The 56,206-nt window shown below is 68.4% G+C and carries 48 protein-coding genes and 1 pseudogene (1 of these 49 cut by a window edge); 33 read left to right on the top strand and 16 right to left on the bottom strand.

Features of this window, described 5'->3' with window-relative positions; genetic code table 11:
* Positions 1–116: 116 nt before the first annotated feature.
* The 6 genes from AB0I03_RS18875 to AB0I03_RS18850 all read left to right on the top strand — a co-directional run bounded on the left by AB0I03_RS18875 (position 117) and on the right by AB0I03_RS18850 (position 10,942).
* Complete coding sequence (locus tag AB0I03_RS18875; protein ID WP_360414465.1) at positions 117–2,627, top strand: DEAD/DEAH box helicase family protein; 2,511 nt, start codon at positions 117–119, stop codon at positions 2,625–2,627.
* Entirely contained in the window at positions 2,624–4,141 is a 1,518-nt protein-coding gene (locus AB0I03_RS18870; RefSeq protein WP_360414462.1) for an NERD domain-containing protein, read from the top strand. Before AB0I03_RS18875 ends, AB0I03_RS18870 begins: the two co-directional genes overlap by 4 nt.
* Positions 4,138–7,302 (top strand): helicase-related protein, encoded by a 3,165-nt coding sequence (locus AB0I03_RS18865; RefSeq protein WP_360414459.1) that lies wholly within the window; start codon positions 4,138–4,140, stop codon positions 7,300–7,302. The genes AB0I03_RS18870 and AB0I03_RS18865 overlap by 4 nt, the downstream gene beginning before the upstream one ends.
* On the top strand, positions 7,283–9,085 hold the full coding sequence (locus AB0I03_RS18860; RefSeq protein WP_360414457.1) for a DUF1998 domain-containing protein: 1,803 nt from the start codon (positions 7,283–7,285) through the stop codon (positions 9,083–9,085). The genes AB0I03_RS18865 and AB0I03_RS18860 overlap by 20 nt, the downstream gene beginning before the upstream one ends.
* 233 nt (positions 9,086–9,318) lie before the next feature.
* Positions 9,319–10,473, top strand: a complete 1,155-nt coding sequence (locus AB0I03_RS18855) for a DNA cytosine methyltransferase (protein ID WP_360414454.1) — start codon at positions 9,319–9,321, stop codon at positions 10,471–10,473.
* Between the two features lie 4 nt (positions 10,474–10,477).
* On the top strand, positions 10,478–10,942 hold the full coding sequence (locus AB0I03_RS18850) for a very short patch repair endonuclease (RefSeq protein WP_360414451.1): 465 nt from the start codon (positions 10,478–10,480) through the stop codon (positions 10,940–10,942).
* A 384-nt stretch (positions 10,943–11,326) separates the two neighbouring features.
* On the opposite strand, the gene AB0I03_RS18845 is transcribed toward AB0I03_RS18850, so the two are convergent.
* Positions 11,327–12,142 (bottom strand): methyltransferase domain-containing protein, encoded by an 816-nt coding sequence (locus AB0I03_RS18845; protein WP_360414448.1) that lies wholly within the window; start codon positions 12,140–12,142, stop codon positions 11,327–11,329.
* Positions 12,143–12,298: 156 nt separating this feature from the next.
* On the opposite strand from AB0I03_RS18845, the gene AB0I03_RS18840 reads away from it, so the two are divergent.
* Entirely contained in the window at positions 12,299–12,538 is a 240-nt protein-coding gene (locus tag AB0I03_RS18840; RefSeq protein ID WP_360414445.1) for a hypothetical protein, read from the top strand.
* Here the strand turns inward: AB0I03_RS18840 and AB0I03_RS18835 are convergent, their stop codons facing one another.
* The 5 genes from AB0I03_RS18835 to lpdA form a co-directional block, all read right to left on the bottom strand.
* Positions 12,539–13,522 (bottom strand): phosphotransferase, encoded by a 984-nt coding sequence (locus AB0I03_RS18835; RefSeq protein WP_360414442.1) that lies wholly within the window; start codon positions 13,520–13,522, stop codon positions 12,539–12,541.
* The gene (locus AB0I03_RS18830; protein ID WP_360414439.1) at positions 13,519–14,490 is read right to left on the bottom strand and encodes an aminoglycoside phosphotransferase; all 972 of its coding nucleotides are present in this window, start codon (positions 14,488–14,490) and stop codon (positions 13,519–13,521) included. Before AB0I03_RS18830 ends, AB0I03_RS18835 begins: the two co-directional genes overlap by 4 nt.
* A gap of 212 nt (positions 14,491–14,702) precedes the next feature.
* On the bottom strand, positions 14,703–15,134 hold the full coding sequence (locus AB0I03_RS18825; RefSeq protein WP_360414436.1) for a hypothetical protein: 432 nt from the start codon (positions 15,132–15,134) through the stop codon (positions 14,703–14,705).
* Positions 15,135–15,323: 189 nt separating this feature from the next.
* Positions 15,324–17,117: a 2-oxoglutarate dehydrogenase, E2 component, dihydrolipoamide succinyltransferase gene (sucB, locus tag AB0I03_RS18820; protein ID WP_360414433.1), complete on the bottom strand. Its 1,794-nt coding sequence runs from the start codon at positions 17,115–17,117 to the stop codon at positions 15,324–15,326.
* Positions 17,118–17,144: 27 nt separating this feature from the next.
* Positions 17,145–18,533, bottom strand: coding sequence for a dihydrolipoyl dehydrogenase (gene lpdA / locus AB0I03_RS18815; RefSeq protein WP_360414430.1), 1,389 nt, complete (start codon positions 18,531–18,533; stop codon positions 17,145–17,147).
* Between the two features lie 166 nt (positions 18,534–18,699).
* Here lpdA and AB0I03_RS18810 point away from each other — a divergent pair, with 166 nt between their 5' ends.
* Positions 18,700–19,080, top strand: coding sequence for an oxidoreductase (locus tag AB0I03_RS18810; protein ID WP_360414427.1), 381 nt, complete (start codon positions 18,700–18,702; stop codon positions 19,078–19,080).
* 160 nt (positions 19,081–19,240) lie between these two features.
* Here AB0I03_RS18810 and AB0I03_RS18805 read toward each other — a convergent pair whose 3' ends face one another.
* Complete coding sequence (locus AB0I03_RS18805) at positions 19,241–20,698, bottom strand: leucyl aminopeptidase (protein WP_360414424.1); 1,458 nt, start codon at positions 20,696–20,698, stop codon at positions 19,241–19,243.
* A 114-nt stretch (positions 20,699–20,812) separates the two neighbouring features.
* Between AB0I03_RS18805 and gcvT the strand changes: the two genes are divergently transcribed.
* The 11 genes from gcvT to AB0I03_RS18750 all read left to right on the top strand — a co-directional run bounded on the left by gcvT (position 20,813) and on the right by AB0I03_RS18750 (position 33,854).
* The gene (gcvT, locus tag AB0I03_RS18800; RefSeq protein WP_360414421.1) at positions 20,813–21,895 is read left to right on the top strand and encodes a glycine cleavage system aminomethyltransferase GcvT; all 1,083 of its coding nucleotides are present in this window, start codon (positions 20,813–20,815) and stop codon (positions 21,893–21,895) included.
* Positions 21,896–21,973: 78 nt separating this feature from the next.
* A complete protein-coding gene (locus tag AB0I03_RS18795; protein WP_360414418.1) occupies positions 21,974–23,281 on the top strand; it encodes a Gfo/Idh/MocA family oxidoreductase in 1,308 nt (435 codons plus the stop codon).
* A gap of 10 nt (positions 23,282–23,291) precedes the next feature.
* A complete protein-coding gene (gene uxaC / locus AB0I03_RS18790; protein WP_360414415.1) occupies positions 23,292–24,728 on the top strand; it encodes a glucuronate isomerase in 1,437 nt (478 codons plus the stop codon).
* A complete protein-coding gene (locus AB0I03_RS18785) occupies positions 24,725–26,020 on the top strand; it encodes an enolase C-terminal domain-like protein (RefSeq protein ID WP_360414412.1) in 1,296 nt (431 codons plus the stop codon). The genes uxaC and AB0I03_RS18785 overlap by 4 nt, the downstream gene beginning before the upstream one ends.
* Positions 26,008–27,366, top strand: coding sequence for a mannitol dehydrogenase family protein (locus AB0I03_RS18780; protein ID WP_360414409.1), 1,359 nt, complete (start codon positions 26,008–26,010; stop codon positions 27,364–27,366). Before AB0I03_RS18785 ends, AB0I03_RS18780 begins: the two co-directional genes overlap by 13 nt.
* Positions 27,363–28,481, top strand: coding sequence for a Gfo/Idh/MocA family oxidoreductase (locus AB0I03_RS18775; protein WP_360414406.1), 1,119 nt, complete (start codon positions 27,363–27,365; stop codon positions 28,479–28,481). Before AB0I03_RS18780 ends, AB0I03_RS18775 begins: the two co-directional genes overlap by 4 nt.
* Before the next feature lie 186 nt (positions 28,482–28,667).
* Positions 28,668–29,228: a hypothetical protein gene (locus AB0I03_RS18770; RefSeq protein ID WP_360414403.1), complete on the top strand. Its 561-nt coding sequence runs from the start codon at positions 28,668–28,670 to the stop codon at positions 29,226–29,228.
* Between the two features lie 17 nt (positions 29,229–29,245).
* Positions 29,246–30,613, top strand: a complete 1,368-nt coding sequence (locus AB0I03_RS18765; RefSeq protein ID WP_360414400.1) for a hypothetical protein — start codon at positions 29,246–29,248, stop codon at positions 30,611–30,613.
* A gap of 18 nt (positions 30,614–30,631) precedes the next feature.
* Complete coding sequence (locus AB0I03_RS18760; RefSeq protein WP_360414397.1) at positions 30,632–31,291, top strand: VWA domain-containing protein; 660 nt, start codon at positions 30,632–30,634, stop codon at positions 31,289–31,291.
* An 11-nt stretch (positions 31,292–31,302) separates the two neighbouring features.
* The gene (locus AB0I03_RS18755; protein WP_360414394.1) at positions 31,303–32,931 is read left to right on the top strand and encodes a protein phosphatase 2C domain-containing protein; all 1,629 of its coding nucleotides are present in this window, start codon (positions 31,303–31,305) and stop codon (positions 32,929–32,931) included.
* Complete coding sequence (locus AB0I03_RS18750; RefSeq protein WP_360414391.1) at positions 32,928–33,854, top strand: hypothetical protein; 927 nt, start codon at positions 32,928–32,930, stop codon at positions 33,852–33,854. The genes AB0I03_RS18755 and AB0I03_RS18750 overlap by 4 nt, the downstream gene beginning before the upstream one ends.
* On the opposite strand, the gene AB0I03_RS18745 is transcribed toward AB0I03_RS18750, so the two are convergent.
* The gene (locus AB0I03_RS18745; protein WP_360414389.1) at positions 33,851–34,813 is read right to left on the bottom strand and encodes a right-handed parallel beta-helix repeat-containing protein; all 963 of its coding nucleotides are present in this window, start codon (positions 34,811–34,813) and stop codon (positions 33,851–33,853) included. The genes AB0I03_RS18750 and AB0I03_RS18745 overlap by 4 nt on opposite strands.
* Before the next feature lie 257 nt (positions 34,814–35,070).
* Here AB0I03_RS18745 and AB0I03_RS18740 point away from each other — a divergent pair, with 257 nt between their 5' ends.
* A complete protein-coding gene (locus tag AB0I03_RS18740; RefSeq protein WP_360414386.1) occupies positions 35,071–36,039 on the top strand; it encodes an acetylxylan esterase in 969 nt (322 codons plus the stop codon).
* Positions 36,040–36,094: 55 nt separating this feature from the next.
* On the opposite strand, the gene hisN is transcribed toward AB0I03_RS18740, so the two are convergent.
* Genes hisN through aroA form a run of 3 tightly spaced genes read right to left on the bottom strand, consistent with a single transcriptional unit; the run spans position 36,095 to position 39,312 of the window.
* Positions 36,095–36,895, bottom strand: a complete 801-nt coding sequence (hisN, locus tag AB0I03_RS18735) for a histidinol-phosphatase (protein WP_360414383.1) — start codon at positions 36,893–36,895, stop codon at positions 36,095–36,097.
* A gap of 60 nt (positions 36,896–36,955) precedes the next feature.
* Complete coding sequence (gene rsgA, locus AB0I03_RS18730; RefSeq protein WP_360414380.1) at positions 36,956–37,981, bottom strand: ribosome small subunit-dependent GTPase A; 1,026 nt, start codon at positions 37,979–37,981, stop codon at positions 36,956–36,958.
* Positions 37,981–39,312, bottom strand: coding sequence for a 3-phosphoshikimate 1-carboxyvinyltransferase (gene aroA / locus AB0I03_RS18725; RefSeq protein WP_360414377.1), 1,332 nt, complete (start codon positions 39,310–39,312; stop codon positions 37,981–37,983). Before aroA ends, rsgA begins: the two co-directional genes overlap by 1 nt.
* Before the next feature lie 133 nt (positions 39,313–39,445).
* Between aroA and AB0I03_RS18720 the strand changes: the two genes are divergently transcribed.
* The 4 genes from AB0I03_RS18720 (at position 39,446) to rsrA (ending at position 42,240) form a co-directional block, all read left to right on the top strand.
* Positions 39,446–40,153 carry an SOS response-associated peptidase gene (locus AB0I03_RS18720; RefSeq protein WP_360414374.1) on the top strand — a complete coding sequence of 236 codons (708 nt, stop codon included), beginning with the start codon at positions 39,446–39,448 and terminating at the stop codon, positions 40,151–40,153.
* 175 nt (positions 40,154–40,328) lie between these two features.
* A complete protein-coding gene (locus AB0I03_RS18715) occupies positions 40,329–40,682 on the top strand; it encodes a WhiB family transcriptional regulator (RefSeq protein ID WP_205327957.1) in 354 nt (117 codons plus the stop codon).
* 482 nt (positions 40,683–41,164) lie between these two features.
* On the top strand, positions 41,165–41,947 hold the full coding sequence (locus AB0I03_RS18710) for a sigma-70 family RNA polymerase sigma factor (protein WP_360414370.1): 783 nt from the start codon (positions 41,165–41,167) through the stop codon (positions 41,945–41,947).
* Positions 41,944–42,240, top strand: a complete 297-nt coding sequence (rsrA, locus tag AB0I03_RS18705; protein ID WP_360414367.1) for a mycothiol system anti-sigma-R factor — start codon at positions 41,944–41,946, stop codon at positions 42,238–42,240. Before AB0I03_RS18710 ends, rsrA begins: the two co-directional genes overlap by 4 nt.
* Before the next feature lie 113 nt (positions 42,241–42,353).
* Here the strand turns inward: rsrA and AB0I03_RS18700 are convergent, their stop codons facing one another.
* A complete protein-coding gene (locus AB0I03_RS18700; RefSeq protein WP_360414364.1) occupies positions 42,354–42,950 on the bottom strand; it encodes a helix-turn-helix domain-containing protein in 597 nt (198 codons plus the stop codon).
* A gap of 452 nt (positions 42,951–43,402) precedes the next feature.
* Between AB0I03_RS18700 and AB0I03_RS18695 the strand changes: the two genes are divergently transcribed.
* Together AB0I03_RS18695 and AB0I03_RS18690 are read left to right on the top strand one after the other, a co-directional pair.
* Positions 43,403–44,434, top strand: a complete 1,032-nt coding sequence (locus AB0I03_RS18695; RefSeq protein ID WP_360414503.1) for an SIS domain-containing protein — start codon at positions 43,403–43,405, stop codon at positions 44,432–44,434.
* Between the two features lie 81 nt (positions 44,435–44,515).
* Complete coding sequence (locus AB0I03_RS18690) at positions 44,516–45,745, top strand: hypothetical protein (RefSeq protein ID WP_360414361.1); 1,230 nt, start codon at positions 44,516–44,518, stop codon at positions 45,743–45,745.
* A gap of 221 nt (positions 45,746–45,966) precedes the next feature.
* Here the strand turns inward: AB0I03_RS18690 and dprA are convergent, their stop codons facing one another.
* From dprA to AB0I03_RS18670, 4 genes and pseudogenes are all read right to left on the bottom strand, one after another.
* A complete protein-coding gene (gene dprA, locus AB0I03_RS18685) occupies positions 45,967–47,130 on the bottom strand; it encodes a DNA-processing protein DprA (protein ID WP_360414358.1) in 1,164 nt (387 codons plus the stop codon).
* Positions 47,131–47,269: 139 nt separating this feature from the next.
* The gene (locus tag AB0I03_RS18680) at positions 47,270–48,811 is read right to left on the bottom strand and encodes a YifB family Mg chelatase-like AAA ATPase (RefSeq protein ID WP_360414355.1); all 1,542 of its coding nucleotides are present in this window, start codon (positions 48,809–48,811) and stop codon (positions 47,270–47,272) included.
* A 67-nt stretch (positions 48,812–48,878) separates the two neighbouring features.
* A pseudogene (locus tag AB0I03_RS18675) lies at positions 48,879–49,097 on the bottom strand (YraN family protein); the annotation flags it as partial.
* 152 nt (positions 49,098–49,249) lie between these two features.
* The gene (locus tag AB0I03_RS18670; RefSeq protein WP_360414500.1) at positions 49,250–49,795 is read right to left on the bottom strand and encodes a M23 family metallopeptidase; all 546 of its coding nucleotides are present in this window, start codon (positions 49,793–49,795) and stop codon (positions 49,250–49,252) included.
* A gap of 465 nt (positions 49,796–50,260) precedes the next feature.
* On the opposite strand from AB0I03_RS18670, the gene rpsB reads away from it, so the two are divergent.
* The 7 genes from rpsB to AB0I03_RS18635 form a co-directional block, all read left to right on the top strand.
* Positions 50,261–51,127 carry a 30S ribosomal protein S2 gene (rpsB, locus tag AB0I03_RS18665; protein ID WP_360414352.1) on the top strand — a complete coding sequence of 289 codons (867 nt, stop codon included), beginning with the start codon at positions 50,261–50,263 and terminating at the stop codon, positions 51,125–51,127.
* A gap of 11 nt (positions 51,128–51,138) precedes the next feature.
* Positions 51,139–51,951 (top strand): translation elongation factor Ts, encoded by an 813-nt coding sequence (tsf, locus tag AB0I03_RS18660; protein WP_360414349.1) that lies wholly within the window; start codon positions 51,139–51,141, stop codon positions 51,949–51,951.
* 215 nt (positions 51,952–52,166) lie between these two features.
* On the top strand, positions 52,167–52,892 hold the full coding sequence (gene pyrH, locus AB0I03_RS18655) for a UMP kinase (RefSeq protein ID WP_360414346.1): 726 nt from the start codon (positions 52,167–52,169) through the stop codon (positions 52,890–52,892).
* 122 nt (positions 52,893–53,014) lie between these two features.
* Positions 53,015–53,572, top strand: coding sequence for a ribosome recycling factor (gene frr / locus AB0I03_RS18650; protein ID WP_360414343.1), 558 nt, complete (start codon positions 53,015–53,017; stop codon positions 53,570–53,572).
* Positions 53,572–54,498 carry a phosphatidate cytidylyltransferase gene (locus AB0I03_RS18645; RefSeq protein WP_360414340.1) on the top strand — a complete coding sequence of 309 codons (927 nt, stop codon included), beginning with the start codon at positions 53,572–53,574 and terminating at the stop codon, positions 54,496–54,498. The genes frr and AB0I03_RS18645 overlap by 1 nt, the downstream gene beginning before the upstream one ends.
* Before the next feature lie 100 nt (positions 54,499–54,598).
* Positions 54,599–55,747 carry a 23S rRNA (adenine(2503)-C(2))-methyltransferase RlmN gene (rlmN, locus tag AB0I03_RS18640; RefSeq protein ID WP_360414337.1) on the top strand — a complete coding sequence of 383 codons (1,149 nt, stop codon included), beginning with the start codon at positions 54,599–54,601 and terminating at the stop codon, positions 55,745–55,747.
* A gap of 21 nt (positions 55,748–55,768) precedes the next feature.
* On the top strand, positions 55,769–56,206 hold the start of the coding sequence (locus tag AB0I03_RS18635; RefSeq protein ID WP_360414334.1) for a DivIVA domain-containing protein. Its footprint extends 1,782 nt past the window's final position; only the first 438 of its 2,220 coding nucleotides appear in the window; the start codon lies at positions 55,769–55,771; the stop codon falls past the right edge of the window.

Raw genomic sequence — 56,206 nt, 5'->3', positions numbered from 1 at the left:
CGTCGTGAACCGACCCGGGCGTGAGGGCGCCGGCATCGATCACCCGGCCGCGGAGACACGACTTCACCCGAACGAGACATTTGCATGAGCTTCCAGGTCCGTTCTCGGCCTTGTTCATGCTGCAGGAGTCCGATGCGCCCGAGAGCATTCGGGCCAAATGGACGTGTGATCTGCTGCAGCTGGATTGTGCCGAGTGGGAATGCGAGGACATCGACACCGAGCGGATGCACTCCGTGCCCGCCCCGGTGCGCTGGGCGGTCGAGCAGGCAGGTCTGGTCGATTCGACCCGAGGATATCGAAGGCCGCAGGAAACGGTCTCTCCGTCCTTGCTGGAGTTCGCGGCATTTCTTCCGCTTTTTAAAGGCCCTCGCGCGGCCGAGGAGGCGATCGGCCTCCCGAGAAGACTGGCGGACGTTCCGATTCCCGTGCTCCGTGAGGCCTTCACGCTGGATCCGGCCCCTGTACGGGTCCAGGATGCGATGTTGACCCGGTTCGTCATCGAGGCCGGGTGCCTGGCATATACGGGAGAAGAGCGTCCTCCGTTGATCCCCGCCAAGGTCGGACAGGCCATCGAATTGAAGCGGCCGGACACGGTCTATGTGGCCGTGAACGAGGAGCAACGCGCGCTGCTGGCCTCCCGGCACAAGGCATATCTGAGCGCGGATCCGGTACAGGCAGTGACGTTGCTGGACGTGATCGGTTGCCGTAGCTTCGAGGAGAGCTTCAGCTTCTCGATGCAGATCGACGGTGCTCAGGGCCCGCAGCGGGTGACGGAACTGTACACCGGGCTGCGTCTGCACCTCGTCTACGAGAAGATCGCGAATGCGAGTGTGGTCAAAGCCCTGCAGATCACCAAGCGGGTCAGCACCGATGAGGGCGTTGAGAATCAGCCCTTGGACTGGCATCTCGACGGACTGACGCTCACGGTCCGAGCGGAGTACGACGAGCCGAAGATTCTCGAGATCATCAACCGGGCCTTCGGGCTCGGGCTGAACAATTTCGAGCAGCGGAAGGTGCTCCAGGACGGGCTCGACCTCCATATGGAGCAGCAAAGGGAGGCGGCCCGGGCCGTTGCCGACGACGCAGAGCGTCTCGAGGTCTTCTTCGGCGAGGACACGTTGCGGGAGAAGCTACCGAAAGGACTCTGGCAGGCGCTCGAAGCGCAAGGACTGGTCGATGCGAGGACGTCCGTTTCCGAACTCTTTCTGAAGGTGTACGGCAGCGAATCCCTAAAGGAATTGGCGGCGCAGTTCCGAGAAGAGGGCTATTCGAATGTGCCCACCGAGTGGGCGGGTCGCCCCAAGACCATTGCCTGGCTGCGGGAGATGGGCTTCGGCGCCCACTTCGCGGGCCCGCGAACGCAGACCCAGGAGGCGGAGTTCGTCGTGCCGGGGGCTGTTGAGCTCAACCCGCTCCACTCGTTCCAAAGGCGCATTGCCAAGGAACTGCGCAATGTGCTCCAGGTCAGGGACTCTGACGGTCGGCACAGGAAGGTCATGGTCGAACTTCCGACGGGTGCGGGAAAGACCCGGGTCGCGTCGCAGACCGTCCTGCAGCTGTTCGCCGACGATTATCTCGAAGGCCCGGTGCTGTGGATCGCCCAATCCGCCGAACTCTGCGAACAGGCGGTCCAGACCTTCGTCACCGTCTGGCAGGGATTGGCGGACAAGCGTCCGCTGACGATCGGGCGACTGTGGGAGGGCAATACCGTCAACGAACCCGATACCGAGTTCAGCGTCATCGTCGCCACCGACGCGATGCTCGAGCAGGTGATCAAGAAGGCCGATTACGAATGGCTGAGCCGGGCGAGCGCCGTTTTCGTAGACGAGGCGCATCGGACCGGTGGATCGAAGCGGTACACGGCCATTCTCAAGTGGCTCGGTGTGGACGGCCACGGTTGGGATCGCCCGCTCGTCGGGTTGACCGCCACCCCGTTCAAGGGGAGCGTCGATGACGGGGCGGCAACCAAGGAGCTGGCGGCCCGCTTCGGGAGAACGATCATCAGAGCATTCGACGGCGATGCCTATGAGGAGCTGGCGAAACTGGAGGTTCTCGCACGTGTCGAGCGCACCGTGCTCCCGGGCATCAAGGTCGATCTCAATCCCGAGGAGTTGCGACAGGCCACTTCGATGCGGCGACTCGAAGCGGGGGTGCTCGAGCGGATCGGACGAGACCAAGGCCGCATGCGGGCTCTCGTGGACCACATCCTCGAGCAGGACCCCACCTGGCCGATACTCGTGTTCACTCCGAACGTGCTCTCCGCGCAAGTCCTCGCGGCCATCCTGCGGTACCGGGACGTCGACGCCCAGGCGGTCAGCGGCCAGACCGGTCGGCAGGAGCGCAGGGACATCATCGAGCGATTCAGGAATCAGGAGATCCGCGTCCTCACCAACTGCGATCTATTGGTCCAGGGGTTCGACGCGCCGGGCGTTCGGGCCCTGTACATCGCCAGGCCGACCATGAGTCCCAGCGCGTACATCCAAATGGTCGGACGCGGGCTGCGAGGCCCACTCAACGGCGGCGAGAAGGAGTGCCTCATCGTCGATGTGGAGGACAACTTCGGGGCGGCCAACGATTTCCTCGGATACAAGGCTTACGAGCGATTCTGGGGTGAGCACGGATCGTGATCCTCGTACCCGACCTCGCCGACATCGAGGCGACCAGTTCCAGCGCCGCCGAACGCCGCGTCGCGCGCCTGCTGCGCTCTATCGAAGGGCCCGCCGGCGCGGTCGCGTTCCACTCCGTGAAGCTGCGCAGTCATGGGGTGAAACAACAGGGCGAAGCCGATTTCGTCGTGCTCTGGAACGATCTCGTCATCGTCATCGAGGTCAAAGGCGGCGGTGTCAGGAAGTTCGAGGGAGTTTGGTACTCCGTCGACCGCAGAGGCGACTGGAAACGGCTGCGGGAATCGCCCATGGAACAGGCGCGTTCGGCAATGTACGCGTTGCGCGCGATCATGCGTGAGGACGGCATGGGATGGTTCGCCTCCGAATCCGTCGTGATCACACCGGACATCGAAGACCCGCCCTCGAACCTCGAATGGAGTTCCATCAATTGGTGGGCCAGGGATCGTATGAGCATCTCCGGGCTGGAGCGGGCACTGCACGAGGTCGCGGCGAACGCCAGAACTCCTCCTCACGGCGTTCGTCTCGCTTCGGCTACGACGTTGCGAGCGCGACTGTTCGGTGAATTCGCATTGATGCCGGTCATCGATGCGCAACGGGGCGCGGTCATCGAGGAGCAGAACAGGGCCACCAAAGGCCAGGCCCGGGTACTGTCCTCGCTCGCTCGCAACCCGAGGATGCTCGTTTTCGGAGGAGCCGGCACCGGAAAATCGCTCGTTCTGGCGGAAGGCGCAAAACAGGAGGTGGGCGAGGGACGATCGGTCCTCATCACCTTCCGTTCCCCTTCGCTGGTCGAGTTCTTCGGACCCCGTGTGAGGGAGAGGAACATCGATCTGCTGCCGTACGCAGACCTGTCGAAGGCCCGCTCGTACGATGTCGTGTTCATCGACGAGGCTCAGGATCTCATGAACGCCGACTGCATGGACGCGCTCGACGGCGTGCTTCGAGGAGGCCGCGAACAGGGGCGGTGGCGCATGTTCCTGGACCCCAACAACCAGGCTCGAGTGGACGGAGAGTTCGATTCGGAAGTGCTCGAACTCGTCCGTCAGGATGCGGTCGAGTGCGACCTCGACCGCAACGTCCGCAATACGCGATCGATCGTCCACGTCGTGCAGGAGTACCTTCGAGCCGATGTGGGGGACCCGGGCATCGTGCACGGCGATCGAGTGGAGTGGCGTTGGTGCGCTGGGCCCGCCGATGTTCTCGCAGCCGAAGTCGTTGCGAGAGAGCTGATCGAGAACGGCGCGCGACGTGAGGCGATCTGGATCATCGACGTGTCCTCCAGTGAGCGTCCGAAGCACACCGGATCGGGTCTGACTGTCATGAGCCCGCGAGCGGCGAAAGGACTTGAGTCCGAGCATGTCATCGTCTGCGGACTTCCGAGCGAGTACGACGCCCGGGGGCTCTCCGCGTTCTACGTCGCCGTCACTCGGGCGAGGGTCACCTTGCACATCGTTGCCTCGCAGGAGGACAAGCGACGACTTCAAGCACTACTCCGAAAGCAGGTCGAGCAGTGAATCTGACCGCCGCTCAAGAGCGAACATTGCACCATCTCAGGAGGACCTATCTCGGCCCCGAGGACGACCGCGAGGTCGTGGCGCACCTTCCACACCGCAGGTATGCCGTCGGCATGTTGTTCCCGATGGCGGCCGCTCCCAAGGGCGCACGTGAGGAACCGGAGGACGCTGTGGAGGTCATGGCGGATGTCGCCGAGGGCGACCTTGAACAGGGCGACGCCGGCGTTCCGCTCGCCGAGGATTGGCAACCGTCGTCCACAGCCGTCTCGTTCGTGACCGACGGAGAAGCGGTGGACGTCGGCCTCACCTGCGGCACCTATGCCGCCGTGGTCGATGACGGTCCACCGCGATGGCGTCGGACCCCTCACACGGTGAGCACCAGAACGCTACGGCATGGAGAGGGACACGCCTATCTGGAGCTGGGCGGGACCGCCGTCGAGATCGGATCGCGGTGGCGGGACTTCAAGGGCCGGAACCTGGTCACGGTCCACGTGCGCGTGCTCGCCGAGTCCACGGGCGACGACCGACTGGACATTCCTCGAATGTTGTTCCAGGTCGGTCTGAGAGTCGCCGCTTCAGACGGCTCGCAGATCCTGGAATACGACACGGCCCGTTCGTTCATCGTTGACGATGAGGGCGCTGAGCTGAGGTTTCGATACAGGAACCGGAAGATCTACGCGGTCGGGCATGGCATGTCCGCCGATTGGCGGTTCGAAGCGGGTCGCTGCCGCGAGGTCTTTCTCGATCCGGTACCGGCGTTCGTGGTTCCGGCGATCGAGACTACGGGCTTCGAATCCGGGGCCGTCGAGAACGAGGCACTCGATCTCCGGCACCTACAACGAATCGACTCGGACCCTGAAGCAGTGATCCAATCCTTGGACGCCTTCGTGGGCGCCTTCGACCTGTGGGCTCTCGGACAGTCGAAGCGGGCCGAGGCGCTTGAGGAATCCCGGGAAGTCGCCGTCCGGATCGCCGTCCGTTCCCAGCTGGCGGCGGAGCGCATGAAGGAGGCCGTGCGTCTCCTGGGCGATCCCTCCCAGGAGGCGCTTCGCATGTCCTTCGCATTGGGCATGGCCGCAATGCGCCTACAGCTACTGCGAGCCGACCGCAACGACGGCGGCGAGGGGAGGGAGCCCAAATGGCGTCCCTTCCAACTGGGCTTCATCCTCGTCGCCTTGGCCTCCACCACGATCCCGACTCACCCCGACCGCGAATCGGTTGATCTGATCTGGTTCCCCACCGGCGGAGGAAAGACCGAGGCGTATCTCGGACTCGCTGCAATCGAGATGTTCAGACGACGGATCGACCACGGTCTGCGCGGAGCCGGGACCGCCGTCATCACGCGGTACACGTTGCGGCTGCTCACCTCCCAGCAGTTCCAACGTGCAGCCGCACTGGTCTGCGCAATGGAGATCATGCGTGCGGCCGATCCCAGGGTGAGGGGCATGGCGCCTTTCTCGATCGGGCTGTGGGTGGGGAACGACGTGACCCCCAACAGCCGAGACGGCGCACGGAAGGCCCTCGATCGTCTTTACAAGGCCGCCCGGCCGGAGGAGGCGAACCAATTCCAGATCGAAAGCTGTGTTTGGTGCCGCACGCCGTTGCTGCCCAAGCGAAGAACCGACCGACCGCAGGATTACGGCATGAAGTCGGTGGGCAAGGACATAGTGCTCCATTGCCTCGACGAGTCGTGCGAGTTCGTCGACGAACTCCCTCTCGCCGTCGTCGACGAGCAGCTGTACGAGCGCCCCCCGACGATCCTCTTGGCGACCGTGGACAAGTTCGCTCGTCTCCAGTTCAAACCCGAAGCGGGCAGGCTGCTCGGCATCGACGGGCGTTGCGAGCCGCCGACGCTCGTGATCCAGGATGAGATGCACCTGCTCTCGGGTCCGCTCGGCACCACCGTGGCAGTGTTCGACGCCGTCGTTCAACAGCTCTTGAGCCGCTCGGGACCGGGGCCGAAGATCATCGCATCGACCGCGACCATTCGTGCCTCCGAAGAACAGGTGCAAGGACTCTACGGCCGGGAGGTCGCGCTCTACCCGCCTCCCGGATTGGACGATGACCGCACGTTCTTCTCGCGGCCGGTCGAATCCGGTGAAGGTCGTTTGTACGTCGGCCTCATGCCGCAGTCCATTTCGCAGCCTTCCGCGGTGATCGCCGCGGTCACGCCGATGCTCGAGATTCCGGAGGCGGCCGGAGCGCTCGTCCCACGAGACGCGTACTGGACCTTGGTGATGTACCACAACAGCCTTCGTGAACTCGGCCGTTCGGGGACGTTGATCGTGGACGACGTCAACGGTCGGCTCGAATCTCGGGCCGACCGGTTGGAACTTCCGCTGCGATCGGTCCGAGCGGAAAGGCTCTTGGAGCTGACGAGCCGCAGGGGGCCGGAAGAACTCCCACAGGACCTGCGGGCACTGAGCGTTTCGATCGATGACCCGAACGCGCCGAACGCGGCGGTCGACGTGGTGCTGTCGTCGAACATGTTGTCGGTGGGGATCGACGTTCCTCGCCTCGCGCTGATGCTGATGGTCGGCCAGCCGAAGACCACTTCGGAGTACATCCAGGCGACCAGTCGTGTCGGACGCGGTGAGACGAAAGGCGTCATCGTGACGCTCTTCAGATCGGCCCGAGCCCGAGATCGCTCGCATTTCGAGACGTTTCGCGGGTACCACGAGGCGCTCTATCGAAGTGTGGAGCCCACGAGCGTGACGCCCTGGTCATTGTCGTCCCGCGCCCGGTCGCTCGCCGGTGCGCTGGTGGCCCTGATCCGGCATTCCTTTTCCGATCTGGCCGATAACGACGGCGCAGGACGGTTCGATCTCGACGATGCCGGTACCGCCGAGGCGGTGAAGGGCGTTGTGGACCAATTCCTCCAACGAGTGCGGCATTCGGACGCCATGGAGGTCGAGGAGACTCGCTTTCAGGTCGAAGCGTTGTTGAACGATTGGCACCGCCGAGCTGCGAAAGCGCGCGAATCAGGGCAGCACTTCCGCTACGAGCGAGTGAAGCAGGAACAGATTGCACTGCTCAAGCGATTCGATCAGCCGGGCGAGGGTTGGACGGTCGCGGACTCGATGCGATCCGTCGATCCTAACGTGTCCGTCGAAGTCCAAGAGCCTTTGGAAGAGGTGATCCGTGGAAAAGATCAAGCATGACCTCCGCCTGCCCGAGACGATTTCACCGTTCGGCGTCGGTGCGATCGTCGATGTCCGCGGCGAGTCCCTGATTGCGGCGGACACTTCCTGGTGGGACGAGAAGTACGCCATGAAGATATCCTGTGAACGGCTCCTCGCCAGGTTGGGTTCGGGTACTCTGCGGCAGCCACCAGTCCATTCCGGAAGGGCGGGCAAGGACACGCCGACGCTACTGTACTGGCGCTTTCCGGCCTGGCGGTTCTGTGAACGGTGCGATCATCTCTCGAAGTTGACCGGTAAGAAAAAGGGGAAGTGGTCCAACTCCTGCGATTGCGGCGGATTGCTTGTCCCGATGCGGTATGTGGCGGTCTGCGAGAAAGGCAGCCACATTCAGGACGTCAATTGGTTCAAATGGGCGCATAGAGGCCGAGAAGCCGCCGGCAACGAGGAGATTCGATTCTGCCGGGCGTACGACTCGCTCAGATTCGAACGTCACGCCGCACGCGGTGAGGGCCTCACCTCGCTGGTGGTCAAGTGCTACAAGTGCAAGACGACTCGGACTTTCGCCGAACTCGTGACGAAGGGCGGCTTGAAGCGCGACGGTCTGCGCTGTGACGGACGCCAGCCTTGGCAGCCCCGAACGTCCACGAAGCAGCCCTGCGAACATGAGCTGATCGCCGTACAACGGGGTGCCACCGGTAACTACATCGCCGAGCGGATATCGGCGCTGGACATACCCGATGAGCCGCCACCGTCGCTAGAACTCGCGGATCGAATTCGCGAACATCCGTACTTCGACACGGTCAAAGGCGACAATGGAGGGCCACTCGCGGAGATGGCGGCGGGCCGGATCGCCGAGGAACTCGATGTCCCCGCGGCAACGGTCCTGGAGCTCGCCGCAGTAGGGGAAACCGAACAGGGACAGGTACTGCTCGACCTCAAGGACGGTGAGTGGGCGGCGTTTCTGAGAAAGCTCTCGGAAGGGCGTGATCGGTCCGGAAGCAATTTCGTCGTGGACGGTCGGGCAATGGCCGGTGAGGTGGGACCGAAGGCGCTGCTCAGCGCCGTCAGCGGCATCGGACAGGTCCGGCGTGTCCGCGAGGTCCGCGCGCTCCGTGGCTTTCGGCGCTTCGACGCCGACGCGGCAATGATCGGAGTCGATCTGGGCCCCAACCGGAGGACTCGACCTGTATTCCCGGCCATCGAACTCTTCGGCGAGGGGATCTTTCTGCGATTCGATGAGACTCGACTCGCCGAGTGGGAGGCGCTGGCGGCCGTGCAGGCCCGCGCCGTGACCTTGAAGTCGCGCTGGGAGGATTCCCTCTTGCGAGAACGGCTCGATGTCCCCGAACCTCGTTTCATCGCGCTGCACACTATCGCCCACCTGCTCATTCGACGGCTCGCCTTCGAGAGCGGTTATGCCTCCGCCGCACTGCAGGAGCGGATCTACGCCAATTCCGATCGAGCGGACAAGACCGCGGGGATTCTGATCTTCACCGCCGCCGGAGATGCGCAGGGGACTCTCGGTGGACTCGTGAGACTCGGGGAACCCGGTAGGCTGGTCCCGCTCTTGATCTCGGCGCTGGAGGACGCGGACTTCTGTTCGAACGATCCGGTATGCATTGAAAGCGACAATCAAGGTTCGTCCCAGCTGAATCTCTCCGCCTGCCACGGGTGCTGCCTGATCAGCGAGACCTCCTGCGAAACCGGCAATCGGATGCTCGACCGACAGCTGGTGCTCGGCGGCAGTGAAGTCCCGGGCCTGCTCGACGACGTACTGAGGGAGATCCGGGGTACGGGATGAGTTCAGGTCTCCTCTCGCCGGACGCCGGAGAGCACATGCGGATGCCTGATCCATACGTGGTACAGCAGGGATCGCCTCCATGCACGGCTTCCCGGCCGGACCGCTAGGCTGCAGGGATCCCTCGACGCGCTCTTCCACTGCCCCAAAGAAGTCGATATCATGGGAACACTCGTTCGATTGATGATCGCGGTCGACCGCGACCCTCGTATCCCGGAAGGTGGTGCCAACGACCCTTGGTCGCATTCGACGCAGATCTTGCCGCTGCAGGCGGAATCTTGAAGGTCATCGATCTTTTCGCCGGCTGCGGCGGTCTTTCCCAGGGCTTTCGCCAGTCCGGCCATTTCGAGCCGGTGGCCGCAGTGGAGAAGGACCTCCAGGCGGCGGCGACGTACGCCGCGAACTTCGGTGCGGAACACGTGCACCACGGAGACATCGCCGATTGGCTGGATGGACCGATCCCGGATGCGGATGTCGTAGTGGGCGGTCCGCCATGTCAAGGATTCTCGAATCTGGGAGCCAAACGGGAGGATGACGAGCGGAACGAGCTGTGGAATCGTTACGTCGAAACACTCACCCGGGTCGAGCCGAAGGTCTTTCTGCTGGAGAACGTCGACCGATTCAGGAAATCCCGTCAGTTCGAGGCCTTCCTTTCCGAGTTGGAGCCGGGTGGACGGCTGGAGAATTATCGGGTCGCCTTCGATGTGCTGAAAGCGACGGACTACGGTGCTCCTCAATTGCGGAGGCGAGTCATCGTCATCGGAACCCGGAAGGACATTCCGAAGCTCGAATTGCCAGAGCCGACGGTTTCCGAGAACGATTGGATGCGAGTCAAGGAAGCGCTCAGCGGTATCGATGAGATGATTCCGCCGGAACGGATCGATTTGCCTGCATCCCGCGAGTTCAAAGTATTCGGGGTATCGGTTCCGGGGCCATATGCCGCCGACGAGCTTCACGTCACTCGAAATTACTCGGATCTCTCTAAGGAGCGATTCAGTTGGATTCCTCGAGGCGGCAATCGATTCGATCTTCCCGAAGAACTCAAAGCCCCCTGTTGGAAGAAACACTCCACCGGCGCCGGTGATGTCATGGGTCGATTGCGTTGGGAAGGTCCTTCGGTCACTATTCGAACCGAATTCTTCAAACCCGAGAAGGGGCGGTACCTGCATCCCACCGAAGACCGTGCGATCAGTCATCATGAGGCGGCCCGACTCCAGGGTTTCCCCGATTATTTCCAGTGGTGCGGATCGAAGACGGAGATCGCGAGGCAGATCGGCAATGCTGTCCCTGTGCAGCTCGCAGAGTCGTTGGCAGTCCATATCCATTCCCATCTGCGGGCGACCGGGAACCTCACGGAGCCGAGCCCGGAAATCGATTTCGTCGAGGACTGAAGCCATGGTTGTGAAGCGACCTGATCGGGCATCCAGTGAGGGCGTGCGCAAGAGCATGCAGTCGAACAGATCGTGCGATACCAAACCCGAGCTGGCGCTGCGGCGCATACTTCATGCCGAAGGACTGCGATATCGAGTCGCGACGCGCCCTCTGTTGAATTTCCGGCGTACCGCCGATCTCGTATTCACCCGGGTGAAACTGGCAGTCTTTGTCGATGGCTGTTTCTGGCACGGTTGCCCGGACCATCACACCATTGCGAGAACGAACGCTGAATATTGGAGTGAGAAGGTACGTCGAAATCGAGAGCGAGATGCGGAGACAACGGAAGTTCTGCAAGCCGCCGGATGGACCGTCATCCGAGTTTGGGAACATGAAAGTGTGACCGATGCCGCGCTTCAGGTCAAGCGTGTCTACCTGGAGCTCAGTGGAGCGACACAAACAGAACCGGACATGAAGAACCTGCGATAGCGGTGGTGGGAGCGCCCGCCGCTTCCTCGACCGTTCATCGAGTTGTACGAGGGGTCGTGCTGGGCCGTTCTTCCCCCCGTCATCGCCGCCATGATCGGCATCTCATCGGCGACACCTGCGCCGGCTGGCTCGACGTGCCGAGCTCCAATTTAGACGCGACACGAAGGTTGCGCCGTCGCTGCTGCGGGCGGTGGAGTCGGTCGAGGAGCGCTCGCCCTCAGGGGCGTGGGGCACCGATCGGCGGCCACCTGGCCGGCGTTTCAGCTCAGTTGTCTCTCAGCGGGTCGTGCATTACGCCATCCCGTAGGACCTGTAGCAGGACTCCGGCGTCGGGACCCGAAGCGGGCGCTGAACGCCGCCGCGGACGATCGTGGAGCCCTGAGGTCAGGCCCGGGCCAGGACTTCACCGTGGGGGAGCATCAGCCAGCTTTCCGGGTTTGCTCCCCAGGCTTTCCATGCGTCCGAGATTGCTTGCAGCTCTTCCTGGGTGGCGTGTCCGCCCCCTATGGCCTGCTTGGCGAAGTCGGAGTGCAGTGCACGGTCGGCCCAGAGGCCGCCCCACCAATCGCGTTCCTGCTCGTTGCTGAAGGTCCAGGTTGTGGAGGTCGCCTTGACGGAGTGCTCATCGAATCCGGCTCGCAGTGCCCAGGCCTTCAACATGCGGCCCGCGTTCGGCTCTCCGCCGCCTGCCTCGGCGACCTCCTCATACAGGTCGAGCCACTTGCTCAGGCCCTCTGATGCCGGGAACCAGGTGAAGGCCCGGTAGTCGCTGTCGCGCACCGCGACCACGCCTCCCGGCTTGGCCACTCGCCGCATTTCTTTCAGCGCCTGGACCGGATCGCCCACATGTTGCAGGACCTGGTGGGCATGCACCACATCGAAAGTGGCGTCGGCGTACTGCAGGTCGTGGACGTCGGCGACTCCGAAGGTCATGTTCGCGAGGCCCCGGGACTCGGCCTCCTTCGCGGCCTGCTCCACGATGGCCGGTGCGTGGTCGACCGCAGTGACATGCCCGTTCGGGACGAGCGCGGCGAAGTCGGCTGAGATTGTGCCTGGGCCGCAGCCGATGTCGAGGATCTTGCTGTCCGATCGCAGCTCGGGCAGCAGGTATGCCGCCGAGTTCTCTGCCGTTCGCCAAGCGTGGGAACGCAGTACGGATTCGTGGTGACCGTGGATGTAGGTCGCAGTCTCTTTCGCCATGCGGTGAGCTTATCGAGATATGTTTAACATGTGGGAGCAACTTCCTGAATAATGGGAGGGCTGCGGACTTGATCAGGTCGCAAATGTCGTAAAACTGACAAGCGACACGTGTTCGCAGTTCCCGCGCGCGGTTCGATTGCCCTTTAGCGTGAATCCATGAGGAACATGCCACTTGAGCGCGCTGAAGCCCACGCGGCGGGTCGCGAAACGGTCCGCGTCGAGACCCGGGCGAGGCTGGTGAGGGCGGTGCTGGCGTTCCTCGACGGCAACGGCGTGCGGCTCAGCGACGAGGAGCGGGCACGCTTCGCCTCGTGCACCGACGATGCGCTCATCGAGTCGTGGCTGTTCAGGGCCCCGTTCGTATCGAGCGCCTCGGAGCTGTTCACCGCGGAGTGATCACCAGCCGCGACGCTGCGCGAGCCAGTCGGCCGCCGCGAGTCCCGCCCAGCGCATGTGGGTCTTGATCGCGGGGGAGACGAGCCGTTCGGGGGCGGTAGGCCAGCCGTAGAGCAGCGCACCGGTGATCGCGGCCAACGTCGTGTCGAGTTCGTCGCTCGTGACGCCGTCGGCGGTCGGTTGCGACCAGAAGCGCTGTTCCGCGTCGTGACCGTCGCCGTGCGCGACGATCAGCACGTTCACCGTGTCCACCCATGGCGGCACGTACCGGGGCTTGGACCAGTCGCAGATCCAGGCCCAGCCCTCGCCGAGGACGAAGTTGTCGGGCCGCAGATCGCCGTGGGTCACCTGGTCGGTGGCGAAGACGCGGTCGATGCCGGTTTCGAGCGCCGCCAGCTCGGTCCATCGCCCGTCGAGTCTCGGCGGCAGCGGGATCGGCGAGGCACTGCCGTTGGCGACGTTCTGGAAGAAGCTGAGGTTCTCGGCGGTCTTGGGGCGGATGCCGCACGCGAGGAGGTCCGGCGGCGGTGGATTGAGCGCCCTTGCGGCCGTCGCCCAGGCGTCCAGCATGAGGTCGAGCGTCTCGGGGCGCATGGGGAGCGTCAGGGGTTCGCCTTGGAGCGCTTCGTATCCGGCGACGGTCCAGTCGTCGATGTCGGCGTGGAATCGAACGGCCGGGGCGCTGATCTGTGGCGGGAGCGCGGCGGTGACGCGGGCTTCGGCGCGGTAGAGGCCGTGGAGCTCAGCAGGGTGCGGCCCGGCGGCTTTCACGAAGAGCTCGGCACCCGAGGCGGCCCTGAGACGGCCCGCGAAGCCGGAGGTGAAACCGCCGCCCGCGATGGCGACAGAGACTGGTTCGCCGCCCAGCGCGGCGGCGATGCGTGCGCGCACGGACGCGGGCAGTGTCGAGTACGCGGGCCGGATCGCGGTGGCGGCGTAGTCGAGTGGCCTGCCGAAGTTCGTCGGCTGGTCGGGGCCGGTCATGTCCAGCCGCGTCGCTGGGCGAGCCAGTCGGCGGCGGCGTTGCCGCTCCAGCGCTGGTGGGCGCGGATGTACGGGGAGACGCCGGGGATCGGGGGATCGTCCGCCTGGCTGAGGTAGTAGCCGATGATCGAGGCGAGCGCTGTGTCGAGCTGGTCGGCGGTGACGCCCGCGGCGGTCGGGTGGGCCCAGAAGAGCGCGTCGGCGTCGTGGCCGTCGCCATGGGCCGCAATGAGGAGGCACGCGGTGTCGAACCAGGTCGAGTGGACCTCGACCCAGTTCCAGTCGCAGATCCAGGCCTGGTCGGCGCCGACGATCATGTTGTCCGGGCGCAGGTCGAAGTGCATGACCGAGTCGGCGGTGAGAGCCTCGTCGATGCCCTGTTCGAGCTGCGCGAGTTCGCTGATGCGCCCTTCGAGGACGGGCGGGATCGCGAACGGCTCGATGCCGCCCGAGTCGATGAAGGCGAACTGGCGCAGGTGGTGGTCGACGGGCCGGGCGCTGACACCGAGGTCGAGCAGCGCCTGCGGGGCCGGGGTGAGGGCGGCGGCTGCGGCGGCCCAGGCGTCGAGCATGAGGTCGAGGTCGCGCGGGCTCATGGGGAGGGTCGGGGCGCGGCCCTCGACGGCTTCGAAGCCGAGGACGGTCCAATCCTCGAAGTCGGCGGCGAACTCGAGGCGCGGGGCCGGAACGCCTTGGGGGAGTGCGGTGTTGATGAGCGCTTCACGGCGGCAGACGTCGAGCGCCCAGGAGTTGTCGGGGCCGGCGGCCTTGACGAAGAGCTCGGCGCCGGATTCGGCGCGGATGCGGGCGGCAAAGGCACTGCTGAAGCCGCCGCCGGCCATGCGGATATCGGCGGGCTTGCCGCCGAGCTCGGCGATGATGCGCTCCTGGACGTACGCGGGGAGCGTCGACCAGTCGCTGCGGACGGCGGTGGCGTCGTAGGGGACCGTGGGTCCGAATCGGGACATGGGGATGAGTGTGGACCGGCTTCGGCGGTGTCGCAACGGGATTAGCGGGGGATGGGGCGATTCCGGCGTCAGCCTTCAAAACGGGCATCGGGAGGGCCCCCGCTTTCAAGCGTCCCATGGGGGTGCGACAACGGGCGTGTGCCGGGTTCGCGGTCGGGACGCGAGGACCCTCGCTGCCGTGGTGGGGACGGCGGCGAGGGCCGGCTCTCATTCTATGCGTTCGCGAGCAAGGAGGGAATCACCACCGGCAGTACATAGCAGCCGATGTCGCCGACGGCGCTGTAGGTGAGGGCCCAGTCGGCGGTCTTCGCGTCGCGGCACAGCACCACGAAGACCACCATGCAGCTCATCGCGCGCTGCGCGTCCGTCATGAACCGCAGCCACGACTCGGCCTGGGCGGGGTCGGGTTGGAGCACGGCGTCGAACAGGAGGGCGACGACCCGTTCCTCGCCTTTCGAGTACGCCGCGGCGACGCAGACGCGGAGTCTGTTGGGCTGTTCGGGCAGTGTGATGGTCCTGCGGGAGACAGTGATGGCGTCGTAGTCGGGAAGGTCGGGGCCGTCAGTCCAGTTGTACAGCTCGGTCGCGAATTCGGGGCGGGTCTCCATCAACATGGCGAGGAGTTCGTTGTACTCGATCGACATTCGAGTTCCTAACTTCCGCGTGGGGTCACAAAAGGTGGGTTGTAGGAACAACGAGGACACGCTTTGCCGGTTACGGGTAGGTGCCGCGACTTGTGGAGACCGCCTGCAGCTGCAGGACTGTGGCAATTGCACACAGAAGGGGCGCGGCGGGATCATCCCGCCGCGCCCCTTCCGGTGTCGTTACCGGCCTTACAGACCCAGCTGGTGTTCGAAGTTGCCCTCTTCGATGCGCTTAGTGACCGCTTCGAGGTAGCGGGCGGCGTCGGCGCCGTCGATGAGGCGGTGGTCGTAGCTCAGCGTCAGGTGCATGACCGAACGCACCGCGATGACCTCGCCCAGTTCAGGGTCGTTGATCACGCGGGGACGCTTGACGATCGCGGCGGTGCCGAGGATCGCGGACTGTCCGAGCGGGACGATCGGCGTGTCGAACAGCGCGCCCACCGAACCGGTGTTGGTGATGGTGAAGGTGGCGCCGAACAGATCGTCGGGTGCCAGGCCGCCGTCGCGGGCCTTCTTGGCGATCTCGGCGATCCGCTTGGCCAGGCCCGGGATGTTCAGGTCGCCGGCGTTCTTGACGACCGGGACGATGAGGCCCTTCGGCGTGTCCACCGCGAAGCCCACGTGCTCGGCGTCCGGGTAGTTGATCGTCTTCTCCTCCATGTTCATGGAGGCGTTGACGATCGGGTACTGCTGGAGCGCCTCGATCGCGGCGATCGAGAAGAACGGCAGGAAGGAGAGCTTCACGCCGTGGCGGGCGAGGAACTCGTCCTTCTTGGCCGCGCGCAGCTTCGCCACCTTAGTGACGTCCACTTCGCGCACCGTCGTCAGCTGCGCCGTGGACTGCATCGAGTTCAGCAGCGCCTTGGCGGCGGCCTGACGCAGGCGGCTCATCTTCTCGGTGCGGCCGCGCAGCGGGCTGACCTCGGCCGGAGCCGCAGCAGCCTTGGCGGGAGCCGGAGCGGAAGCGGCGGCGACCGGAGCCGGCTCCGGTGCCCGCTTCGCGTCGATGGCGGCCTGGACGTCCTCCTTGCGGATGCGTCCGCCCACACCGGAACCGGTGACCTCGGAGAGGTCCACGCCGTTCTCGGAGGCGAGCTTGCGCACCAGCGGCGTCACGTACGAGCCCGAGGGCTTGGACGCGGCGGGAGCCGGCGCTGCGGCAGGTGCCGCAGCGGGCGCAGGAGCGGTCTCCGGCGCGGCCGGCGCCGGCTTGGTCGGCGTGCTTTCCGCCTGCGCAGACTCTGCCAATTGACGGCTCGCAAGCGTCGCCGAAGCCGTCTCCGGCTCAGGCTCGGACTTCACGGCCGGAGTCGGCTGAGCGGCCGGCGTCGGCTGGGCGGCCGGGGCGGCGGGCGCAGCGGAACCGGAGCCGATGATCGCGAGCACGGAACCGACCTCGGTGGTCTCGTCCTCGGCGACCCGGATCTCCAGGAGCGTCCCCGCGGCGGGGGACGGGATCTCCGTGTCGACCTTGTCGGTCGAGATCTCCAGCAGCGGCTCGTCGACCTCGACGGTGTCGCCCACGGCCTTGAGCCAGGACGTCACCGTGCCTTCGGTGACCGATTCGCCCAGCTCGGGGAGCAGGACCTCGGTCCCCTCGGCCGCGCCGCTCGAAGCGGGGGCCTCGGCGGCGGGCGCCTCGGCGGGCTTGGACTCCTGCGCGGCCGGAGCCTGCTCAGGCTCGGGCTCGGGCAGCGGCTCCTGGGCCGGAGCCGGGGAGGCCGGAGCGTCCCCGGCGGCCTCGGACGGGTCGCCGATGATCGCCAGCTCGCCGCCGACCTCGACGTCCGTGTCCTCGGGAACCACGATCTTCAGCAGCACACCCGCGACCGGCGAAGGAACCTCGGTGTCGACCTTGTCGGTCGAGACCTCAAGGAGCGGCTCGTCGACCTCGACGGTGTCGCCTTCCTTCTTGAGCCACTGGGTGACTGTCCCCTCGGTGACCGACTCACCGAGAGCGGGCATCGTTACCGATGTCGGCATCGTTCGTTCAACTCCTGCGGTTGTGGATTAGTCGTGGACGTGCAGCGGCTTGCCGGCCAGCAGCATCGCCGCTTCGCCGATCGCCTCGTTCTGGGTGGGGTGCATGTGGATCAGCTTCGCCACGTCGTCGGCGTAAGCCTCCCAGTTGAAGATCAGCTCGGCTTCGCCGACCTGCTCGGAGATGCGCGAACCGACCATGTGGACACCGACGATCGGGCCGCCCTCGACCGACACGAGCTTGATGAAGCCCTGGGTCTTGAGAATGATCGACTTGCCGTTGCCGGCGAGGTTGAAGGACACCGACTTGATCTTGTCGGCGCCGTACTTCTCCTTCGCCTTGTCCTCGTTGAGGCCCACCGAGGCCACTTCGGGCTCGGTGAAGGTCACGCGGGGGATGCCGGCCTCGTCGATCGGGGTCGGGTTCAGGCCCGCGATGTGCTCGGCCACGAAGATGCCCTGCGCGAAACCGCGGTGCGCGAGCTGGATGCCGGGGACGATGTCGCCGACGGCGTACACGTTCGGCAGGTTGGTCAGGAGGTTCTCGTCGACCAGGACGAAGCCCCGGTCCATGTTGACGCCCTGCTCCTCGTAGCCGCAGTTCGCGGTGGAGGGGCCGCGGCCGACCGCGACGAGCACGATGTCGCCCTCGACGACGGTGCCGCCCTGGATCGTGACCTGCACGCCCGAGGCGGTCTTCTCCACCTTCTCGAAGAACTTGCCGGTGTGGAACTTGATGCCGCGCTTGCGGAACGCGCGCTCCAGCTGCTTCGACGAGTCGGCGTCCTCGGCCGCGATGAGGCGGGGGAGGCCTTCGATGATCTCGACCTCGACGCCCAGGGACTTCCAGGCGGAGGCGAACTCGACGCCGATGACGCCGCCGCCGATGACGATGGCCTTGTTCGGCAGCTCGGTGAGCTCGAGCGCGTGCTCGGAGGCGATGATCTTCTCGCCGTCGATCTCAAGCCCGGGGAGGGTCTTGGAGTACGAGCCGGTGGCGAGGATGATGTTGCGGCCGGTGACCCGCTGGCCGTTGTCGATCTCGACCGTGTTCGGGCCGACGAGCTTGCCGGTGCCGTTGATGAACTCGACCTTGTGGGCCTTGACCAGGCCCTGGAGGCCCTTGTACAGGCGGGCGACGACGTCGTCCTTGTACTTCTTGACGGCGCCCATGTCGACGCCCTTGAACTCCGCCAGGATGCCGAACTGGTCGGATTCGCGGGTCGTGTCGGCGACCTCGCCGGCGTGGAGCAGCGCCTTGGTGGGGATGCAGCCGCGGTGCAGACAGGTGCCGCCGACCTTGTCCTTTTCGATCAGGGCCACCGACAGGCCCAGCTCAGCCGCCCGGAAGGCGGAGGCGTAGCCGCCGCTGCCGCCGCCCAGGATGACGACGTCGTATCCTGCGTTCGGGTCGCTCATTGCTCTCCCCACTTAAGATGCGTTAGGTTCGGAGCCCATCCTTCCACCGGCGGCGACTCGTGATCGGCCAGACCCTGTGGTTGGAGTGTGCAACACCATTCAACCGCTTGCTGCGAGCATTCGGAAAGTCCCGTTCATGTGCGGCTGGACACAGGTGTCCTAGGGCATGTGTACGCTTGGAAATCACGCCTCAAGTGGTGCGGGAGGAGCGGCCGTGGGCTTGTTCGGACGGAAGAAGAAACAGGGCAAGGGAACGCTGGACCGTGCCTCTGACAACGCTGACCAGCGGCATCTGATCGATTTCATCAAGACGCGCACGGGCGTCGAGGCCTACCTCGAGCCGAAGACCACGGTCACCGAGACCACCGTCATGCTGATCGCGCACGACGGCGAGTGGACGCGGCGCCGCGTGGACGGCCCGGCGGGCGCGTTCGCCCTGGGCCGCAAGTACAACACCCCGGTGTACGAGGTCGCCAAGACCGGATATCCGCAGCGTAAACGCGATTTCGACGCGCGGCGGAAGCTCGAGCAGCAGCGTCGCCAGTAGCGATTTCCCCTGCCGTTCGCGCAACGATTCCGCAATATTCGCCGCACTGTCCCGCCACTTGGTGGTGAGGGCGGTCGGACGAGAAAAGGGCCCGGCACTCTCGGCGACGCTTGCGAGCCGTCAATGAGTTGAGCCGGGCCCTTTGTTCACATCGGTGTAGTTACACGGTGAACTCTTCGAGCAGCGCCACGAGGGTGCGCACCGGGAACCCGGTCGCGCCCTTCGCGATGTACCCGTAGGTCGAGTCGGAGTCGGCCGGGCCGGCGATGTCGAGGTGCGCCCACGGCAGGTCCTCGGGCACGAACTTCGACAGGAAGATCCCGCCCTGGACCATGTGGCCGTCGCGCTTGAGGCCGGTCGCGCACTGCGAGACGTCGGCGATCGAGGACTCCATGAGTTTCACGATGTCCTCGGGGAACGGCATCGGCCAGCCGTGCTCGCCGGTGACCTCGCCGAGGCGGCGCAGCCGCTCGGTCTCGGTGTCGGTGCCCATGAGGCCCATGGTGCGCCGGCCCAGCGCGATGAGCTGACCGCCCGTGAGGGTCGCCACGTCGTACAGCGCGTCGGGCTCGTCTTCGAGCGCCCGCGAGATCGCGTCGGCGAGCACCAGGCGCCCCTCGGCGTCGGTGTTGAGGACCTCCACCGTCTTGCCGCCGCGGATGGTGATCACATCGGACGGGCGGAACGAGGAGCCCGAGAGCATGTTCTCCGCCAGCGCCACCGTGCACGTGACGTTGACGGCCAGGCCCAGCTTCGCGGCGGCGAGCGTCGCACCGACGACGGCCGCGGCTCCGGCCATGTCGCCCTTCATGTCCCACATGCCCGCGCCGGGCTTGATGTTGATGCCGCCGGAGTCGAAGGTGATGCCCTTGCCGACGAACGCGACGTGCTTGGTCGCGCCTTCGGGCCGGTAGGAGAGCCGGACCAGGCGCGGTTCGGCGGACGAGCCGCCGCCGACGGCGAGCACGCCGCCGTAGCCGCCCGCGGCGAGCGCTTCGGCGTCCAGGATCTCGACTTCGAGGCCGGCGTCGTGGGCGGCCTGCTCGATCTCGATGGCGAAGCCGGGCGGGCGCAGGAGGTTCGCGGGGGTGTCGGCCCAGTCCTTGACGAGGGCGACGCTCTCGGCGAGCACGGCGGCCTTGGACACGGCGGCCTCGTTGGCGCCGTAGACGCGGATCTCGGCGGGGGCGGCCTCAGTGTTGCCGTCGGTCTTGTAGCCCGCGAACTTGTACGCGGCGAGGGCGGCGCCCACGGCGGTCGCCTCGGGGTCGCCCTCGAATGCGATGGCGACACTGGCCTTGCCGAACGCGGCGCGCACGGCGGTGCCGGCGGCGCGGCGCAGGGTCTCGTCGTCGAGGTCGTCCGCGTCGCCGAGGCCGACCGCGTAGACCAGCGTCGCCGCGAGGCCCTCGGGGGCGGGGAGGCGGGTGAGCGAGGAGGCCGAGCCGGTGTTGCCGAGGACCGCGAGCTGCTCGGCGAGGCGTCCGCCGAAGGCAGCGTCGACGCCCGCGAGGCTCCCGGGGAGCTCGGGGGCGTCCTCGCCGGAGAAGACGCCGACGACGAGCACTTCGGCGTCAGCCGCCGCAATGTCGCCGGAGGCGTTGATCAGTTCTGTCACGGTGCATCCTTAGCGTCGTGGTCCACGGCGCACGGAATGACAACCATTGCGGCCGCGGTGGGGACCAAATGCTCCGATCCTAGTCACTGGGACGGCCGCGATAGTCTCTGTCCCATGTCAGAGACTCTGCTCACCTCGCCCCTGCACGAACGCCACTTGGTCCACGGCGCGAAGTTCGCCGAATTCGCGGGCTGGAACATGCCGCTCCAGTACGCGAGCGGCGTGCTCGCCGAGCACCAGGCGGTCCGCACGAGTGTGGGCGCGTTCGACGTCTCGCACCTGGGCAAGGTGTGGGTGCGGGGTCCGGGCGCGGCGGCGTTCGTGAACCGGTGCCTGGCGAACGACCTCGACCGGATCGGCTCGGGCGGCGCGCAGTACACGCTGTGCCTCGATGAGGACGGCGGCGTGGTCGACGACCTCATCGCGTACCGGTTCTCGGACGACGAGGTCTTCCTGATCCCCAACGCCGCCAACACGGCCGAGGTGGCGCGCCGCCTGAGCGAGGCCGCCCCGGACGGGGTCGAGGTGCGCGACGTGCACCGCTCGTTCGCGGTGATCGCGGTGCAGGGGCCCGAGTCGCCCCGCATCCTCGAGTACCTGGGCCTGCCGCACGACCACGAGTACATGACCTTCCGCGAGCACCTGGTGAACCAGGCTGATGTGATCGTCTGCCGCTCGGGCTACACCGGCGAGACCGGGTTCGAGCTGGTGGTGCCGAACGAGGCCGCGGTGGACCTGTGGGACGGCGTCCTCGTCGCGGGCGCGGCCCCGTGCGGGCTCGGCGCGCGCGACACGCTGCGCCTGGAGATGGGCTACCCGCTGCACGGCCAGGACCTGAGCCTGGAGATCACGCCAGTGCAGGCGCGGTTGAACTGGGCGATCGGCTGGGACAAGCCGGAGTTCTGGGGCAAGGCCGCGCTGGAGGCGGAGCGGGCCGCGGGCCCGAAGCGGCGGCTGTGGGGCCTGGAGGCCGCGGGCAAGGGCGTGCCGCGCGCCCACATGTCGGTCATGGACGGCGACGACGTAGTGGGGGAGACCACATCCGGGACGCACGCGCCGACCTTGAAGAAGGGCGTGGCGCTGGCGCTGCTCGACGCGTCGTACAAGCCGGGCGCCGAGCTTGAGCTCGATGTGCGTGGACGCCGGTTGCCAATTCGAGTTGTCAAGCCCCCGTTCACGAAGGCCACGCCGAAATAAGCCCAGGCCAGATCCGGCTCTTGATTGTGGCAAGTTTCTCCGATAGCGTTTACCAAAACTCGCCGACGAAGGAGTCACATGCCTGGCACGCCGCATCGCTATGCCCTCGTGGGAACCGGTTCACGCGCCACGATGTACCGCAAGGCCATCACCGAGCGGAGCGGCAGCGCCCTCCTCGTGGCCCTCGCGGACACCAACCCCAAGCGCATCGCCCGCCACCGCGAAGCGATCGAAGCCGCCGGCCACCCCGCCCCCGCCGCCTACGCCGCGGCCGACTTCGACAAGCTCCTCGCCGAGACCGATCCCGACACCGTCATCGTCACCTCGGTCGACGCCACCCACCACGAGTACATCCTGGCCGCGCTCGCCGCGGACAAGGACGTCATCTGCGAGAAGCCGCTGACCACAACGGGTGAGCACGCCGCCGCGATCCTCGAGGCGGAAGCGAAGTCGAAGGGCACGGTCACCGTCACCTTCAACTACCGCTACAACCCGCTGCACGAGAAGGTCGCCGAACTCCTGCGCGAAGGCGCGATCGGCGAGATCACGTCCGTCGGCTTCGACTGGCTCCTGGACACCCGCCACGGCGCCGACTACTTCCGCCGCTGGCACCGCGAGGCCGAGCACTCCGGCGGCCTGCTCGTCCACAAGTCCGGCCACCACTTCGACCTCGTCAACTGGTGGCTCGACGCGGCCCCCGTGCGCGCCTACGCCAAGGGCAAGCTCGCGTTCTACGGCGAGAACGGCAAGCGCACCGGCCACGACCGCGGCTATGACCGCGTCAACGGCTCCGAGCTCGCCGCGGACGACCCGTTCGCCCTCCACATGGCCGACAGCCCCGGCCTCAAGGAGATGTACCTCGACGCCGAGGACGAGGACGGCTACATCCGCGACCGGTCCGTGTTCGCCCCCGGCATCACCATCTACGACGACATGATGGCCCTCATCGACTACGACTCCGGCGTCACGCTCTCCTACCGGCTCACCGCCTACTCCCCCTGGGAGGGCTACCGGGTGCACTTCAACGGCACCCAGGGCCGCCTCGAACTCCTCGTCGTCGAGAACGACCATGTCAACCCGAAGCTCAAGGGCCCCAACGGCGCCACCCTCCACGGCACCGACGCCGCCGAGGAAGAGGGCTGGTACGAGCTGACCGTCCACCCCTTCTGGACCAAGCCCACGAAGATCGACCTCGGCGAGTACCAGCGGGCCGGGCACGGCGGCGGCGACAAGGTCATGCTCGGCGTCCTCTTCGACGGCGACACCGACCCCCACCACCGCTCCGCCACCGCGCAGGACGGCGTCAACGCCCTCGCCGCGGGCCTGGCCTCGAACGCGTCCATCGAGACCGGACTCCCGGTCGACGTCGCCGACCTCCTGAAGTAGGACACCCCGCATGAGCCTTCACCCCGACCGGCTGTTCCCGGCCGACGAGCGAACGCGCGCCATCGCCCGCGAGATCCACCAGCGCACCACCGACCTGCCGCTGGTCAGCCCCCACGGGCACGTCGACCCGCGCCTGATGTCGGAGAACCAGCCGTTCCCCGACCCCGCCCGGCTATTCGTCGTCCCCGACCACTACCTGACCCGGATGCTCTACAGCCAGGGCGTCACCCCCGCCGAGATGGGCGTCCCGTCGATCGACGGCACACCGTCTGAAGTGGACGGACGCATCATCTGGCGCCGCTTCGCCGAGCACTACCGCCTGTTCCGCGGCACCCCCTCCAAGATGTGGCTCGACTACACCTTCGCGGAGGTCTTCGGGATCTACAAGGAACTCGGCCCCGACACCGCCGACGAGTTCTACGACCACCTCTCGGCGCGCCTGTCCGAACCGGCCTACCGGCCCCGCGCCCTGTTCGACCGCTTCAACATCGAAGTGCTCGCCACCACCGAGTCCCCCGTGGACTCCCTCGAACCGCACGCCGCGCTGGCCGGGATGCCGGCCACCGACGGCCGCAAGTGGGGTGGCAAGGGCGGCAAGGTCATCACGACGTTCCGGCCGGACAACCTGGTCGAACCGGACTGGCCCGGTTGGCGCGAACGCGTCGACCAGCTGGGAGAGATGACCGGCTACGACACCTCGACCTTCGACGGATTCCTCGACGCGCTGCGGGCCCGCCGCCAGGACTTCATCGCCGCCGGGGCCACCTGCTCCGACCACGGCAACCGGACCGCCGCAGCCCTCGACGATCCGAAAAAGGCCGCCGAGATATTCCACAAGGCGCTCGCCGGTGAAGCCGACGAGATCGAGATGATGATGTTCCCGGCGCACATGCTGGTCGAATTCGCGCGCATGAGCGTCGAGGACGGCCTGGTCATGCAGCTCCACCCCGGGGCGCACCGCAACCACAACCAGTGGCTGTACGAAGGCTGGGGCCGCGACGTGGGCGGAGACATCCCCACCTCGTCCGATTACACGATGTGGATCAAGCCGCTCCTCGACGCGTTCGGCAACGACCCGCGCTTCCGCATCGTCCTCTACACCTTGGACGAAACGGTCTTCAGCCGTGAACTGGCGCCCCTCGCGGGCGGCTACGCCTCGGTGTTCATCGGCGCCCCCTGGTGGTTCCTCGACTCGCCGGAAGGCATGCGCCGCTTCAGGGAGGCCGTGCACGAGACCGCCGGGTTCTACAACACCGCCGGATTCGTGGACGACACCCGCGCGTTCTGCTCCATCCCCGCCCGGCACGACGTGGCCCGCCGCATCGACGCCGCCTACCTGGCCCGCCTCGTCGCCGAGCACCGGATGACCGAGCAGGAAGCCGCCGAGGTCGCGATCGATCTCGCCTACAACCAGCCCCGCAAGATCTATGGATTGGACGCCCAGTGACGACCCGGATAGAACGACTCGAAGTCCACGACGTGCGGTTCCCGACCGCGACCGCCGGCGACGGCTCCGACTCGATCAACCGCGCCGACTACTCGGCCTGCTACGTTGAGCTGTTCACCGACGGCGGCCCCACCGGCACCGGCTTCACCTTCACCGGCGGGCGCGGCACGGAGATCGTCGCGTCGGCCGTCCAGGCGTTCAAGCACCTGGTCGTGGGCAAGACCGTCGAGGAGATCTTCGCGAACCCCGTCGAGTTCTCCCGCTCGATCATCCAAGAACCCCAGATCCGCTGGCTCGGCCCTGAGAAGGGCGCCACCCACATGGCCGTGGGCGCCATCGTCAACGCCGTGTGGGACCTGCGCGCCAAGCTCGAAGGCAAGCCCATGTGGCAGCTCCTCGCCGAGATGGACTCCGCCGAACTCGCCGCCCAGATCGACTACCGGCACATCGAGGACGAGCTCACCCCCGCCGAAGCCGAAGCGATCCTCGACGAGGGCCGCATCGGCTACGAGGACCGCCTCAAGGTCCTCCAGACCGACGGCTTCCCGGCGTACACCACCTCCGTCGGCTGGCTCGGCTACTCCGACGACAAGGTCCGCGCCCTCACCGAGCAGGCCGTCGCCGAAGGCTGGACCGCCGCCAAGATGAAAGTCGGCTCGCCCGACGTCGCCGACGACGTGCGCCGCGCCGGCATCATCCGCGACGTCCTCGGCCCCGACCGCCTGCTCATGATGGACGCCAACCAGATCTGGTCCGTCCCCGAGGCCATCGAGAACATGAAGCACCTCGCGGCCTTCGACCCGTACTGGATCGAGGAGCCCACCCACCCGGACGACATCCTCGGCCACGCCAGGATCGCCAAGGCCGTCGCCCCCATCCGCGTCGCCACCGGCGAGGTCGCCGCCAACCGCGTCATCTTCAAGCAGCTGCTCCAGGCCGAGGCCATCAAGGTCTGCCAGATCGACGCCTGCCGCGTCGGCGGCATCCCCGAAGTCCTCGCCACCCTCCTCATGGCCGCCAAGCACGGCGTCGACGTCTGCCCGCATTCCGGCGGCGTGGGCCTTTGTGAATACGTGCAGCACCTCGGCATGTTCGAATACCTTCGAGTGGGAAAGACCCTGGAGGGCCGCATGATCGAGTACGTCGACCACCTGCACGAGCACTACACCGACCCCGTCACCGTGGTGGACGGCCGCTACCGGCCGCCCACCCAGCCCGGCTACTCGGTGACGCTCAAAGACGAATCCATCGCCGAGTTCTCGTTCCCGAACGGGCCGGCATGGAGCGTCTGACCAACTCGGTCCTGAAGCGGCTCCCCGGGGACGTGCGCGTCCCCGGGGACCGCCCCCAGACCACCGGCGTCCTCCACCTCGGCGCGGGCGCCTTCCACCGCGCCCACCAGGCCGTCTACACCGACGACACCGATTGGGGCATCACCGTCGCCGCACCGCGCTCGCGCGGCGTCATCGACGCCCTCGCCGAACAGGACGGCCTCTGCTCCGTCGCCACCCTCGGGCCCGGCGGCGCCTCCATGCGGGTCGTCGGCTCGATCGTGGACACCGTCCACATCGCCTCCGAACACGAGCGCGCCGTCGACCTCGTCGCCGCCGAGACCACCCACGTCGTCACCCTCACCGTCACCGAGAAGGCCTACCGCGACCCCGCTGGTGTCCCCGGGCTCCTCGCCGCCGGACTCGCCCGGCGCGCCGCCCGAGGCGGACCGCCGCTCACGATCCTGTGCTGCGACAACCTGCCCGACAACGGCAAGACCACCCGCGCCGCCGTCGAACCCCTCCTCGACCCGGCGACCCGCGCCTGGGCCGAGGCGCACGTCACGTTCCCCTCGAGCATGGTCGACCGCATCGTCCCCGCCTCCACGCAGGCCACCTATGAACGCGCCCTGCGCGAACTCGGCGTCTCGGACCTCGCCGCGGTCGAAGCCGAGCCGTTCACCCAGTGGGTCATCGAAGACGACTTCGCCGGACCCCGCCCCGCCTGGGACGCCACCTACACCCACGACGTCGCCGGCTGGGAGCGCCTGAAACTGCGCACCCTCAACGGCGTCCACTCCACCCTCGCCTACCTCGGCGCGCTCGCCGACATCGAGACGATCAGCGACACCCTCGCCCTCCCCGGCGCCGAGGCGTACGCGCGCTGGCTCATCGCCGAGCAGATCGCCCCCAGCTTCACCCCGCCCGACGGGAAGGACACCGTCGCATACGGCGAAGGGGTCCTCGAGCGCTTCAGCAACCCCGGCATCAGGCACCGGTGCCTCCAGGTCGCCATGGACGGCTCCCAGAAGCTCCCGCAGCGGCTCTTCGCCACCATCGCCGACCTCGCCGAAGCCCGCGTCGACCTCGACCTCATCGCGCTCCCGCTCGCCGCCTGGACCCGGTTCTGCGCAGGGAAGTCCGACGCCGGCAGCGACCTGCCACTGGACGACCCGCTCAAGGACGCCATCCGCCAGAGCCTCACCGCCGCCGGGGGCAACCCCGCCGCGCGCATCGACGCTATTCTCGGGCTCCACCAGATCGTCCCCGAAACCGTCGCCGACAACCACCAGCTGCGCCGGGCCGCCGCCAAATGGCTGCGCGAACTCGACCGGCACGGCGTCGCCACCACCCTGGAGCACTTGTGACCGAGACCCGCACGCCCCGCATCGCCCTCGTGGGCGCCAACGGATACGGCCTGCACCACCGCCACAACCTCGAACCCCGCCGCCGCAGCGGCGAACTCGACTTCGTGGCCCTGTGCGACACCGCCGAGATCTACGAGGACGACGCCATCCCCGTCGGCGACCTCCCCGTCTTCGACGACTACCGCGCCATGCTCGACGCCACCGACCCCGACGTCGTCATCATCGCCACCCCGCCCCCCACCCACCTGCCCATCGCCAGCGCCGCGATGCGCCACGGCGCCGACGTCTACCTCGAGAAGCCGCCCGTCGCCAACCTCGCCGAATACGCCGACCTCTACGCGGTCATGACCGAGACCGGCCGCAACGTCCAGGTCGGCTTCCAGGCCCTCGGCTCGCACGCGTTCAACGCCCTCCGCGACGCCATCGAAGCCGGGCGGCTCGGCGAGGTCGAGGCCGTCTCCGTCGCCGGCTCCTGGCGCCGGCCCGACTCGTACTACCGCCGCTCCCCGTGGGCCGGCAAGCGCGAGGCCAACGGCACCCTCATCGCCGACGGCGCCCTCGCCAACCCCTTCGCGCACGCCTCCCAGGAGGCCATCGCGCTCGCGGGGGACTGGCCGCTCGACGGGCCGATCGAGCTCGAGCGCCTGCGCACCCGCGAGAGCATCGAGGTCGACGACACCGCCGTCTGGCGCGCCACCAATAAGAACGGCGTGCAGATCACCGTCGCCGTCACCCTCTGCGGCGACCGGAAGCTCGAAGGCGACGTGTACGTGCGCGGCACCGAGGGCGAGGCCTGGTTCGAGTACCCCACCGACCGGCTCCTCCTCCCCGGCGAAGCCGAGCCGAAGCAGTACGGCCGCACCGACCTCCTCGACAACCTGCTCGCGCACCGCAACAAGGGCGTCGGCCTCATCTCGGGCCTGCGCCGCGCGAAGACCTTCACCGGGGTCCTCGAGCGGGTCCTCAACGACCCGATCCCGCGCCTCGTCGGAGCCGAGCACCTCGAGCGCGTCGGCGACGACCCCGTGACCCTCCTCAAGGGCGCCGACCAGGCCGTGGAGGACGCCGCCCGCCAAGGGAAGCTCTTCAGCGAACTCGGCCTGCCCTGGGCCTGAACGACCTCGATGCAGCGGCCCCGGTCCCCGGACCGGGGCCGCTGCATCGTCTCGACCGGGACCCCTCCCGGAGGGCGCGGGTTAGCCTCGGCGACGATCACCTGACGGCGGCGTGCTGCTGGTTCGCCTTGCCGCCGTATGGTGGTCACCACACGTTTCCGATCCCGCACCCCCGGGAGTGCTTCATTGCGTCCTCGACGTCGCGCCCATTGGAAGACCGACCCGCCTTCGCCGACCTCGCTCGCCGGCTGGCTCTTCGCCGACCTGGCCCTGCTGCTGTTCATCATCACCGTGGTCATCGCCGCCGACTTCCCCGCCGCCGAGGCTGACCCGCCCGAAGCCGCGCCGCCGACCTCCGCTGCGGCCTCCGAGTCGCCCAGTCCCAACCCGAGCCCGACCGCCGATCCCGGCGTCGAATCGGAACCCCACGTGTTCTACGTGGACACCGACGCGGCCGGCCTCGTCAGCGGCGACGCCGCCGCGGAAGCCGGCCTCGTCGACGCGCTGCGCGCGGACTTCGACGCCCTGACCGCCCAGGGCTACACCGTCGGGTTCGCGCTGACCTTCGGCGGCGCCGACGACCCCGGCTACGGCGGCGACATCGCCGAAGCCGCCAACGCCGTCATGGCGACGACCTTCACCGACCTCTTCGGCGACGCGCCGACCCGCCACTTCTGGACCTCGAGCAACAAGGAGGGCGTCGACGTCGGCACCGTGCAGATCGAGCTGTATCTGCTGGCCGCGTAGGCGCTCCTGGAGCATGTATGTTCATCTTTCCGAGCACCCCGACCGCCCCGGTCGCGGTGGACCCGCCGACCCCCCTGCCGCCCACCGAGTACGGACCCGGGACCAACGGCGCCGAGACGATCGCGACTGAGCTCGAAGCCCTCGCCATGCGCGAGCCCTCCGAGGACCGCGGACGGCAGCTCGCCTCCCTGGCCGCCGCCATGCGCGACGCCGCCGCGGCCGTGCTCTGGCGCGACGTGCCGCTCCACGCCGCCTTCGCCGGGCTCGCGGTCGAACCCGAGATCCAGCCGCGCGACCGGCTCCTGCAGCTGCTGCACCTGATCCGCGCCGCCGTCATCTTCCTGCCCCTGCTCGTGTCCTGGTGGGGCATCCACGGCGCCGTCAGCGCCTACCGCGAGCGCCTCGCCGACGACCCCGACCAGGGCGCCCAGACGTTCTTCCGGGAATGGCTCGGCGGTTTCGGCGGCGAACTGTGGCTGAGCTTCGACCGCATGGCCGCCATCGTCGTCGCCAGCGTGCTCGTGCTCATCCTCGCGTCCATCGCGATCGAGTGGATGCAGCGCATCGCCGCCGCCGAAGCCGACGCCGCCGAGACCCGCATGCGCGACCGCATCGACACCGCCCTCACCGAAGCCGCCCTGCACCTGCGGGCCATGCCCGGCAGCGACCCGGACGAGGTCGAACGCCGTCTCAACCAGATCGTCGACCGCTCGGCCGGCCTCCTCGAAGCGCTCACCACGGCCGTCGACGCCGTCCGAGGCGAACTCGCCGCCCTCGAAGCCTCCAGCGGCGAGTTCCGCACCGTCGCGGCCGGACTCGAAGGCGGCGCCCGGTCGATCGCCGAAGCCGCCGAGCAGCTCGACGGCACCATCAGCCAGCAGCACGCCCGCACCGCGAAGGCCTTCGAGGACGCCGGGAAGGCCGCGGCCGCCGAACTCGGCGCCGCCGCGAACGGCCTCCAGACCGGCATCGCCGACCAGCTCGACCGGACCGCGCAGGTCCTCACCGAAGTCGGCCTCGCCGTCACCGAGGCGGTCGGCCAAGGCGAACGCCACCGCGACTCCCTCGGCCGGATCATGCGCGAACACCGCGAAGAGGACGCCCGCGCCCTCGCCGACGCGATGTCGCAGCGCCACACCGCGCTCGCCGACGAACTGCGCCGCGCCGGAGAGGACATCGCCGCCAAACTCGCCGGCGTCGTCGAGATCGAAGTGGACCAGCGCCTGCGCGACCAGCTCGACGGCATCGGCCGCACCAACCTCCAACTCCACAGCTCAGTGGACGGACTGACCCAGTCCGTGCACTTCCTCGGGCAAGCCCTCGGAAGGACGCCCCTGCCCGCACCCCTGCCCCCGCAAGGTCCAAGGCGCTGGTTTCGGCGCTAGAGAAGGAAGGCGAAAACCATGGAGCAAGTGCTCCCGTTCTACGTGGTCTGCGACGAGTCCTACTCGATGGAGGACAACATCGGCGCGCTCAACGACGGCCTGCGTGAACTCCACGCGGCCGTCGGCAGCGACCCGGTCGTCGCCGACAAGACCCGCTTCTGCGTCATCGGCTTCTCCGACGACGCCGAAGTCCTCCTCGAACTCTCCGACCTCAGCGACGTCACCCACATGCAGGGCCTCACCGTCAAGGGCAGCACCAACTACGGCGCCGCCTTCAAACTCCTGCGGGACACGATCGAGAGCGACGTCGCCCAGCTCAAACGCGACGGATGCCGGGTCTACCGCCCCGCGGCGTTCTTCCTCTCCGACGGCCAGCCGAACTACGACTGGAAGGTCGAGTTCCAGCGGCTCACCGACCCGTCCTGGAAACCGCGCCCCAACATCGTCGCCTTCGGCTTCGGCGACGTCGACGAGGCGACGATCTCCGAGATCGGCACCTTCAAGTCCTTCGTCGCCGACCACAGCATCAGCCCCGCCGACGCCCTCCACGAGTTCGCGTCCGCGCTCACCAAGTCCATCGTCCAGTCCGGCACCAACATGACCGACGGCGGCGACGTGACGCTCCAGGTGCCCGACAAGGTCCCCGGTTTCACGGAACTGAAGGCCGACGAGATCTGAGAAAGCCGAACATGACCGACAACCGCATGCAGCTGGCGCCTCCGGTCCCCGCGAGACTCTGGGGCGACCGCGAGCCGCCGTGGGTCCCCGACACCGTCGGCCGCCGCGCCAAGACCGCCGAAGCGCCCTGGAAGCCCGACCCCGACCCGGACTTCCCGGACACGGTCTTCGACGGCGGACGGATCGGCGACCTCCGCGTCATGGCCTGCGCCGCACGGGGCGCGAAGCACCGCTTCGAAGGCGCCGCACGACAGGACGCGGCCATGGCCGTCAGCGCCGCGGGGTGGGCGCTGGCCGCGGTCGCCGACGGCGTCGGTTCCGTTCCCGGCAGCCACTTCGCCGCCGGCGGGGCGGTGCGGGCCGCCCTGGGAGGGCTGTCCCGCGACATCGAGGTGAGGGGCGCCGGCGCGTTCGAGCGGGGACCGGCGCTGTTCAAGTACCTCTGCGGCGAACTCGAGCAGTTCGAGGGGCCGAAGACCACGCTCACTGTCGGTGCGGTCGCGTCCGCGCCCGACGCTGAGGGCAACTACGGGTGGTGGGTCGCCCGCGTCGGCGACAGCCCCGCCTACGTCCTCAGCGGCGGCCGCCTCGTCGCACTGTTCGACACCGAACGGGAGGACGAGTTCGGGACCGCCACCGCCGCGCTGCCCACACTGGACCTCAAGGCCGCCTACCGCGAGCGGCGCGGCCGGCTGCGCCCGGGCGAGGCGCTCGTGCTCGTCAGCGACGGCATCGGCGACCTCCTCACCACCGATCTGGCCCGCGCCGCGAACCACGAGGGTCCGATCGCCGACGACGCCATCGAGTACTTCGCCCTCAAATGGCAGCGGGAACCGGACCCGGTCGACTTCCTGCGCCACACCCAGACCCGGCGCCGGACGTTCGACGACGACCGTTCCGCCGCGGTCTTCTGGACCGCGCCCGCCCCGGTGCCGCAGCCGCCGACGCTGCGCCCGGGCGCCGCACTGCGCTCGGCGAGGCGCGCGTTCCAGGACATCGAGCTGAGCGCCGCCCGGTTCGGCGACCTCGAGATCCGCAGCGCGGTCTCCAAAGGCGCAGCGGGCCGGCACGAACGACGCTCCCGCCTCTGCCTCCTGTCCAGCGGCGAACGCCTCGTCGTCATCGCGGCCGCGGCCCTCGACCCCACGGCGCCCGCACCGGTCGACCGGTGGACGCGGCGGCTCAGGGAGACGACCGAGTGGCTGGTCGAGTCCCAGGCGCTGGACTGGACCGCGGTCGTCTGGTCCCGCGCACTGCAGTCCCTTGCCGAGGAGACCGAGTTCGACCCCCGCAACCTCGCCACAGCGATCCTCAGCATCGAACCGGGCCCGTCGGGCGCCGACTACTCGCTCAGCGTCTCCGAAGGCCTCGCCGTGACGCTCGCCGGGGCGGGCCTGTCCAACGACATCGCCGAGCACCGGCAGCCCGAGAGCGTCTACCCCGACGCGCAGCACGGCACCGAGTTTCACTTCTACGCCGACCGGCTCGCCCCCGACCAGACGCTCCTGCTCACCAACGGCGTCGACCCGGCCGCGATCGCGAAATCCGAACCCCGGCCCGGTCCGCTCCAAGCGCTCGGCCTCCTGCAGAAACCCGTCGGCGGCGACCGTCTCATCGCGACCGTTTGGAGCGAAGGATGACCATCAACGACGAGCCCAACAAGCTGAGCGAACTGGGCGTCCTCACCAAGCTCGCCGACGGCGGCCAGGGGACCGTCTACCGGATGTCGCTGCGCCCCGGTGAGCTCTACAAGAGCTACCACGCGCCCGACCAGCTCAACGTCGGCGAGCTCAAGCGGCTCATCCGCACTGTCCAATCCGAGCCGATGCGCGAATCCGACCGGGCCCTCATCCTCGAGAGCACGGCCTGGCCTACGGGCACGGTCCTGGAGAACGGCGCCTACAAGGGCTTGACCATGCCCGAGGCCCCCGAGCGGTTCACCGCCGATATCGGCGGCCGCAGGAAGCTCAGGGAACTGCAGTTCCTCATCTTCGCCGCCAAGCCGATGTGGAGCGACCTCGCCCTCCCCGCACCCGAGCAGCGGCGCAAACTCGTCCAGTGCTTCGCGAAGCTGTTCAGGGCCCTCCACGACGCCGACATCGTCATCGGGGACGTCTCCCCGCGGAACCTGCTGTGGGCGCTGGAACCCGAGCCCTCGGTGTACTCGCTGGACTGCGACGGGTTCCGCGTCAACGGCTTCGCGTCCCCCATGCCGCAGGCGCAGACGCCCGACTGGGTCGACCCCGGCCAGGAGATCGGCGTCGCCACGCTCGACGGCGACCGGTACAAGCTCGCCCTGCTGGCTCTGAGAGTGCTGCTGACGGAACCGAAGATCACCCCCGCTGACGTCGCCGCCGATCCGGTGCGGCAGGAGCGGCTCGGTGAGCGCGTCGCGGCGCTCGCCGTCCGCGTCGCCGACGGCGAGCGCTGCAGTGCCGCCGAGTGGGTGCGGGCGCTCGACAACCGTCCCACGATCCAGTTCGACCGGGTGAGGCCGCCCGCACCGCGGCAGCGGCCGGGGCCTCCGCGAGACCCCGGCCGACCGACGATCCGTTTCGATTAGCGAGCGCCGGCGCCGCCGGACACGATGGACTTGACCTGCGAGGGCGTGTCCAGCTGGAAGCTGTAGGGCACGCCCGCGACGGACCCGCGGCTCGTGGGGGCGGGGGAGTTGACGACGTGGTTGTTGCGGGAGACGATCCGGCCCGCGGCGGAGTCGCCCTGGCCGATGTCGACGGTCCGGTTGCAGTTCTCGAAGTAGTTGCCCTCGTTGATGACGCCGGCGTCCATCGTGGTCGCGATGCAGTACGACCGGATGTTCGCGTAGTAGTTGTTGTAGACGTGGACGGGCTCGGCGAACCGGACCCGGGGGGTGCGCTGGGTGGTGCCATTGAAGTAGTTGTGGTGGTAGGAGACCCGCAGCTTGCCGCGGTCGACCGTGTGGCTGTCGCTGTGGCCGAGCAGGCAGGTCTTGTCGGTGCCGTTGAACCGGTTCCACGACACGGTGATGAAGTCCGACTGGCGCTTGATGTCGCAGGCGCCGTCGTAGCCGGGCTCGAAGGTGTTGTGGTCGATCCAGATGTTCCGCGAGCTCTCCTCGATGTTGATGCCGTCGTCCGAGTAGCCGCGGAACCGCATGTTCTGGATGATGACGTTGGTGACGGTGCGGAGGGTGAGTCCGCCGCTGGTGAGGGTCGCCCCCGAGTTGCCGATGATGGTGGTGTTCGAGCCGATCCGGACCATGCCGGAGAGGGCGATGGTGCCGCTGACGCGCACGATCTTGCGGGTGTTGCCGCTGACGGCGGAGGCGAAGGCCGACGCGGAGGTGACGGTGGTCGTGCTGCCGCCCGACCCGCCCGTGGTGCCCCCGTTCTGGGTGGCCCAGCCGACGGGGCTGCCGGTCTGCGCATGGGCGCTGCGCGGGTCGGCGACGAAGGGCGCTGCGGCGGCACCGATGGCGACGGCGCCTGCGGCGGTGAAGAGCGTGCGGCGGGAGTGCCTGCCGTCGAAGACGTGTTCCATGTCCTTGAGCCTTTCGAAGAGTATGAATATTCATACTTGTCAATCTATTGCCGTAAGTCACGGTAAGCCCGACTGGACAGCGTTTGCAAGGGGTTGGCCCGAAATAGACACGGACGGGGCCGACGATGTTCCGACGGCCCCGTCTGGCGAGTGGCGATCGGTGTTGCCCCAGAGATCAGGGGTGTTGGACCCGCCCCGCCAGGCTGGGCAAGCGGTTGTGATTGCAGAAGTTCGTTTGGTCGTGCTACAAACTCTCCATGGCTCTTTTCGACCTTCCCCTTGACCAGCTCCGCGAATACCGACCCGAGGTGCCCGAACCGGCCGACTTCGACGAGTTCTGGAAGAGCACCCTCACCGACGCCGCCGCCCACGAGCTCGACGTCAGGATCGAACCGTTCGCGACCGACCTGGTGACCATGGAGGCGTTCGACATCGTCTTCGCCGGGTTCGGCGGCCACCCGATCAAGGCCTGGCTGGTCAAGCCCAAGGACGTCGAAGGGCCCCTGCCCTGCGTCGTGGAGTACATCGGCTACTCCGGCGGCCGCTCCTACCCCTGGGCGCACACCACCTACCCCGCCGCCGGCTGGGCCCACCTCGTCATGGACACCCGCGGCCAGGGCTTCGGCAACTGGCAGCCCGGTGACACCGGCGACCCGTACGGCACCACCGGACCCACCAACAAGGGCTGGATGACCCAGGGCCTCGAAGACCCGGAGCACTACTACTACCGGCGCGTGTTCACCGACGCGTTCCGCGCGGTCGACGTCGCCAAGGGCCTCGACGGGGTCGACCCCGACCGGATCGTGGTCGCGGGCGGCAGCCAGGGCGGCGGCATCGCCCAAGCCGTCGGCGGCCTGCGCGACGACCTCGCCGGCGCCATGATCGACGTGCCGTTCCTGACCTACTTCCGCCGCGCCGCCACACTCACCGACTCCTACCCCTACAAGGAGATCGGCGAGTTCCTCTCCGGCCAGCGCCTGAGCGAGGAGCGGACGTTCGCGACCCTCGACTACTTCGACGGCGTCAACTTCGCCGCGCGCGGCACCGCCCCCGCGCTCTACTCGGTGGCCCTGATGGACGACATCTGCCCGCCCTCCACCGTGTTCGCGGCCTACAACCGCTGGCAGGGCGAGAAGCGGATCACCGTGTGGCCCTGGAACGGCCACGAAGGCGGCGGCATCCTGCAACGCGGCGAGCACCTGAAGTTCCTCGCCGAGCACCGCTAGACGACCGACGAGAAGGGGCGTGACCGCATCGGTCACGCCCCTTGCTCTCGTCGTCCTAGAGCTCCCGGATCTTCAAGCGCTCCAAGGCCTGCTCGTGCAGCAGGCCGTTCGTCGCCAGCGCTGAGCCGCCGTCGGGGCCGGGACGGCCGCGCAGGTCGGTGAAGGTCCCGCCCGCCTCCGCCACGATCAGCGCCAGCGGCGCCAGATCCCAAAGGGCCACTTCGGGTTCGGCCGCGATGTCCACCGCGCCCTCCGCGAGCAGGCAGTACGAGTAGAAGTCGCCGAAGCCGCGCTCGCGCCACGCCTCGTGGAGCAGCGCGAGCATGGCGCCCTGCCGGTCGAGCTTGGCCCAGCCCGTGATCGAGGAGATGCTCACCGAGGCGTCGGAGAGCTTCCCGACCTTCGACACGTGGATCCGCTTGCCCGCGCGCTGGTCGCGCCCGGCGAACGCGCCGGCGCCCTTCATCGCCCACCAGCGGCGGTTCAGCGCCGGGGCGCTGACGACGCCGACGACGGGTTCGCCCCGGTCGAACAGGGCGATGAGCGTGGCCCAGATCGGTACGCCGCGAACGTAGTTGCGGGTGGCGTCGATCGGGTCGATGACCCACTTGCGACCCGAGGCGCCGGGGTTGTCGCCGTACTCCTCGCCGTAGATGCCGTCGCGGGGGCGGGCGCGCGCGAGCGTCGAGCGCAGCACCTCTTCGATCGTGGTGTCGGCGTCGGAGACCTCGGTCATGTCCGGTTTCGAGGAGACCCGCAGGTCGGAGGAGCGGAACCGGCTGTTGCCGATCTGAGCGGCGCTGTCCGCGAGCAGGTGCGCGAGGCCGAGATCGTCGTTGTAGCTGGAGGTGGGCATGCGCACATCCTACTGAGCCCGCGAAGGTGCCCTCGACCAGCGAGGCAACGAAGCGGTGAACTAATTCTTGGTGTCGGCCTCGTGGAGCGAGGCGAGCACGCGCCGGAACGAGGCGAGGCGGCCCGCGCGCGGGTCCTCGGGGCCGATCGCGGTGTCGAGGGCGCAGTCGCCGATCTCGGGCGTGTGCGTGCAGCCGCGCGGGCAGTCCTGGGCGACCTCCAGGAGTTCGGGGAAGGCCTTCAGGATCGAGTCGGCGGTGACGTGCGCGAGTCCGAACGAGCGCACGCCCGGCGTGTCGATGACCCAGCCGCCGCCGGGCAGCGGGAAGGAGACGGTGCTGGTGGAGGTGTGGGAGCCCTTGCCGATCGAGCGGACCTCGGCGACGACGCGTCCGGCTCCGGGCACGAGGCGGTTGACGAGCGTGGACTTGCCGACGCCCGAGTGGCCGAAGAACACGTTCTCCTTGTCGCGCAGCAGTTCCACGAGGTCGTCGAGCGGCGCGTCGGGCTCGGTGGTGGTGATGGTGAGGTCGAGCTGGGAGTAGTAGGCGCGGGCCTCGGCGACGAGTTCGGGGGCGAGGTCGTGCTTGGTCAGGCACAGCACGGGCGCGACCCCGGCGTCGTAGGCGGCGACGAGGCACCGGTCCACGAACCCGTAGCGCAGCGGCGGGTCGATGAGGCTGGCGACGACCACGAGCTGGTCGACGTTGGCGACGACGACGCGCTCGGTGGCGTTCTCGTCGTCGGCCGAGCGGCGCAGCTCCCCGTGGCGCGGTTCGATCCTGACGATCCGGGCGAGGGTGCCCGGGTTCCCGGAGCGGTCGCCCACGAGCGCGGCGCGGTCGCCGACCACAATGGACTGCTTGCCGAGCTCACGGGCCTTCATGGCCGTGACGACGGCGCCGTCCACGATGCAGGTGTAGCGGCCGCGGTCGACCGCGGTCACGAAGCCCTCCTGCGCGTGCTCGTGCTTGGGCCGGATCTTGGTGCGCGGACGGGAGCGGCGGGTCGGCCGCACCTTGATGTCGTCCTCGTCCCACTCGTCCTCGTCGTCGACGCCGTCGGCGTCCCAGCCCGGTTGCGGCACTAGGCGTCGGCCTCCTCGATCGGTGCGGCGTTCCCGTGCCCGAGCACCGACTGCTCCCACACCTCGGCGAAGTCCGGCCAGGTCTTGGAGACGCAGTTGACGTCGGAGAGCGCGAGCCCGGGGACGACGAGGCCGGCCACGGCGCCCGCGTGGGCCATGCGGTGGTCGGCGTAGGTCTCCCAGGTGCCGGTGGTGTTCCCGCCGCGGTTGACGCGGAAGCCGTCCTCGAACTCGTCCACGTCGGCGCCGATCTTGCGCAGCTCGGTGACGAGCGCCGAGACCCGGTCGGTCTCGTGGCCGCGGATGTGGGCGACGCCGCGGATCGTGAAGGGGCCCTTGTTGACACCGAACAGCGCGGCGAGCGTCGGGGTGAGTTCGGCGGCGTCGGCGAGGTCGAGTTCGAGCGGCGTCACCGAGGGCGAGCCGATCACGGTGAGGCCGCCGCGGCTCCACTCCACGCGGGAGCCGAGCTGGACGAGGATGTCGCGGATCTTGTCCCCGGCCTGCGTGGTCTCGGTGGGCCAGCCCTCGATGGTGACCCGGCCGCCCACGGCGACGGCCGCGATGAGGAACGGCGCGGCGTTCTGCAGGTCCGGTTCGATGACCCATTCGCGGCCTTCGAGCTCGCCCGGCGCGACGCGCCAGCGGTTCGGCTCGGCGTCGTCGACCTCGGCCCCGGCCTGGCGGAGCATGTGGACGACCATGTCGAGGTAGGGGCGGCTCGGGACCGGCTTGTCGCCGATGTGGCGCAGGTCGAGGCCCTGCTCGAAGCGGGGTGCGGCCATGAGGAGCGCGCTCACCAGCTGCGAGGTCTTGGAGGCGTCGATGTCGAGCGCGCCGCCCTTGACGCCGCCCGTGCCGTTCACGGTGAACGGCAGGGCGAGTCGCCCGCCGTCCTCGATCGCGACGCCGAGGTCCCGGAGGGCCTTGATGACGCCGTCGTTGGGGCGCTTGCGGGCGTGCGGGTCGCCGTCGAAGGCGACCGGGCCATCGGCGAGCGCCGCGACGGGAGGCAGGAACCGCATCACGGTTCCGGCGAGTCCGCAGTCGACCTCGGTGCCGCCCTTGAACACTGCGGGCGTGACGGTCCAGATCTCGTCGTCGCCCGTGTCCACCGCGACGCCGATGGACCGCAGCCCTTCGACCATGAGCAGCGTGTCGCGGGCGATGAGGGGTCGCCGGATCGTGGAAGGACCGGACGCGAGCGCGGCGAGGATGAGGGCGCGCGCCGTCATCGACTTCGAGCCGGGCACGCGGACGACCGCGTCCAGCTCGGCCTCCGCGAACGGAGTCTCCCAGCGGCGCGTCTTGGGGGCGGCGGTTGCGTTCACGCCGCCATTCTAGAGGCCCGCGAGCTGCTGACTCGAACGTCGGCGCACCGGGGGTGGCGCGGGCGGGGCCGCCGCAGCCGATGCGCCGAAATTGAGGAGCCGGAGTGTCGGTGGCGGGCGCTACCGTGAGGGCATGTGCGGAAGGTACGCCAACAGCAAGTCGAGCCCGAGCATGGCCGCGCTCTTCGACGCCGCCGACCTCATCGCAGGCGCTTGGGACCCCAGGTACAACATCGCGCCCACGACACCCGCGCCCGTGGTGCGCCGCTCGAAGTCCCGCGATGAGCGGGTGGTGGAACTGGCCCGCTGGGGCCTCGTGCCGCCCTGGGCCTCCGACCCGGGCGTGGGCAACCGGATGTTCAACGCCCGCATCGAGACCGTCGCGACATCGCGGGCCTACAAGCGGCCCTTCGCCTCGCGGCGCGCGCTCGTCCCGGCCGACGGCTGGTACGAGTGGCGCAAGCTCCCCGGCGGCGGCAAGCAGCCCTACTTCTTCACCCGCCCGGGCGGTGTGGTCTTCGCGGGCCTGTGGGACACCTGGAACCGGGGCGACGTCAACCTCATGACCTTCACGGTGCTCACCTGCCCGGCCGTGGGCGAGGCGATGGCCACGGTCCACGACCGGATGCCGTACGTCCTGCCTCCCGAGCGGTACGCCGCCTGGCTGGGGGAGGAGGACGCGGACGAGGGCGAGCTGCTCGCCGGTCCGGTCGCTTCGCTGCCGGACGATCTCGAGATCCGCAAGGTCGGCCGGTCGGTCGGCCGCGCCGACAACGAGGGCCCTGAGCTCGTCGATCCCGTCGATGCCGAGGAGGGTCCCACTGTAATTCCAGGACTGTGAACTCAATCACAATCGGCTCTAGGTATCTGTACCCCATGTCGTCGGTCTTTCGTGTACAAGCCGTCGCCGGCCGAAGGAATCGCTTCCCGTGTCGAGGTGATCGACCCAGGAAGGGCCGACGGCGGAAGACTCTGCATCCACAGGCTCTGCATCCGAAATGAAATGGGAGGCAGCAATGCGGCGAATCCGCCCCGATGAGGTAGCCCGAGCCCGGAGGGACCCCCGGCTGCTCGATGCCGCCGAATACCGCAACGAGATCATCAGAGGCGCCTACCGGATGAGCGGCGACGCCTGGCTCCGCCAGGGCAACTGCGCCGACGCCGAGCCCGACGTCATGTACCCCGAACCCCGCGAGCCCATCGACGAGGCGCTCGCCATGTGCGCGTCCTGCCCGGTGCGCACGCCCTGCCTGGTCCGCGCGCTGGAAGCCCGCGACCGCCATGGCGTCTGGGGGGCCACCGCGCCCCGCGAGCGCCGCGCGATGATCGAAGTCTGGAAGGACATCAACCCCCTCGCCGTCGGCGCCTAGCCGAGCCCGCCGAATCGAAAGCCGCGACCGCTGGCCCCAGCGAAGGTCGCGGCTTTTCGCCGTCTCGGGCGGAGTTGCTTCGGGGAATGAGCCTCCCCGGACCGACGACGGTGTCATGTTCGCCGGCCCGGGGCAGGCACTGGGAGTTCACGCGCCGGTCTCCCGACGCGATCAGGACCCTTCCGGGTCCACACACGATAACGACTCCATGCACCGAAAGTTACCGTTTCGATCCATTAAGTAATGATTTCGGGTGATATTCCGAATTTCGTACGCGCTATCCGAAAGTCGTGCGGCCGCGTTGCACGCACGCGGCGGATGTGGCGGATACGACTCGGCCGGTTTCGCGGAAGGCGGAATGAAGCCGCGCCGGACGCTGTTGTTCGGGACGAGTCTCCCGCCTCGGAGCGCCGGCCACACGCCGTGCGAGCTGCGGCGAAAGGCTCACGGGCCACGAAGTCTGTTGAGAAGGAGCCCAGCGCATGACCACCACCCTCCGCGGGCGCGAAGACGAGCGCCTCTCCGCGCTCTTGAGCGGCCCCGAATGGTCCCCCTCGCCCAACGGCGTCCCCCCGGTCGGCGGCGTCACGACCGCCGGTATTTCCTCCGCCCCCGCCCATACCCCTGCCGTAGGCTCGGAACTGGTCGGCTACGAGAGGGAGACGGTGACCGAGGCAGGCAGCGAGAACACCCAGGAGCGGCGCGAGCGGTTCGAGCGCGACGCGATGCCCCTGATCGACCAGCTCTACGGTGCCGCGCTGCGCATGACGCGCAACCCGGCCGACGCCGAGGACCTGGTGCAGGAGACGTTCCTCAAGGCCTACTCGAAGTTCCACCAGTTCCGCGAGGGCACCAACCTCAAGGCGTGGCTCTACCGGATCCTCACCAACACGTACATCAATTCGTACCGCAAGAAGAAGCGCCAGCCGCTGACCTCCCCCACTGACGAGATCACGGACTGGCAGCTCGCGGACGCCGAGTCGCACTCCGCCTCCGGGCTGCGCTCGGCCGAGACCGAGGCGCTGGACCACCTGCCGGACTCGGACGTCAAGGACGCCCTCCAGCAGCTCGGCGAGGACTTCCGCCTCACCGTCTACCTCGCGGACGTCGAAGGCTTCTCCTACAAGGAGATCGCCGACATCATGGGCACCCCGATCGGCACCGTCATGTCCCGGCTGCACCGGGGCCGGCGGCAGCTGCGCCAGCTGTTGAGCTCGTACGCCGCGGACCGCGGCCTTTCGCCCGCACGGGAGGGACAGCAGTGACCGCCGAACCGGAGAAGCCCAGACTCGACTGTCGCGAGGTCCTCGAAGAGGTCTACCTCTATCTCGACGAAGAGTGCTCCGACCGCCGCCGCGGCGTGATCCGCGACCACCTCGAAGAGTGCTCGCCCTGCCTCTCGGAGTACGGCATCGAGCAGGAGGTGCGCACGATCGTGCACCGCTGCTGCAGCCAGGAGAAGGCGCCCGACGAGGTCAAGGCCCGCCTGCGCGAGAAGCTCAGCGCCATCGAGCAGGTCAGCGAGATCTTCAGCGAAGTCGCCGAGCGCGACCGCTGAACTGCGAGATGCTCACCGACCGCTGAACCGGCCTGAAACGCCGTTCGGGCCCGCCCGCCCTGGTGCTGTTCGGGCCCGACTGCGTTGAGGTACTACCGCTCCGAAGCGGGTCGTCAGGCGGCCGGATCCTCTGCCGCGTTGGCCCGGACCATGCCGATGGAGATCTGCAGCGATGCCTCGCGGACCTCGTCGTCGGAGTCGTCCACGCGCGGGTAGGTGATCCAGTTGCTGTAGAGCGTCGTGATCGCGTCCCACGCCCGCAGGCGGTGGATGAGCGGTGCGTCCGACTCGACGAGCAGCGCGTGCAGGCGCCGCTGCCGCAGCCGGAAGACCGACATGCGGTCGAGGCGCGTGAGCGCGGCCTGGTTGTTCTGCATGAACCTGAGCACCGGCACGTGGGCCCTGATGACCTCCGCATAGCGGCGCAGCAGTTCGGTGCGGGTGTCGAGCGTCCGCGGCTGGGTCTCGCCCCAGTCGCAGATGCGGTCCAGGTCCTCCGCGTAGGAGTCGAAGAAGCTCGCCGCGATGTCTTCTTTGGTCTTGAAGTGGTAGTACAGCGCGGCCTTGGTGACGCCGAGCTGCTCGGCGATCTCCCGTAGAGAGGTGTGCTCGTAGCCGTGCTCGCTGAAGAGCGCGATCGCGGTCTGCTGGATCCGCTCTCGGGTGCTCGGCTGTTGCTGCTCGCGCGCTACGCGCGGCGCTTCGGTCATGTGGGCAATTCTCGTTCTGCGCCGGGTGTCCAGTGCGATCTGCGGGGCAGTCGCGGCCTCGGCCGCCTGCCCCGCCACGCGCTAGCTGTTCGGGCGCTTCCCGTGGTTAGCGGACTTCTTCTTACGCGACTTGCGCTTGCGGGCTGCTTTCGCCACGGCTCCTCCTCGATGGTCGGGAATTCAGGGGTCAACCTTACCGGCACCTGCGCGGCTGTACGGAGGGCAGTGGACACACTTCATTGACGACCGCTCCGAGTCGTAGCAGGGTTGGAGATGCGGACACGGGAGTGCCGGAAGGGCCCAATGCGGTGGACGCGCGTGGTGACGGTCGACTACGCTTCATTATAAAAGTTTGTTTAATATTTTAGCGGTACCCGTTTCACAAGGAGCGTCAAGTGAACCAGCCCCAGGTCGGCGCCACCGACAACGCCAGCACCGAGCACGGCAAAGGCATGGCCGCCGACATCGCCGAGCAGCCCGGCGTCTACGCCGACGTGCTCGACCACGGCGCCGCCGAGATCGCCCGCATCGCCGCGGTCATCGCCGAACGGCGCCCGCGCTCGGTGGTCTTCACCGCCCGGGGCACCTCCGACCACGCCGCCCTCTACGCGGCCTACCTCACGGAGATCCGCCTCGGCCTGCCCGCCAGTCTCGCCAGCCCCTCCGTCGTCACCGTCTACGACGCCCGGCCCGACTGGTCCGACTCCCTCGTCATCGCCGTCTCCCAGTCCGGCGGCTCGCCCGACCTCGCCCAGGTCCTGGCCGCCGCCCGCGCCTCCGGCGCCCTCACCCTCGCCGTGACCAACAACCCCGACTCCCGCCTCGCCGGCGAAGCCGAACTCCACCTCGACGTCCGCGCCGGACACGAGCGCGCCGTCGCGGCCACCAAGACCTACACGGCCGAACTGCTCACCCTCCTGCTCCTCATCGAGGGCATCCGCACCGGCACCGGCCGCCTCGACGCCGCCGAAGCCACCGCGATCGGCAAACTCCCCGAACTCGCCCGCGGCGTCCTCGCCGACACCGACGCCGCCGACCTCGCCGGCCGCTACCGCTTCGCCTCCCGGTTCGTGACCACCGGCCGCGGCTACGCCTACCCCACCGCCCGCGAGACCGCGCTCAAACTCATGGAGACCTCCTACCTCCCCTCGCTCGCGTTCTCCGGCGCCGACCTCCTCCACGGCCCCCTCGCCATGACCGACCCGGGCGTGCCCGTGCTCGCCGTCGTCGGCTCCGGCCCCGGCGGCCATGCAATGTGGAACGTCCTCACGCAACTGGGCAAGCAGCGCGCGGACGTGGTCGTCGTCGGCGCCGCCGACGTCCCGGGCCAGACCGCCCGACTCGCCACCCCCGCCGTCGACGAACGATTCGCGGCCCTCCTCGATATCCTTCCGCTGCAACAACTCGCACTCCATCTCGCGATCGAGCGCGGCGAGAACCCCGACGCCCCAAGAGGCCTCAAAAAGGTCACGGAGACGGTGTGATCCCAGCTAGGCGGGTGTAGAGAAGCGGGTGTTCACCTTCGGTTCACCGAGATGTTCACCCGTTTACGTAAACTCTCTGTCATGCAGGCACCACCAGCCGCGCCGACCGGCACCACTGAAATCGTCTGGCACGAACGGCGATACCGGGCGCGAGCAATCGCGGGCGGCGCCGCATTCGAGATCTATTCGGACACTCGTGAAGACGGATTCCACGCGAGCGGCAACGCCTTCCACCGATTCGTGCACGCCTCCGAGGTGACCAGCCCCGGGGGCGAACTGCTGCTCGCCGGCGTCGCCCCGCTGGCGATCCCGGTCATGCCCGGCGTCGACGCCGCCACCGTCCACCGCTACAGCCAGAACCCGCGCATCGGCCCCGCCGAACGCGCACTCGTCTCCGCCGCGCGCGCCACCGCGTTCGTCACGGTCGGCACCCGCATGATCAAGCCGCTCAGCCGCCACCAGGTCGCCCGGCAGCTCACTTCGGCCCCCGTCGTCAGCGGCGTGTGCTTCCGCGAATTCGACGTCGCCCACCTGCGCACCCCCGACGACCGCGTGGTGCTCTCCGGCGACCCGGACGACGCCCGCGACACCTCGTTCGCCCTGCGCTGGAAGGCGATCTGCGCCTGCGACTACCAGAGCACCGAAGCCGCCAACTTCCCCGGCCTTGTCGGCGTCCCCGGACGCGAACGACGCGGATCGATGATCCTCGGCACCGGATTCCTCCCCAGCGGCACCCACCTCATCCCCGAGTTCGCGACCACGGGGTTCGCCGACCTGCCGCTCACCGCGCGCGCCGAGATCCTCGCGTACACGGCCGACGGCTCGGAGATCTCCCTGTTCCAGTACCAGCCGCAGACCCACGTGTGGGACCGCATGGCCGGCGCCCGGCACCGCGACCTCGTGAACCGCATCCCCGGCCTCGAGACCGGCCGGGCCCTCTTCCGCACCAACCCGTCCGTCCACGCCGGACTCGTGGGCGAGCACGAAGGCGAACGCGTCCCGGTGACCGCCGACCCTGGCCACGGCTTCAGCGTCTTCGCCCGCGGTGCCACGAGCCGCAGCCCGGTGACCCGCCCGCAGCGCTTCCACACGCGGGCGCGCTGGCGCGACATCGACGTCCTCGCGCTCGGCCGCAACGAGGACTGGGTCCGCGTGCGGCTGAGCCAGCCCGACCTCGAATCGATCATGGCCACCGACGCGACCTGCGTCGAACGCGGCGTCTACGAATGCTGGGCCCCGCTCCCCGAACTCGAGAACCCGCGCATGGTCGTGGTCGACTACCCGAGCGACGGCCACCGCGCCCTCTGCTGACCCGCCCGATCGGGGCCCCTCCCCCCCGCCCCCACCCCACCCACCCCTAGTTCTCGGATGCGGTGCGCACCGCATTAACGGACTGGTCGTGCTGCCGGGTCGCGCGCCGGCGGCGCTTGGAGGTGGGGCGTGTGCGTTCTCCTTTCGTCCTAAGGTCTCTGAGCTTTCGGTCCAGTTGGTGCCGGTGCCGGTGTGCGGAGGGGCGCGGGCTCGGCTCGCTGTCAGGATGGACCCCCTCTCGCGAGACGCCAGCGGTTGTCGATGCGATCGACCCAGCCGGTTTGGAGGAGACGTTCGAGTGTCTCGGCTGCGATCTCCGCAGGGACTCCGGCGGCGGCAGCCAGGCGGGTCGTCTCGACCACGTAACCCCTCGGCAGGGACTCGACCAGGCGGGCCTCGATCTCCGTCAAGCGGTCGAAGGGACGGCGCTGGGTCGGGGGCGGTGTCGCCAGGGGCCCTCCGATGCCCGTCAGGTCCTCGATCACTTCCTCGGCGCGCGTGACCAGCCGCGCTTCCCATGGCTCCCTTGCCAGCTGGTGGGCGCCTGCCGACATGGAGGAGGTCACCGGGCCCGGGGTGAACATCAGGACGCGGCCGAGCTCGGCCGCGTACCGGGCCGTGTTCCGAGCACCGGAGCGGTGGGCGGCCTCGATCACCACCGTGCCTGCGGTCAGCGCCGCAATGACCCGGTTCCGGGTCAGGAAGCGGTGCTTCATGACCGTGGTCCCCGGCGGCCATTCGCTGACGATCAGGCCCCGTTCGGCGATGAGGTTGAACATTGAGTGGTTGCCCTTCGGATAGGGCAGCTCGACGCCGCAGGCGAGGACCGAGACCGTGGATCCGCCTCGAGCCAGGGCACCGAGATGCGCGGCCCTGTCGATGCCGAAGGCGCCGCCGGAGACGATCGTCCAGCCCGCCTCGGTCAGCTCCGCCGCGAGGTCGTCTGCGAGATGCTGGCCGTACTCGGTCGCGGCTCGCGACCCGACGATCGCCACGGAGCGCCGGCACAAGTGGGCCAGATCCTGGTCGCCTCGCACCCAGAGGCAGCGGGGCGGTCGTACGTGCGGTTCGTCGGCGTCGCAGACGAGCAGCAGATCGCGGAGCTGTTCGGGCCAACCGGGGTCGCCGGGGATCAGTACGCGAGCGCCGCACTCCTTAGTGGCGGCAGCGATGTCGGCGGCCCGGGCCGCCGGATCGTGGGTGCACGAGACGATCGCGCTCGTGAGACGCCGCAGCCGTTCGGGAACCTCGCCCTCCCAGAGTCGCTTGACCGCCTCGATCGGGCCGATCTCGCTTAGGAGATCGTCAAGTTCCGCATCGCCCGGCTCGACCATGGAGGACAAGAGCATGAGGGCGAGGCGAGGGTCGTCGGGCAGATTCGTCACGATGCCTCCTTTGATATTGGGTTGATATCGGGTGTGTCGATGTCGTTGGGGGAGTTGGGCGGCGGTGTCGGTCGTCGTGGGTCGTGGGTCGTGGGTCGTGGGTCGTGGGTCGTGGGTCGTGGGTCGTGAGTCGTGCTGATCAGCTGAGCGTGTAGCCGATGCGCAGTTCGCTGGCGACGGTGATGTCCTCCGGCGTCGGGCGGTCGTGGTCTCGCAGATCGGCGATCGTCCATGCGAGCTTCAGAATGCGGTCATAGCCGCGGGCGGTGATCCGCTCCTTCATCAGCAGGTCGTCGACGCTCTTCCTGACCGGTGGCGGCAGCCGCCACCGCGCCGACCGCAGCGCCGGCCCCGGGACCTCGCTGTTGCACTGCCATCCCTCACCCGCCTCGGACCACCGTGTCGTGGCCGCCTCTCTGGCCCGGGCCACCCGCTTCGCCACCTGCTCAGACGACTCGGCCTCCGACAGCTCGGCCAGGATCGCCGAGGGCGGCACCGCGGGCAGGTCCACCCTGAGGTCGATCCGGTCCATCAGCGGCCGCGAGATCCTCGGCAGATAGGCGCGCTTCACCTGCGGCGTGCAAGTGCAGTCGTACGGTTTGTTCGGCGCGCACGGGCAGGGGTTGGCCGCCAGGACCAGGATGACCTTGGCCGGGTAGCAGATCGAGGTGTTCGCTCTCCTGATGCGCACCTCGCCGCTCTCCAAGGGCTGGCGCAACGAGTCCAGGACCGACCGCTTCCATTCGGGCGCTTCATCGACGAACAACACGCCCCGATGCGCGAGGGCCAGTGAGCCCGGGCCCACGTGACCGCTGCCGCCGCCCACCAAGGCCTGCATGGTGATCGAATGATGCGGCGCTTCGAAGGGAGCATGCCGCATCAGCGTCGCCGCGCCTCCGGAGAAGCGGCCTCGAAGCGAATGCAGTGAGGTCACTTCTATGGCCTCGGCGTCGGTCAGCGGGGGAAGAATCGACGGCAGGCGCTCGGCGAGCATCGTCTTGCCCGCGCCCGGGGGGCCGACCATCAGCATGTGGTGGCCTCCGGCCGCCGCGATCTCGAGGGCGCGGCGGGCGGTCGGTTGGCCGCGCACGTCGGCGAGGTCCGGCAGCCGCGGCGGTGCGTCAGGTGCCGTTCGCATCACCGGGTCGAGCGTGGTCTGGCCGAACAACCAGGCCACGAGCGTCGCCAGGTCGCGCGGGGCGTAGACCGCGAGGCCGTCGACGAGGGAGGCCTCGGCGGCGTTCTCCGGTGAGACGATCGCCGTGCGCATGCCGCACTTCCGGGCCTCCATGAGCGCCGGCAGCGTGCCGGGCACGGCCCGGAGACTGCCGTCGAGGCCGAGCTCCGAGAGCAGGACCGTGTCGTTCAGCTTCTCGACCGGCAGGGTGTCGTCGGCGCACATGATGGTGAGCGCCAGCGCGAGGTCGGCCGCCGAGCCGGTGGTCGGCATCGACGCCGGACCGAAGTTGACGGACACGGACTTGTCCGGAAACCGCAGGGCTGAGTTCGCCATCGCGGAGCGGACGCGGGTCTGCGCCTGGTTCACGACGCTGTCCGGCAGGCCCGACATGCGGACCGTGTCCGCGCCTTTCGCGGAGGACTTGAAGACCGAGGCTTCGACGGTGACCGCGACGGCGATCGCGCCGATCATGCAGACGGTGTTGGTGCGCGCGTAACCCATGGCGGTTCCCTTGGTGGTGTTCGAGTGCGAGTCGCCGCCGGCCGGTGACGGTGAGGGCGAGGCGGTCGATCCGCCAGGGCTGGTCGGTGCGGCAGTGCTGCTTGAGCCAGGCGCGGGCGAGCTGCTCGATCCGGTGGAGCTTCTCGCCGTCGACCGCGCCGAGCGGGCCGCCGAACCGATCGGAGCGGCGGGTCTTGACCTCGCAGAAGACGACGGTGTCGGCGGCGCGGGCGATGAGGTCGAGTTCGCCGAGCCGATGGCGCCAGTTGCGGGCGAGGATCTGCATCCGGTCGCGCTGGAGGTGCGCGGCGGCGAGTTGCTCGCCGAGCCGCCCGAGCTGATGCGGGCTGAGCCGCCGCAGGTTCACGGCCGGCTCCGGCAGCGGTGGCGGGGTCTCGTGGAGCCGCGCCGGTGGCGCGGTGGCGGCGGCGGTCGGGTTCACGGCCGGTCCTCCGTTCGGCCGGGGCGCGGGAGCAGGCGGACCTTGCCCGCGCCGAACAGGAGCATCGGGTCAAGGTAGAGCGGGCCGCGCTTGAGGCCGAGATGCAGGCAGGTCTGGTCGGGGCAGGAGGCGTGGCCGGGTTGGAGGTGGCCGATGGTCTGGCCGGCGGTGACCACGGTGCCCGCGGTGACGAGGGGTTCGACCGGTTCGTAGGTGGTGCGGAGTCCGTTGTCGTGGACGATGCTCACCACGCCCCGGCCGGCGAGCTCGTCGGCGAAGACCACGGTGCCCGGGCCTGCGGCGGTGACGGGCAGGCCGGTTCCCGCGGCGAGGTCGACGCCGCGGTGGCCCGCGAGCCATGGTTCGGGCGGCGGGTCGAAGCGGGTGAGGAGGTCGAGGGTGCCGACCGGGGAGTGCCAGGGGCCGGGGGAGTCGGGCCGCGTGGCGGCTTGTTCGGGGGCCGGCGGTTCGGCCTTCGCGATCGTGGGGGCGATGACGGCCGCAGCGGCCAGGAGCGATGCGGTGATGAGACTAATGACCATGGCGTTGTGTAGTTGTCGCATGACTCAATGCTGGCCGAGGTGCCCGGTTCCGGCCACAAAAAGTTTTCTGCCTGTGGATAACTTCGTTGCTGCCGGTCGCCACCTGCTCATCCGGTTCATCGGATGCCGGGCTCGGTGGGTGTTTCGGCGGATGCGGTTCGGCGTGTGCGGCGATTGCCTCTGTCACTGCGGTCCACCGCGTTCGTGGTGCGCACCGGGCTTTGAGTACACTGATCGGAGCGGTACGGGGCCCTTGTGCCCTGCACCGACTTCGCGCGCTCGCCGCGGCCCGACCTCCATCGCACGCCCCACTGGGGCGCACTGCGACGGATGCGGTCCGGCCCTAGCGATCTCCCAGGTCCGGGACTTCCCGGTTGCAGATCGCCGGAGGCGAGCGCCAGGCGCGGGACGCCCGGACTTCGGGCGCCTCCCGCGAATGAACCAGGGAACGAAAGGAACACAACCGTGTCGGTTGTCACTATGCGTCAGCTCCTCGAGAGCGGCGTGCACTTCGGTCACCAGACCCGTCGCTGGAACCCGAAGATGAAGCGGTTCATCCTCACCGACCGCAACGGCATCTACATCATCGACCTGCGCCAGTCGGTCGACTTCGCGATCAAGGCCCACGACTTCGTCAAGAACGTCGTCGCCGAAGGCGGCGAGGTCCTCTTCGTGGGCACCAAGAAGCAGGCCCAGGAGGCCGTCTCCGAGCAGGCCCTTCGCGTCGGCATGCCCTTCGTGAACCACCGCTGGCTCGGCGGCATGCTCACCAACTTCCAGACGATCCAGAAGCGCCTCATGCGCCTCAAGGAACTCGAGATCATCGAGGCCAACGGTGCGGCCAACCGCACCAAGAAGGAAATGCTCCAGCTCATGCGCGAGAAGGACAAGCTCGAGCGCACGCTCGGCGGCCTCCGCGACATGGAGAAGACCCCGGCCGCGATCTGGATCGTCGACACCAAGAAAGAGCACATCGCCGTCGACGAGGCCCGCAAGCTCGGCATCCCGATCGTCGCGATCCTCGACACCAACTGCGACCCCGACGAGGTCGACTTCCCGATCCCCGGCAACGACGACGCGATCCGCTCCGTCGCCCTGCTGACCAAGGTCATCGCCGACGGTGTCGCCGAAGGCCTGCTGGCCCGCTCCGGCGGCCAGGTCGAGAAGGGCGAGGGCGAGCCCCTCGCCGACTGGGAGAAGGAACTGCTCTCCACCGACGCGCCCGAGGCCGCCGAGGTCACCGAGGCCGCTGTCGAGGCCGCAGAGAACACCGAAGACTCCGTGAAGGTCGTCGAGCCGTCCGGCGAGAAGACCGTCGAAGACGAGAAGTAAGAAGGGGAGCAATGGCCAACTTCACGATGGCTGACGTCAAGAAGCTCCGGGAAGCCACCGGCTCCGGAATGATGGACGTCAAGAAGGCCCTCGAAGCGGCTGACGGCGACTACGACGCCGCCCTTGAGGCCCTGCGCATCAAGGGCGCCAAGGACGTCGGCAAGCGCGCCGAGCGCACCACGGCCCAGGGCCTGGTCGCGCAGTCCGGGAACACGCTGCTCGAGCTGCTGTGCGAGACCGACTTCGTCGCCAAGAACGGCGCGTTCATCGAACTCGCCCAGACGCTGGTCGAACTGGCCGACGAGGTCCGCCCCGCGGACGCCGAGGCCTTCGCCAAGGCCGAGCTGAACGGCAAGGCCGTCGCCGAGGTCATCGCCGAGGAATCGGTGAAGCTCGGCGAGAAGATCGCCCTCGGGCGCGTCGGCTCGCTGGAAGGCGACGTCGCGGTCTACATGCACCGCAAGGCCGCCGACCTCCCGCCGGCCGTCGGCATCATCGTCTCGTACACCGGTGACGCCGAAGCCGCCCGCCAGGTCGGCATGCAGGCCGCCGCGATGCGTCCGAAGTACCTCACCAGCGACGAGGTCCCGGCCGACGTCATCGAGGCCGAGAAGCGCGTCGCACTCGAGACCGCCAAGGAAGAGGGCAAGCCCGAGCGCGCCTGGGACAAGATCGTGGAAGGCAAGGTCAACGCCTACTTCCGTGACTTCGCCCTGCTCTCGCAGACCTCGGTCCTCGACAACAAGAAGTCCGTGTCCCAGGTGCTCGCCGAGGCGGGCACCGAGGTCACCGGCTTCATCCGCTACGAAGTCGGCCTGGAGTAGCGAGTAGCCCGCATACGCGGACTACACTGGCTCCAGCCGTAAGCATGGGAAGGGGCGGCGGCGCAGGCCGCCGCCCCGTTCCATGCCCGGGGAAAGCAGCGCCCGCACCCTCGCGCGCGAGGCCGCCACAGCGGCCGGAGCGAGCACGGCCGGACGCGGGCAGTACGGTCAACGGCAGCGCAGCCGCCAGGGTCACGTCAGAGCAGGGGAGTGCCATGAGTCAAGACACGTACCGCCGGGTCGTGCTGAAACTGTCCGGTGAGGCCTTCGGCGGCGGCGCCGTCGGCGTCGACCCCGATGTCGTCCAAGCCGTCGCGCGCCAGATCGCGGCCGGCGTCGCCGCGGGCGTCCAAGTGGCCATCGTCGTCGGCGGCGGCAACTTCTTCCGCGGGGCCGAACTCCAGCGCCGCGGCATGGACCGCGCCCGCGCCGACTACATGGGCATGCTCGGCACCGTCATGAACTGCCTCGCCCTCCAGGACTTCCTGGAGAAGGAAGGGGTCGACACGCGCGTCCAGACCGCCATCGCCATGGCCCAGGTCGCCGAGGCGTACCTGCCGCTGCGCGCCATCCGCCACCTCGAGAAGGGCCGCGTCGTCATCTTCGGCGCCGGCGCGGGCATGCCCTACTTCTCCACCGACACCGTCGCCGCCCAGCGCGCCCTCGAGATCGGCGCGCAGGTCGTGCTCGTCAGCAAGAACGGCGTCGACGCCGTCTACACCGCCGACCCGCGCACCGACCCCGGTGCCCAGCGGCTCGACGACATCACCTTCGACGAGGCACTCAAGCGCGAGCTCATGGTCGTCGACCAGGCCGCCTTCAGCCTCTGCAAGGACAATGCCCTGCCGATGCTCGTCTTCGGCGCCGACGACGACGGCAACCTCCGCCGCGCCATCATCGGCGAACAGCTCGGCACCCTCATCCACGCCGCCGAGGACTGACCCGCGGACGCCGGCCGCCCGCACGGGACCGGCCGCGTCCGATGCATCCACGCCACCGAGCCACGCCGCCGGGACGGTACGGTCAGAAGTGCTGTCAGGCCGCGAGAGAATGTGAGAAAGCCGTGATTGACGACACCCTCCTCGAAGCCGAGGAGAAGATGGAGCGGGCCATCGAGCACGCCAAGGAGGAATTCGCCGCCATCCGCACCGGCCGCGCCTCCTCCGCAATGTTCAACCGGATCACCGTCGACTACTACGGCGCGCCCACCCCCATCCCGCAGGTCGCCTCCATCGCGATCCCCGAACCGCGCATGGTCATCGTCAAGCCCTTCGACGCCTCGCAGATGAAGGACATCGAGGACGCGATCCGCAACTCGAACCTCGGCGTCAACCCCTCCAATGAGGGCACTCAGCTGCGCCTCAACCTGCCTCCCATGACCGAGGAGCGCCGCCGCGAGATGATCAAGGTGGCCAAGACCAAGGGCGAGGACGCCAAGATCGCCATCCGCAACGTCCGCCGCAAGGCCAAGGACGAGATCGGCAAGTTCGTCAAGGACGGCGAGGCCTCTGAGGACGAAGGCCACTCGGCCGAGAAGGAGCTCGACGACCTCACCGGCCGCTTCGTGAAGAACGTGGACGAGCTCATGGTCTCCAAAGAGTCTGAGCTGCTCGAGATCTGATGAACGCCCTTCCCGACGGTTCGCCCGGCCGTCGCCCGCAACCGTCGCCGGACGGGCGAGGGCCCGGCGCCGCCGAGACCGACCCCGACGACCGCGCGCCGAAGGCCGGCCGCAACCTCCCCGTCGCCATCGGCGCCGGGCTCGGCATGGCCGCGGTCGTCCTGGCCTCGCTCCTCATCTGGCCCACCGCCTTCCTCGGCGTCGCCGTCATCGGCGTCGGCGTCGCCTGCTGGGAGACCGGCACCGCGATGCGCAGGGGCGGCCGGAACGTCCCGGTGATCCCGCTGGCCGCCGCCGGCGCGCTCATCGTGGTCCTCGCCTGGTTCGGCGGCGCCACCGGCCTGCTGCTCGGCACCGCCGTCGGCGTGGCCGCCCTGTTCGTGTGGCGCCTCTCCGAAGGCGCCACCGGCTACCGCACCGACACCGCCGCCGCCGCGCTCCTGCTCGTCCAGGTCCCGTTCCTGGCCGGGTTCATCATGCTGCTGGCCAACGGCGACAACGACTCGGCGCGCTGGATCGACGGCGCCGCCGCGCAGGTCATCATCGCGCTGTTCACCGTCGTCTGCTCCGACACCGGCGGCTACACCGCCGGCGTCCTGTTCGGGCGCCACCAGATGACCCCGCGCATCAGCCCCAAGAAGTCCTGGGAGGGCCTCGGCGGGTCTGTCGTGGCCGCCGCCATAGGCGGTTCGGTCACTTTGTGGCTGTTCTTCGACGTGCCCTTCCCGTTGGGCGTGGCGTTCGGCGTGTGCGTCGCGCTGGCCGCTACGTTGGGGGACCTGTCCGTCTCGCTCTTGAAGCGGGACCTCGGCATCAAGGACATGAGCAATCTCATTCCCGGCCACGGCGGGGTCATGGACCGGCTCGACTCGATCCTCATGGTCGCCCCAGTGGCTTACGTGTGGTTCCGTTACCTGCTCGGGTGATGTGTCCTGATTGGTGTATCCGTTGAAGGAGGGCCCGGGGTGAATTCCATGATCCGGGGTTGGCGGGTTCCGGTCCTGTCATGCGAGACTAGGTCGTGACATGTCTGTAGCACTCACGTTGACCGAACCGCGCCCCCGCAAGGCTGCGCCGCGACACCTCGCCGACCTCGATCTGGCCGGGTGCCAGTCCGTTCTCTCCGAGATCGGGCAGCCCGCCTTCCGCGCCAAGCAGCTGCGCCAGCAGTACTTCGGCCGCCACGTCGGCGACGCGTCCCTCATGACCGACCTGCCCGCCGCCGCGCGCGAGGCCATCGGCGAGGCGCTGCTCCCGCAGCTCCTCAGCCCGGTGCGCGTCGACTCGTGCGACGACGGCAGGACAGTGAAGGCCGTGTGGCGCCTCTACGACGGCGCGCTCGTCGAGAGCGTCATCATGGCCTACCCGGACCGGGTGACCGCGTGCGTGTCCTCGCAGGCCGGCTGCGGCATGGCCTGCCCGTTCTGCGCCACCGGCCAGGGCGGCCTCGACCGCAACCTCACCACCGCCGAGATCGTCGACCAGGTGGTCGCCGCCGCGCGGCTGGCCGAGGAGCGCGGCCTGGGACGGCTCTCGAACATCGTGTTCATGGGCATGGGCGAGCCGCTCGCGAACTGGGCCCGCCTCAAAAGCGCCCTGCACCTCATCACCGGCCCCGTGCCGGACGGGATCGGGCTCTCGGCCCGCAACATCACCGTCTCCACGGTCGGCCTGGTGCCCACCATCAAGAAGCTCTCGGAGGAGGGCCTGCCGGTGACGCTGGCGGTCTCGCTCCACGCCCCCGACGACGAGCTGCGCGACGAGCTCGTCCCCATCAACACCCGCTGGAAGGTCGCCGAAGTGCTCGACGCGGCCTGGGAGTACGCTCGGGTGACGAAACGTCGTGTTTCGATCGAGTACGCGATGATCAGGGACGTCAACGACCAGCCTTGGCGGGCGGACCTCCTCGGGAAGCTGCTCGCGGGCAAACTCGTGCACGTCAACCTGATTCCATTGAACCCGACTCCGGGAAGCCGCTGGGACGCCAGTCCCAAGCCGGTCGAAGCGGAGTTCGTACGGCGGCTGCGGGCCGCGGGTGTGTCCACGACGGTGCGCGATACGCGCGGCCAAGAGATCGACGGCGCGTGCGGGCAGCTGGCCGCTTCGGTCCGGGAGGCCGGCACGCCCGGTCGCGCCGGAGCGAAGCCTCTCGGCGCCTCCGGCGCCGAGGATTAGGCGGAGAAGGGTGGCTTGGTAGTGGCGAGTCATGGTGACCGGTTCCGGCGCCGGGCGTTGAGCCGGGGCTACAAGGTCGATGAGGTCGACGCGTTCCTCGACCGCGTCGAGGCGACCCTCGCCGGTGAGCCGGTGGGCAGCCCCGTGTCGGCCGACGAGGTCGACGACGTCGTCTTCAGGGTCCGCTTCGGCGGGTACGACGAGTGGCAGGTGGACGTCTACCTCGACCGGGTCGCGCGCCAGCTCGCCGAACTCGAGGAGCGCGGCGTTCTCGGCACCGCCCCCGCCCCCGACTACGGGAAGGCCGAGGTCAATGCCGCACCGGCCCCGCCCATGCAGGCGGCCCCCGGGTCGCGACGCGCCCCCGAACCCCAGGCGACGCAGGTCATTCCGGCTGCGACGCAAGCGATCCCCGCACACGAGATGATGGCCGCCCGCGAGATGGCGCCACCGCCTCCC

The sequence above is a fragment of the Glycomyces sp. NPDC021274 genome (genome assembly GCF_040641195.1).
In the GTDB taxonomy this organism is placed as follows: domain Bacteria; phylum Actinomycetota; class Actinomycetes; order Mycobacteriales; family Micromonosporaceae; genus Glycomyces.
Note: the sequence above shows the minus strand (reverse complement) of the source record. Positions and strands in the feature narration are given on the sequence as shown.

Bases quoted from the DNA above. Each gene is read 5' to 3' on its own strand.
- AB0I03_RS18710 (WP_360414370.1), top strand. From the start codon at position 41,165: ATGACCACCACCCTCCGCGGGCGCGAAGACGAGCGCCTCTCCGCGCTC.
- AB0I03_RS18740 (WP_360414386.1), top strand. From the start codon at position 35,071: ATGGCTCTTTTCGACCTTCCCCTTGACCAGCTCCGCGAATACCGACCC.
- AB0I03_RS18645 (WP_360414340.1), top strand. From the start codon at position 53,572: ATGAACGCCCTTCCCGACGGTTCGCCCGGCCGTCGCCCGCAACCGTCG.
- AB0I03_RS18825 (WP_360414436.1), bottom strand. From the start codon at position 15,134: ATGTCGATCGAGTACAACGAACTCCTCGCCATGTTGATGGAGACCCGC.
- AB0I03_RS18695 (WP_360414503.1), top strand. From the start codon at position 43,403: ATGGCCGCCGACATCGCCGAGCAGCCCGGCGTCTACGCCGACGTGCTC.
- lpdA (WP_360414430.1), bottom strand. From the start codon at position 18,533: ATGAGCGACCCGAACGCAGGATACGACGTCGTCATCCTGGGCGGCGGC.
- AB0I03_RS18670 (WP_360414500.1), bottom strand. From the start codon at position 49,795: ATGGTCATTAGTCTCATCACCGCATCGCTCCTGGCCGCTGCGGCCGTC.
- AB0I03_RS18845 (WP_360414448.1), bottom strand. From the start codon at position 12,142: ATGGCGAAAGAGACTGCGACCTACATCCACGGTCACCACGAATCCGTA.
- AB0I03_RS18720 (WP_360414374.1), top strand. From the start codon at position 39,446: ATGTGCGGAAGGTACGCCAACAGCAAGTCGAGCCCGAGCATGGCCGCG.
- AB0I03_RS18755 (WP_360414394.1), top strand. From the start codon at position 31,303: ATGACCGACAACCGCATGCAGCTGGCGCCTCCGGTCCCCGCGAGACTC.
- uxaC (WP_360414415.1), top strand. From the start codon at position 23,292: ATGAGCCTTCACCCCGACCGGCTGTTCCCGGCCGACGAGCGAACGCGC.
- hisN (WP_360414383.1), bottom strand. From the start codon at position 36,895: ATGCCCACCTCCAGCTACAACGACGATCTCGGCCTCGCGCACCTGCTC.
- AB0I03_RS18760 (WP_360414397.1), top strand. From the start codon at position 30,632: ATGGAGCAAGTGCTCCCGTTCTACGTGGTCTGCGACGAGTCCTACTCG.
- AB0I03_RS18875 (WP_360414465.1), top strand. From the start codon at position 117: ATGCTGCAGGAGTCCGATGCGCCCGAGAGCATTCGGGCCAAATGGACG.
- AB0I03_RS18850 (WP_360414451.1), top strand. From the start codon at position 10,478: ATGGTTGTGAAGCGACCTGATCGGGCATCCAGTGAGGGCGTGCGCAAG.
- AB0I03_RS18700 (WP_360414364.1), bottom strand. From the start codon at position 42,950: ATGACCGAAGCGCCGCGCGTAGCGCGCGAGCAGCAACAGCCGAGCACC.
- AB0I03_RS18835 (WP_360414442.1), bottom strand. From the start codon at position 13,522: ATGACCGGCCCCGACCAGCCGACGAACTTCGGCAGGCCACTCGACTAC.
- AB0I03_RS18830 (WP_360414439.1), bottom strand. From the start codon at position 14,490: ATGTCCCGATTCGGACCCACGGTCCCCTACGACGCCACCGCCGTCCGC.
- AB0I03_RS18750 (WP_360414391.1), top strand. From the start codon at position 32,928: ATGACCATCAACGACGAGCCCAACAAGCTGAGCGAACTGGGCGTCCTC.
- AB0I03_RS18680 (WP_360414355.1), bottom strand. From the start codon at position 48,811: ATGGGTTACGCGCGCACCAACACCGTCTGCATGATCGGCGCGATCGCC.
- AB0I03_RS18840 (WP_360414445.1), top strand. From the start codon at position 12,299: ATGAGGAACATGCCACTTGAGCGCGCTGAAGCCCACGCGGCGGGTCGC.
- gcvT (WP_360414421.1), top strand. From the start codon at position 20,813: ATGTCAGAGACTCTGCTCACCTCGCCCCTGCACGAACGCCACTTGGTC.
- sucB (WP_360414433.1), bottom strand. From the start codon at position 17,117: ATGCCGACATCGGTAACGATGCCCGCTCTCGGTGAGTCGGTCACCGAG.
- AB0I03_RS18795 (WP_360414418.1), top strand. From the start codon at position 21,974: ATGCCTGGCACGCCGCATCGCTATGCCCTCGTGGGAACCGGTTCACGC.
- rlmN (WP_360414337.1), top strand. From the start codon at position 54,599: ATGTCTGTAGCACTCACGTTGACCGAACCGCGCCCCCGCAAGGCTGCG.
- AB0I03_RS18810 (WP_360414427.1), top strand. From the start codon at position 18,700: ATGTGTACGCTTGGAAATCACGCCTCAAGTGGTGCGGGAGGAGCGGCC.
- AB0I03_RS18745 (WP_360414389.1), bottom strand. From the start codon at position 34,813: ATGGAACACGTCTTCGACGGCAGGCACTCCCGCCGCACGCTCTTCACC.
- AB0I03_RS18690 (WP_360414361.1), top strand. From the start codon at position 44,516: ATGCAGGCACCACCAGCCGCGCCGACCGGCACCACTGAAATCGTCTGG.
- AB0I03_RS18780 (WP_360414409.1), top strand. From the start codon at position 26,008: ATGGAGCGTCTGACCAACTCGGTCCTGAAGCGGCTCCCCGGGGACGTG.
- pyrH (WP_360414346.1), top strand. From the start codon at position 52,167: ATGAGTCAAGACACGTACCGCCGGGTCGTGCTGAAACTGTCCGGTGAG.
- tsf (WP_360414349.1), top strand. From the start codon at position 51,139: ATGGCCAACTTCACGATGGCTGACGTCAAGAAGCTCCGGGAAGCCACC.
- AB0I03_RS18765 (WP_360414400.1), top strand. From the start codon at position 29,246: ATGTTCATCTTTCCGAGCACCCCGACCGCCCCGGTCGCGGTGGACCCG.
- AB0I03_RS18715 (WP_205327957.1), top strand. From the start codon at position 40,329: ATGCGGCGAATCCGCCCCGATGAGGTAGCCCGAGCCCGGAGGGACCCC.